64 protein-coding genes and 2 pseudogenes (1 of these 66 only partly in view) are annotated in these 56,988 nt (G+C 42.6%); 38 read left to right on the top strand and 28 right to left on the bottom strand.

Annotated features, from left to right (window positions below; all coding sequences use genetic code 11):
* Positions 1-95, top strand: partial view of a photosystem I reaction center subunit PsaK gene (psaK, locus tag APA_RS21675; RefSeq protein WP_201324308.1) — the final stretch only. The gene continues 178 nt to the left of window position 1, outside the view; 95 of the gene's 273 nt are visible here — the last part of the coding sequence; the start codon falls outside the window, past its left edge; its stop codon occupies positions 93-95.
* A gap of 121 nt (positions 96-216) precedes the next feature.
* Here the strand turns inward: psaK and APA_RS21670 are convergent, their stop codons facing one another.
* Complete coding sequence (locus APA_RS21670; protein ID WP_236579953.1) at positions 217-834, bottom strand: nitroreductase family protein; 618 nt, start codon at positions 832-834, stop codon at positions 217-219.
* Between the two features lie 166 nt (positions 835-1,000).
* Between APA_RS21670 and APA_RS21665 the strand changes: the two genes are divergently transcribed.
* The 5 genes from APA_RS21665 to APA_RS21645 all read left to right on the top strand — a co-directional run bounded on the left by APA_RS21665 (position 1,001) and on the right by APA_RS21645 (position 6,185).
* A complete protein-coding gene (locus tag APA_RS21665; RefSeq protein WP_201324307.1) occupies positions 1,001-1,363 on the top strand; it encodes a hypothetical protein in 363 nt (120 codons plus the stop codon).
* 201 nt (positions 1,364-1,564) lie between these two features.
* Complete coding sequence (locus APA_RS21660; RefSeq protein ID WP_201324306.1) at positions 1,565-2,881, top strand: amino acid ABC transporter substrate-binding protein; 1,317 nt, start codon at positions 1,565-1,567, stop codon at positions 2,879-2,881.
* Between the two features lie 17 nt (positions 2,882-2,898).
* On the top strand, positions 2,899-3,810 hold the full coding sequence (locus tag APA_RS21655; RefSeq protein WP_201324305.1) for a prohibitin family protein: 912 nt from the start codon (positions 2,899-2,901) through the stop codon (positions 3,808-3,810).
* A gap of 250 nt (positions 3,811-4,060) precedes the next feature.
* Complete coding sequence (plsX, locus tag APA_RS21650) at positions 4,061-5,107, top strand: phosphate acyltransferase PlsX (RefSeq protein WP_201324304.1); 1,047 nt, start codon at positions 4,061-4,063, stop codon at positions 5,105-5,107.
* Between the two features lie 94 nt (positions 5,108-5,201).
* Positions 5,202-6,185 carry a beta-ketoacyl-ACP synthase III gene (locus APA_RS21645; protein WP_201324303.1) on the top strand — a complete coding sequence of 328 codons (984 nt, stop codon included), beginning with the start codon at positions 5,202-5,204 and terminating at the stop codon, positions 6,183-6,185.
* 29 nt (positions 6,186-6,214) lie between these two features.
* Here APA_RS21645 and APA_RS21640 read toward each other — a convergent pair whose 3' ends face one another.
* The 3 genes from APA_RS21640 to APA_RS21630 form a co-directional block, all read right to left on the bottom strand.
* A complete protein-coding gene (locus APA_RS21640) occupies positions 6,215-7,228 on the bottom strand; it encodes a hypothetical protein (RefSeq protein WP_201324302.1) in 1,014 nt (337 codons plus the stop codon).
* A gap of 348 nt (positions 7,229-7,576) precedes the next feature.
* Positions 7,577-8,440 carry an alpha/beta fold hydrolase gene (locus APA_RS21635; RefSeq protein ID WP_201324301.1) on the bottom strand — a complete coding sequence of 288 codons (864 nt, stop codon included), beginning with the start codon at positions 8,438-8,440 and terminating at the stop codon, positions 7,577-7,579.
* A gap of 87 nt (positions 8,441-8,527) precedes the next feature.
* Entirely contained in the window at positions 8,528-9,265 is a 738-nt protein-coding gene (locus APA_RS21630) for a phosphoadenylyl-sulfate reductase (RefSeq protein WP_201324300.1), read from the bottom strand.
* A 180-nt stretch (positions 9,266-9,445) separates the two neighbouring features.
* On the opposite strand from APA_RS21630, the gene APA_RS21625 reads away from it, so the two are divergent.
* The 11 genes from APA_RS21625 to APA_RS21575 all read left to right on the top strand — a co-directional run bounded on the left by APA_RS21625 (position 9,446) and on the right by APA_RS21575 (position 15,001).
* Entirely contained in the window at positions 9,446-9,943 is a 498-nt protein-coding gene (locus tag APA_RS21625; RefSeq protein WP_201324299.1) for a hypothetical protein, read from the top strand.
* Between the two features lie 3 nt (positions 9,944-9,946).
* Positions 9,947-10,378 carry a DUF29 family protein gene (locus tag APA_RS21620; RefSeq protein WP_201324298.1) on the top strand — a complete coding sequence of 144 codons (432 nt, stop codon included), beginning with the start codon at positions 9,947-9,949 and terminating at the stop codon, positions 10,376-10,378.
* Positions 10,375-12,624: a tetratricopeptide repeat protein gene (locus APA_RS21615; protein WP_201324297.1), complete on the top strand. Its 2,250-nt coding sequence runs from the start codon at positions 10,375-10,377 to the stop codon at positions 12,622-12,624. Before APA_RS21620 ends, APA_RS21615 begins: the two co-directional genes overlap by 4 nt.
* Before the next feature lie 30 nt (positions 12,625-12,654).
* Positions 12,655-12,864, top strand: a complete 210-nt coding sequence (locus APA_RS21610) for a hypothetical protein (protein ID WP_201324296.1) — start codon at positions 12,655-12,657, stop codon at positions 12,862-12,864.
* Positions 12,861-13,115, top strand: coding sequence for a type II toxin-antitoxin system RelE/ParE family toxin (locus tag APA_RS21605; RefSeq protein ID WP_201324295.1), 255 nt, complete (start codon positions 12,861-12,863; stop codon positions 13,113-13,115). Before APA_RS21610 ends, APA_RS21605 begins: the two co-directional genes overlap by 4 nt.
* 99 nt (positions 13,116-13,214) lie before the next feature.
* A complete protein-coding gene (locus APA_RS21600) occupies positions 13,215-13,466 on the top strand; it encodes a type II toxin-antitoxin system Phd/YefM family antitoxin (protein WP_201324294.1) in 252 nt (83 codons plus the stop codon).
* A complete protein-coding gene (locus APA_RS21595; protein ID WP_201324293.1) occupies positions 13,463-13,720 on the top strand; it encodes a type II toxin-antitoxin system mRNA interferase toxin, RelE/StbE family in 258 nt (85 codons plus the stop codon). Before APA_RS21600 ends, APA_RS21595 begins: the two co-directional genes overlap by 4 nt.
* Before the next feature lie 77 nt (positions 13,721-13,797).
* Positions 13,798-14,019 (top strand): DUF4926 domain-containing protein, encoded by a 222-nt coding sequence (locus APA_RS21590; RefSeq protein ID WP_201324292.1) that lies wholly within the window; start codon positions 13,798-13,800, stop codon positions 14,017-14,019.
* A gap of 8 nt (positions 14,020-14,027) precedes the next feature.
* The gene (locus APA_RS21585; RefSeq protein WP_201324291.1) at positions 14,028-14,255 is read left to right on the top strand and encodes a hypothetical protein; all 228 of its coding nucleotides are present in this window, start codon (positions 14,028-14,030) and stop codon (positions 14,253-14,255) included.
* A gap of 43 nt (positions 14,256-14,298) precedes the next feature.
* Positions 14,299-14,559 carry a hypothetical protein gene (locus tag APA_RS21580; protein WP_201324290.1) on the top strand — a complete coding sequence of 87 codons (261 nt, stop codon included), beginning with the start codon at positions 14,299-14,301 and terminating at the stop codon, positions 14,557-14,559.
* Between the two features lies 1 nt (position 14,560).
* Positions 14,561-15,001 (top strand): HNH endonuclease, encoded by a 441-nt coding sequence (locus APA_RS21575; RefSeq protein WP_201324289.1) that lies wholly within the window; start codon positions 14,561-14,563, stop codon positions 14,999-15,001.
* A 96-nt stretch (positions 15,002-15,097) separates the two neighbouring features.
* Here the strand turns inward: APA_RS21575 and APA_RS21570 are convergent, their stop codons facing one another.
* Entirely contained in the window at positions 15,098-15,340 is a 243-nt protein-coding gene (locus APA_RS21570; RefSeq protein WP_201324288.1) for a type II toxin-antitoxin system ParD family antitoxin, read from the bottom strand.
* Between the two features lie 588 nt (positions 15,341-15,928).
* The gene (locus tag APA_RS21565) at positions 15,929-16,522 is read right to left on the bottom strand and encodes a sulfite oxidase-like oxidoreductase (RefSeq protein WP_201324287.1); all 594 of its coding nucleotides are present in this window, start codon (positions 16,520-16,522) and stop codon (positions 15,929-15,931) included.
* 374 nt (positions 16,523-16,896) lie between these two features.
* Between APA_RS21565 and APA_RS21560 the strand changes: the two genes are divergently transcribed.
* Together APA_RS21560 and APA_RS21555 are read left to right on the top strand one after the other, a co-directional pair.
* Positions 16,897-17,499, top strand: coding sequence for a DciA family protein (locus APA_RS21560; RefSeq protein ID WP_201324286.1), 603 nt, complete (start codon positions 16,897-16,899; stop codon positions 17,497-17,499).
* Positions 17,500-17,502: 3 nt separating this feature from the next.
* Entirely contained in the window at positions 17,503-18,741 is a 1,239-nt protein-coding gene (locus APA_RS21555) for an ATP-binding protein (protein WP_201324285.1), read from the top strand.
* A 51-nt stretch (positions 18,742-18,792) separates the two neighbouring features.
* Here the strand turns inward: APA_RS21555 and APA_RS21550 are convergent, their stop codons facing one another.
* Positions 18,793-19,794 carry a phosphoribulokinase gene (locus APA_RS21550; protein WP_201324284.1) on the bottom strand — a complete coding sequence of 334 codons (1,002 nt, stop codon included), beginning with the start codon at positions 19,792-19,794 and terminating at the stop codon, positions 18,793-18,795.
* Positions 19,795-20,109: 315 nt separating this feature from the next.
* Between APA_RS21550 and APA_RS21545 the strand changes: the two genes are divergently transcribed.
* Positions 20,110-21,438 carry a PQQ-binding-like beta-propeller repeat protein gene (locus APA_RS21545; protein ID WP_201324283.1) on the top strand — a complete coding sequence of 443 codons (1,329 nt, stop codon included), beginning with the start codon at positions 20,110-20,112 and terminating at the stop codon, positions 21,436-21,438.
* 32 nt (positions 21,439-21,470) lie between these two features.
* Here the strand turns inward: APA_RS21545 and APA_RS21540 are convergent, their stop codons facing one another.
* Positions 21,471-22,025, bottom strand: a complete 555-nt coding sequence (locus tag APA_RS21540; RefSeq protein WP_201324282.1) for a hypothetical protein — start codon at positions 22,023-22,025, stop codon at positions 21,471-21,473.
* 188 nt (positions 22,026-22,213) lie between these two features.
* Entirely contained in the window at positions 22,214-22,936 is a 723-nt protein-coding gene (locus APA_RS21535) for a creatininase family protein (protein WP_201324281.1), read from the bottom strand.
* A 356-nt stretch (positions 22,937-23,292) separates the two neighbouring features.
* On the opposite strand from APA_RS21535, the gene APA_RS21530 reads away from it, so the two are divergent.
* The 4 genes from APA_RS21530 to APA_RS21515 all read left to right on the top strand — a co-directional run bounded on the left by APA_RS21530 (position 23,293) and on the right by APA_RS21515 (position 27,654).
* Entirely contained in the window at positions 23,293-24,237 is a 945-nt protein-coding gene (locus tag APA_RS21530) for a fatty acid desaturase family protein (RefSeq protein WP_201324280.1), read from the top strand.
* Positions 24,234-25,238: an alpha/beta fold hydrolase gene (locus APA_RS21525; RefSeq protein WP_201324279.1), complete on the top strand. Its 1,005-nt coding sequence runs from the start codon at positions 24,234-24,236 to the stop codon at positions 25,236-25,238. Before APA_RS21530 ends, APA_RS21525 begins: the two co-directional genes overlap by 4 nt.
* Positions 25,239-25,380: 142 nt before the next feature.
* Positions 25,381-26,688, top strand: a complete 1,308-nt coding sequence (glnT, locus tag APA_RS21520) for a type III glutamate--ammonia ligase (protein WP_201324278.1) — start codon at positions 25,381-25,383, stop codon at positions 26,686-26,688.
* An 84-nt stretch (positions 26,689-26,772) separates the two neighbouring features.
* The gene (locus APA_RS21515; protein WP_201324277.1) at positions 26,773-27,654 is read left to right on the top strand and encodes a methylated-DNA--[protein]-cysteine S-methyltransferase; all 882 of its coding nucleotides are present in this window, start codon (positions 26,773-26,775) and stop codon (positions 27,652-27,654) included.
* Positions 27,655-27,690: 36 nt separating this feature from the next.
* Here the strand turns inward: APA_RS21515 and APA_RS21510 are convergent, their stop codons facing one another.
* Positions 27,691-28,185: a hypothetical protein gene (locus APA_RS21510; RefSeq protein WP_201324276.1), complete on the bottom strand. Its 495-nt coding sequence runs from the start codon at positions 28,183-28,185 to the stop codon at positions 27,691-27,693.
* 35 nt (positions 28,186-28,220) lie between these two features.
* Positions 28,221-30,158 (bottom strand): Mbeg1-like protein, encoded by a 1,938-nt coding sequence (locus tag APA_RS21505; RefSeq protein WP_201324275.1) that lies wholly within the window; start codon positions 30,156-30,158, stop codon positions 28,221-28,223.
* A 140-nt stretch (positions 30,159-30,298) separates the two neighbouring features.
* Here APA_RS21505 and APA_RS21500 point away from each other — a divergent pair.
* Positions 30,299-30,499, top strand: a pseudogene (locus tag APA_RS21500) (methylated-DNA--[protein]-cysteine S-methyltransferase); the annotation flags it as partial.
* A gap of 14 nt (positions 30,500-30,513) precedes the next feature.
* Here the strand turns inward: APA_RS21500 and APA_RS21495 are convergent.
* From APA_RS21495 to APA_RS25930, 3 genes and pseudogenes are all read right to left on the bottom strand, one after another.
* Entirely contained in the window at positions 30,514-31,134 is a 621-nt protein-coding gene (locus tag APA_RS21495; RefSeq protein ID WP_201324273.1) for a hypothetical protein, read from the bottom strand.
* Between the two features lie 2 nt (positions 31,135-31,136).
* Positions 31,137-31,775, bottom strand: coding sequence for an NADPH-dependent F420 reductase (locus APA_RS21490; RefSeq protein WP_201324272.1), 639 nt, complete (start codon positions 31,773-31,775; stop codon positions 31,137-31,139).
* Positions 31,772-31,879 (bottom strand): annotated as a pseudogene (locus APA_RS25930) (type 1 glutamine amidotransferase domain-containing protein); the annotation flags it as partial. The gene APA_RS21490 and the pseudogene APA_RS25930, both read right to left, overlap by 4 nt.
* 336 nt (positions 31,880-32,215) lie before the next feature.
* Between APA_RS25930 and APA_RS21485 the strand changes: the two are divergent.
* Entirely contained in the window at positions 32,216-33,562 is a 1,347-nt protein-coding gene (locus tag APA_RS21485; protein WP_201324271.1) for a nicotinate phosphoribosyltransferase, read from the top strand.
* Positions 33,563-33,569: 7 nt separating this feature from the next.
* Here APA_RS21485 and APA_RS21480 read toward each other — a convergent pair whose 3' ends face one another.
* Both APA_RS21480 and APA_RS21475 read right to left on the bottom strand, forming a co-directional pair.
* Positions 33,570-33,899 (bottom strand): type II toxin-antitoxin system PemK/MazF family toxin, encoded by a 330-nt coding sequence (locus APA_RS21480; RefSeq protein WP_201324270.1) that lies wholly within the window; start codon positions 33,897-33,899, stop codon positions 33,570-33,572.
* Entirely contained in the window at positions 33,887-34,147 is a 261-nt protein-coding gene (locus APA_RS21475; protein ID WP_201324269.1) for an AbrB/MazE/SpoVT family DNA-binding domain-containing protein, read from the bottom strand. Before APA_RS21475 ends, APA_RS21480 begins: the two co-directional genes overlap by 13 nt.
* 107 nt (positions 34,148-34,254) lie before the next feature.
* Here APA_RS21475 and APA_RS21470 point away from each other — a divergent pair, with 107 nt between their 5' ends.
* The 3 genes from APA_RS21470 (at position 34,255) to APA_RS21460 (ending at position 36,437) form a co-directional block, all read left to right on the top strand.
* Positions 34,255-34,842, top strand: a complete 588-nt coding sequence (locus APA_RS21470) for a nicotinate-nucleotide adenylyltransferase (RefSeq protein WP_201324268.1) — start codon at positions 34,255-34,257, stop codon at positions 34,840-34,842.
* The gene (locus tag APA_RS21465; RefSeq protein WP_103669363.1) at positions 34,818-35,549 is read left to right on the top strand and encodes an NUDIX domain-containing protein; all 732 of its coding nucleotides are present in this window, start codon (positions 34,818-34,820) and stop codon (positions 35,547-35,549) included. Before APA_RS21470 ends, APA_RS21465 begins: the two co-directional genes overlap by 25 nt.
* A 267-nt stretch (positions 35,550-35,816) precedes the next feature.
* On the top strand, positions 35,817-36,437 hold the full coding sequence (locus APA_RS21460; protein WP_201324267.1) for a hypothetical protein: 621 nt from the start codon (positions 35,817-35,819) through the stop codon (positions 36,435-36,437).
* 235 nt (positions 36,438-36,672) lie between these two features.
* On the opposite strand, the gene APA_RS21455 is transcribed toward APA_RS21460, so the two are convergent.
* From APA_RS21455 to APA_RS21445, 3 genes are read right to left on the bottom strand one after another with little or no spacing between them, the layout of a single operon-like run.
* Positions 36,673-37,185, bottom strand: coding sequence for an HNH endonuclease (locus tag APA_RS21455; protein ID WP_201324266.1), 513 nt, complete (start codon positions 37,183-37,185; stop codon positions 36,673-36,675).
* A complete protein-coding gene (locus tag APA_RS21450) occupies positions 37,182-37,529 on the bottom strand; it encodes a hypothetical protein (RefSeq protein WP_201324265.1) in 348 nt (115 codons plus the stop codon). The genes APA_RS21455 and APA_RS21450 overlap by 4 nt, the downstream gene beginning before the upstream one ends.
* Positions 37,530-37,554: 25 nt before the next feature.
* Entirely contained in the window at positions 37,555-37,698 is a 144-nt protein-coding gene (locus tag APA_RS21445) for a hypothetical protein (RefSeq protein ID WP_201324264.1), read from the bottom strand.
* A 207-nt stretch (positions 37,699-37,905) separates the two neighbouring features.
* On the opposite strand from APA_RS21445, the gene APA_RS21440 reads away from it, so the two are divergent.
* The 6 genes from APA_RS21440 to APA_RS21415 are packed head-to-tail and all read left to right on the top strand — an operon-like array spanning position 37,906 to position 42,279.
* On the top strand, positions 37,906-38,199 hold the full coding sequence (locus APA_RS21440) for a hypothetical protein (RefSeq protein ID WP_201324263.1): 294 nt from the start codon (positions 37,906-37,908) through the stop codon (positions 38,197-38,199).
* Positions 38,196-38,543: a helix-turn-helix domain-containing protein gene (locus tag APA_RS21435; protein ID WP_201324262.1), complete on the top strand. Its 348-nt coding sequence runs from the start codon at positions 38,196-38,198 to the stop codon at positions 38,541-38,543. The genes APA_RS21440 and APA_RS21435 overlap by 4 nt, the downstream gene beginning before the upstream one ends.
* The gene (locus tag APA_RS21430) at positions 38,543-39,457 is read left to right on the top strand and encodes an ImmA/IrrE family metallo-endopeptidase (protein WP_201324261.1); all 915 of its coding nucleotides are present in this window, start codon (positions 38,543-38,545) and stop codon (positions 39,455-39,457) included. The genes APA_RS21435 and APA_RS21430 overlap by 1 nt, the downstream gene beginning before the upstream one ends.
* A complete protein-coding gene (locus APA_RS21425; protein WP_201324260.1) occupies positions 39,450-40,223 on the top strand; it encodes a hypothetical protein in 774 nt (257 codons plus the stop codon). The genes APA_RS21430 and APA_RS21425 overlap by 8 nt, the downstream gene beginning before the upstream one ends.
* Positions 40,224-40,257: 34 nt before the next feature.
* A complete protein-coding gene (locus tag APA_RS21420) occupies positions 40,258-41,379 on the top strand; it encodes a nucleotide kinase domain-containing protein (protein ID WP_201324259.1) in 1,122 nt (373 codons plus the stop codon).
* 21 nt (positions 41,380-41,400) lie between these two features.
* Positions 41,401-42,279, top strand: a complete 879-nt coding sequence (locus APA_RS21415) for a nucleoside triphosphate pyrophosphohydrolase family protein (RefSeq protein WP_201324258.1) — start codon at positions 41,401-41,403, stop codon at positions 42,277-42,279.
* A 49-nt stretch (positions 42,280-42,328) separates the two neighbouring features.
* On the opposite strand, the gene acpS is transcribed toward APA_RS21415, so the two are convergent.
* The 3 genes from acpS to APA_RS25925 are packed head-to-tail and all read right to left on the bottom strand — an operon-like array spanning position 42,329 to position 43,417.
* A complete protein-coding gene (acpS, locus tag APA_RS21410; protein WP_201324257.1) occupies positions 42,329-42,709 on the bottom strand; it encodes a holo-ACP synthase in 381 nt (126 codons plus the stop codon).
* Positions 42,710-42,767: 58 nt separating this feature from the next.
* On the bottom strand, positions 42,768-43,244 hold the full coding sequence (locus APA_RS21405; protein WP_201324256.1) for a DUF1643 domain-containing protein: 477 nt from the start codon (positions 43,242-43,244) through the stop codon (positions 42,768-42,770).
* A complete protein-coding gene (locus APA_RS25925; protein WP_201324327.1) occupies positions 43,241-43,417 on the bottom strand; it encodes a DUF1643 domain-containing protein in 177 nt (58 codons plus the stop codon). Before APA_RS25925 ends, APA_RS21405 begins: the two co-directional genes overlap by 4 nt.
* A gap of 104 nt (positions 43,418-43,521) precedes the next feature.
* Between APA_RS25925 and APA_RS21395 the strand changes: the two genes are divergently transcribed.
* Complete coding sequence (locus tag APA_RS21395) at positions 43,522-43,749, top strand: hypothetical protein (protein ID WP_201324255.1); 228 nt, start codon at positions 43,522-43,524, stop codon at positions 43,747-43,749.
* Positions 43,733-44,125 (top strand): type II toxin-antitoxin system VapC family toxin, encoded by a 393-nt coding sequence (locus APA_RS21390; protein ID WP_201324254.1) that lies wholly within the window; start codon positions 43,733-43,735, stop codon positions 44,123-44,125. The genes APA_RS21395 and APA_RS21390 overlap by 17 nt, the downstream gene beginning before the upstream one ends.
* 7 nt (positions 44,126-44,132) lie before the next feature.
* On the opposite strand, the gene APA_RS25330 is transcribed toward APA_RS21390, so the two are convergent.
* On the bottom strand, positions 44,133-44,300 hold the full coding sequence (locus APA_RS25330) for a hypothetical protein (RefSeq protein WP_236579951.1): 168 nt from the start codon (positions 44,298-44,300) through the stop codon (positions 44,133-44,135).
* A 65-nt stretch (positions 44,301-44,365) separates the two neighbouring features.
* On the opposite strand from APA_RS25330, the gene APA_RS21385 reads away from it, so the two are divergent.
* Positions 44,366-46,588, top strand: coding sequence for a phosphoketolase (locus APA_RS21385; RefSeq protein ID WP_201324253.1), 2,223 nt, complete (start codon positions 44,366-44,368; stop codon positions 46,586-46,588).
* Between the two features lie 34 nt (positions 46,589-46,622).
* Here the strand turns inward: APA_RS21385 and APA_RS21380 are convergent, their stop codons facing one another.
* From APA_RS21380 to APA_RS21360, 5 genes are all read right to left on the bottom strand, one after another.
* Complete coding sequence (locus APA_RS21380) at positions 46,623-48,371, bottom strand: EAL domain-containing protein (protein WP_201324252.1); 1,749 nt, start codon at positions 48,369-48,371, stop codon at positions 46,623-46,625.
* Between the two features lie 72 nt (positions 48,372-48,443).
* Entirely contained in the window at positions 48,444-52,076 is a 3,633-nt protein-coding gene (locus tag APA_RS21375) for a CBS domain-containing protein (protein WP_201324251.1), read from the bottom strand.
* Between the two features lie 24 nt (positions 52,077-52,100).
* Positions 52,101-53,249 (bottom strand): response regulator, encoded by a 1,149-nt coding sequence (locus tag APA_RS21370; RefSeq protein ID WP_201324250.1) that lies wholly within the window; start codon positions 53,247-53,249, stop codon positions 52,101-52,103.
* Positions 53,246-55,600, bottom strand: coding sequence for a response regulator (locus APA_RS21365; RefSeq protein WP_201324249.1), 2,355 nt, complete (start codon positions 55,598-55,600; stop codon positions 53,246-53,248). Before APA_RS21365 ends, APA_RS21370 begins: the two co-directional genes overlap by 4 nt.
* Positions 55,601-55,611: 11 nt before the next feature.
* On the bottom strand, positions 55,612-56,988 hold a 1,377-nt coding region (locus tag APA_RS21360), incomplete at its 5' end, for an ATP-binding protein (protein WP_201324248.1).

Genomic DNA, 56,988 nt, shown 5'->3' with positions numbered 1-56,988 from the left:
GTTTTGGTTTGGCAGAATTGCTAGCTGTTACTAGCTTTGGGCATGTTCTTGGAGCAGGTTTGATTTTGGGCTTAGCTCAAGCGGGCTTAGTATAAAAAAATAGGTAGGATGCGAAGCATCCTATCTATTTTTTTATAGCTTTATGGCTATAGCCATAAAGCTATAAAACTTGAGCGCAAATCGTTGGAAGTTGGCTAAGCAAAACCGAATTCATTGCTATACAAACGGGGCAGAACTTCCCCATTCGCCTGTAAAAACAAAGCTGGATAAAGGAGCGCGAGCGCGAGGAGCAGTTTCTCGCTCTTGCAAATCTGTTGGTAAATTGCTAGTTTCACCCGCATAGCCGATCGCGATAGCAGCAACAGGTTTCGCCGTTTCAGGAATATTAAAAGTAGAGATCGCCTTAGCAGGATCGAATCCACCCATTTGGTGCACGACCAGATTTAAAGCTGTAGCCTGCAATACCAGGGTTGCTGCTGCTTGACCTGCATCATACTCGCCCCAAGCGTTAGGCTTGCCATTGTGCTTAAAGGTCTTTTGGGCAACAACTAAACCCAATACTGGAGCAACTTGCGCCCAGATAACATTGGCGGGGACTAAACAATCAAGTAGTTTCTGATAGTTCGCTGTGTCATCTTTGGTTGCCATAATAAATGCCCAAGGCTGATCATTAAAGCAAGAAGCAGACCATCGCGCTGCTTCAAATAACTGAGCAAGTTTCTCGGTTTCAATATGTTTGCTATCAAAGGCACGGGGACTCCATCTCTGAGCGATCAAAGGATGAATTTCATGATCGGTAATTGCAGGATTTTCCATATCAATACTTTGAGACAAATTTTTATATAGTGACAATTCACCATTATTTTAACCGCTCAAAAATTATTGTGATTAAAATACAAAAGATAACACTTTACTTTGCATTGATGGTGGTGTAGTTGCCAATAATCCTTCACTTTGCGCGATCGCAGAATGTCTCAATTTAAAAAAGAGTAGCAAACCTGTGAGTTTGGAGAATATCCTCGTCGTGTCCTTTGGTACTGGACAAATGGAAGATCGGATTACCGTCAATGACACAAAGACTTGGGGAATAATTGATTGGCTAAATATTAAGAAAGGAATTCCACTGTTAGAAGTATATGCAGATGGCTCCGCAGATTTAATTGATTACATTGCGACTCAATTGCTTAAGGACAAATATAACCGCTATCAGCTACTAGTTCCTAATTCCAAAGAAAAACCAATTTCGACTTTTCAAGCTGATCCTCAAAACCTAGCAAATCTTGTCGATGTAGCTAATGATTTTCTAGATCGCTCAGAAGGCGATCGCCAGCTTGAGGAACTTGCGGCTTACCTTTCGATTTAAATCAAGTCCAAAAAGATAAGAGGCGGAGATTTATTTTTTTTTGGTTAAGAAAGGTGGCGCTTCGCGCCGCTTATCCTTATAGATCCTTTCCTTTTTAGGACTAACTCTTTTTGGGTTTGATTTGTTCTAAATTTGATGGAATCGATGTAAGCTGCAAATAGTAGATCGTTCGCGCTAGAAATCAGTAATCCCATGAGCTTAATGCCTAAGCATGTACCTAACACTGCTGCACTCTTGAAACGTAAAGCCCAAAACACCTCTAAACTTACACCTCTGCGACAATGGTGCTTTTATGCGAGCCTAACGATCGCATTGCTATCAGGATGCCAAGAGCAGCCAAAACCAAGCCCTACTGCTACCCCAACCGCTACGGCGACCCCAACGGCGACGACAACCACTAAAGATAAAGCTCCAGCGGGAATTTTAGAACGGGTAAAAGCTCGCGGAAAGCTAATTTGTGGCGTGAATGGCAAGCTATCTGGATTTAGCTATGTTGATGACAAAGGCGTATGGAGTGGCTTAGATGTGGACTATTGCCGCGCGATCGCTGCTGCGGTCTTAGGAGATGCCAAGGCGGTTGAGTTTAAACCCCTGCTTGCCAAGGATCGCTTTACCTCCGTCCAAAGTGGTGATGTTGATGTCTTGATGCGAAACACGACTCGTACTTTAACCCGTGATGTCACCGATAATATTTCCTTTGCACCGACAACTTTTTTTGATGGACAAGGAGTAATGCTCAGGATTGGGGCAAAACCAACAAGTAGTTCCCCTAATCCCAGTTCCCCTAGTCCCAGTTCTACTAGCCCAAGTCCCACGGCTTCGCCATCAGCTTCTCCTAGCCCCACTAGCACCCCTGAGAGTCGCCCCGATAAAGACAGTAAATCAGACAAGCAAACACCAAAAAACAGTGAAGAATTCGCGATCGCCCTCAAGGAATTGGCGGACAAAAAAATCTGTGTAGAAACAGGAATCAACGCTACAAATCTGGAATCTACATTCAAGGAAGCAAATATTGCGATCGAGTCGATCATTCTGCCCGATCTTGATGGAGTCTTGAATGCTTATGCAAAAGGTGACTGTGATGCGATTTCTTCAGAAAAATCACAGCTTGCAGCATGGAGAAGCAAACTACCTCGTCCTGCCGATCACAAAATTCTCGATCTGAGTTTATCAAGGGAACCTCTTAGCCCTGTCATAATTGGTAATGACGATCGCTGGCGGGATGTTGTGACTTGGGTAATTTATGCCACTTTTTATGCCGAAGAATTGGGTATTAATATGGATAATTACACGGTTTTTAAAGACACGAAAAATCTTGAAGTTTCTAGATTTCTTGGTACATCGGATTCACTAGGCATTGAGCTTGGGCTTGCACCAGACTGGACAACCCAAATCCTCAAGCACGTAGGAAATTACAGCGATATCTACAATCGAAACCTTGCGCCCCTAGATATTCCACGCGGTTTAAATCGTACATGGAAACAAGGCGGGTTACTCTATTCGATGCCATTTAGATAAAAAACAGGTAGGCTCAAATGTCGTTTATTGTTTCTGCGATCGCCTCATTAATCTCGATAGTTGTATTTTTTAGTAGCAAAAGACTAGTTGACAATCGTATTGCTCAACTAGTAATCCAAGCGGTTTCGGGATTGATTGCTCTGTTGGCGACGATCAATGCCTTGAGCCGCTTAATCATCGTCATTCCTGCGGGAAATGTTGGGGTGGAAGACTTTCAGGGCAAGGTTAGCGATCGCAGCTTACCCGCAGGGATTCACGCGATTAATCCCTTTGCGGATGTGGTGCAGTTTTCAGTCCGATTGCGCGATCTCAAAGAAGAGATTGGAGCAACTTCAAAAGAAGGCTTGGCATTAGGAATTGATGTCAGCATTCAATATCGCATCGATCCTGCTAAGGCGGCGAGTATTTACCTGAATATTGGTTCTGAAGAAAAAGAAATTGTGGTTTCCAGATTTCGATCAATCTCACGCGAAATTATTTCTGGATATGCCGCAGAAGAGGTCTATGCTACTAAGCGCGAAGAAGTGAGTTTAAAACTTGCCGAAAAATTGCGATCGCAGCTTGCTCCCATTGGCTTTATCGTCGATGAAGCCCTGTTGCGAAACGTGAAAGTCCCTGAAACTTTGCAAGCTGCGATCCAGCAAAGGCTCAAGGCTGAACAAGAAAATCTCCAAATGAAATTTGTCTTAGAAAAAGAAAAGCAAGAAGCCGATCGCAAGCGAATTGAAGCAAAGGGAAGTGCGGACGCTCAAAAAATTCTCGCTGAGGGGCTTACACCTGCGGTGCTGCAATTACGTGCGATCGAGGCAACAGAAAAGTTGTCACTATCACCAAATTCTAAAATTGTAATTCTCGGTAGCGGACAAAGCACGCCATTGATTTTGCCACTCGATCGCGAAGCTAGCAAAGCCATTGTTCCAGCACCGTAATACCAAAGCACAAAGTGGCGTAGCCACTTTGTGCTTTTAAAACTCTTATGGGGTTTGCTTTTTAATTCACAGAAGTGTTGTCACACTTTTGTGAATTGGTATAAAACTAATGGATTCCTTAACAATCCTCAGTTTTATGGCTTTTTTGAGATTGCTGATGGTTGAGGTGACTTGAACTGTTAAAATTTTTGCAAGGTTAAATAAAATTCTTTACAGTTTTAGTCATAAAACTCAGACAGGATCGCAAATAGTGAGAATTGCAGTAGATGCGATGGGTGGAGATTTTGCCCCACGCGAGATAATCGAAGGAGCAATATTAGCTCAAACCCAATTGGGTGTAGATATAGCGTTAGTAGGTGATCGCGATATTCTCGCGAACTACTTCAAGCAACATAATTATCAAGAGAGCGATCGCCTTGAGATCGTGCCATCGGAGGGGATCATCGAAATGGATGATGAGCCTCTTGATGGGTTGCGTCGTAAACCTAATTCCTCGATCGCCGTGGCGATGAACTTAGTTAAGCGCAAACAAGCCGATGCCGTGATTTCGGCAGGGCATTCTGGGGCAGCAATGGCGGCGGCGCTACTGCGTTTAGGGCGATTACCAGGGGTAGATCGACCTGCGATCGGTGCATTGTTCCCCACGCAGGTTGCGCATAAGCCTGTACTTTTACTTGATGTCGGCGCAAATGTGGACTGTCGCCCCAAATTTTTAGAGCAGTTTGCCATCATGGGCTCGCTCTATAGTCAATATGCGATCGGCATTAAAGAGCCAAAAGTTGGCTTGCTGAATATTGGTGAAGAAGCTTGTAAAGGTAACGAACTAGCGATTCGCGTTCATCAAGCTTTACAAGATAATCCCCAAATTACTTTTGCAGGAAACGCCGAAGGACGTGACATTCTTAAGGGCCAGTTTGATGTGATCGTCTGTGATGGCTTTGCAGGCAATATTGTGCTCAAATTTGCTGAAGGGGTAGGTAATGCGGTCATGCAAATCCTCAAGGAAGAGTTACCTAAGGGTTGGCGGGGCAAACTTGGCGCATTAATCTTGAAACCAAATCTGAAAAAGGTGAAAGAGCGCATTGATGCTGATGAGTATGGTGGAGCTTTATTACTCGGTGTAGCTGGTATTTGTGTGATTAGTCACGGGAGCTCTAACGCTGTGAGTATTCGTAATGCCATCCGTGTTGCTAAGGATGCTGTCGATAATGGCGTGCTCGATCGTATTCGTGGTCAAATCAAGCCTAAGGTGCCTGTTCCTGCGATCGATGACACTCCCGATGATCCGCCAACATAGCTTCTTGTTGCGATTATCTTTTTGTGATTAGGTTTTAATTCAGCGCCAAGCGCTGTAACACTCTTTATCCAGCCATTCAGATCAAACATAGCCAATGACTAATACTGAATCTTCTCTCGTCGGAGTGCGTTTTATTGGTAGCGGTTCCGCCGTTCCCGATCGCGTACTTACTAATCACGATCTTGCGCAGATGGTAGACACCACTGACGAGTGGATCGCCTCGCGTACGGGCATCAGAGAGCGTCATATTGCCGATGGCGAGAATGATTCAGTCGCAAATTTGGCAGCGCAAGCAGGGCAAAAGGCGATCGCGGCGGCGGGCTTGTCACCCGAAGATATTGACCTGATTATTTTGTCCACCTCGACTAGCGATGATTTGTTTGGGACAGCAGGAAGAGTCCAAAAAATCTTAGGCGCAGAACGAGCCGTCGCTTTTGATATGGTTGCGGCCTGTTCAGGATTTGTGTTTGGTGTGGTTACTGCATCGCAATATATCCGCACAGGGGCTTACAAAAATATTTTACTTATCGGTGCTGATGTCCTCTCGCGTTGGGTTGATTGGCAAGATCGGCGCACTTGCATTTTGTTTGGGGATGGCGCTGGTGCTGTAGTGTTGCAAGCTAGCAACGCCAGTAAGCCCCAAGACAATCTCTTGGGCTTTGAGATGCGGAGTGACGGAAAAGGTAATGAGTTTCTCAACATCAATTATTCAGGACGTAGCACATTTGAGCCGATTAGTATGAATGGTCAAGAGGTCTATCGGTTTGCAGTGCGGCGTGTTCCTGAAGTTATCGAAAAATCTTTGCACTATGCTCATTTGGAAGTCCATGATCTTGATTGGCTAATTTTGCATCAAGCTAATCAACGCATTATCGATGCAGTCGTTAATCGTTTTGGTATCGATCCTGCTAAGGCAGTCAGCAATATGGGTAAATATGGCAATACCTCAGCCGCTTCAATCCCGATCGCTCTTGATGAGTGGGTACAAGCAGGCAAGATTCAACCCGATCATTTAATTGCGATCGCAGGTTTTGGCGCAGGTTTAAGCTGGGGTTCGGCAGTATTTCGTTGGGGTTGATCAAAAATATGTGCTTTGTTCACATTCTGTTAAACTCTGAGGCGATTTTTGGGAATCCATTTAGCTAATCCTGTCAAGCGATCTCGCCAAGTCACGCAGTCCCGAATATCTTCAGGCAAAATGCTTGCCATATATCGCAGCTCTTCATCAGAGAGCGGCGATCTGCCACAGAAAAAGGGGTGTCTGGGTTTGCGACTGCAATAACCAAAAAAGATTGCGGATCGATCAAATTTAGTGGGTGGCTTACCACGATGATAATATCGCGCTGTATCCACAAAAATTACTGTTCCTGCCTTGCCAGTATAGGTTTTATGCCAATTGCCCTGCATGTGTTCGGGTAACATCTCCTGAATTTCCTGATGAAAAGCAGTTTTGAAACGACGCACAGATTTAGCATTCAAGGTCTTGCATAGAAATTCATTAACGTCGGGATTAACACATTCAAAGGGACCACCATCTTCATTTACATCATTGATATAAACGCCAACTTTGATCATTTGCCAATCTTCTTTGTCCCGATGCCACTTCCTTGGACCAGTTTCTCTGCCATCTGGAAGGCTGTAGTAATAAGATAAGCCATCGTAAGCAACGGGTAGCTTGAGATAGTTCTCAATAATTCGTAGAAGCTTCGCATCTGCGCCCCACAGAAATAGTTCTGGATAACGCATTATCTGCTCAGAGTTGATATTCAGCGTATGTCTGCCCATATACAGAGGATTTTGGGCATCGCTTTTGAGTTCTTTGGAAATGGTTTCGGCTGCCAAAAAAAAACGATCGCTATCTGGAATTGCCAAATCTTCTAAAGATGAGATCGCAACTCCATATTTTTCTAGCTCTTGGACAATTTTTTGCTCGTCAGTGGTCGGGAAATTAAGTAATGGTTGATATTCGCGGATAAATCTTTGATAGCGCGGATATAGTACCTTTTGCTCAATCACATCAAGATTGCTAATAAATAGAGCTATATCTGATGGAGCGCTAACTGCTCTTTGCCATAGCTTCTCAATGGTTTGATATGCCTGAGATATAATTTTTTTATTCATCCGAATAAAACCTTAGAAATGATCATTTACAAGGACATGTCTCAGATCTTACGGAGGACTTACAAAATCACAAAAAGGTTCCTATCTTCTTATGATTATCATTGATAAAAAATCATAAAGGGTATTTGTTAAAATCTTTACTTACTTTATTTTATTTTTAGATTTCAGACTTATAGATATACCTCTATCTGACTTAGGATAGTCTAGTGGCAGCACTTTGCGCTCTCCCTAGCCTGTTGGGTGGAGATCCTCAAAATGGCGCTGCAATTTTGAACTTTTATATTAATTACTATGATATTCTGCTGAAAATTACTGGAAAGCAAAGTGGCTTAATCTACTTTGCATTTTTTAAGCTAGCCAAGTTAAAATTTCATGATTAACTCGTTCAGGGTTATCGTCGTGAGCGCAATGTCCCATTCCTTCCAAATACATTAATGTGGCATTGGGTGCATACTTCACTAATCGCTTACCTTCTGACGGAGGAATTAGGCGATCGCTACTTCCCCACAAAATCAATAAAGGAGCTTGTAATTGCTCAAGAGCTTGAGTCAAACTTGGTGAATAATTAGGTTGATTGATGCTGCGATTAAGCCTAAGAAAAGCTTCAGCAGCTTGGCGATCGCGTGCGGGTTCAGCAATGATTTCCACTAATTCATTGTCAACACGACGGCGATCGCCGTAGACAATTCCTTTGAGAACTAAGCGGATTGTGAAGGGTTGACGTATTAAATGGAATAGAGGTTTAACTAAAATTGCGGAGACGATCGCCTTGACGGTGCGCTCAATTGGTTGCAATGCTTTGGGAACCAAGTTGTTAAAAGCGTCGATATCAGGCAAGCTGATGACGACCACGCCTGAAGCAATTTCGGGATGATGGCTAGCCGCGATCGCAGCAACGAGAGCTCCAATTGAGTTACCAATAATCACCATTGGCACTTTAATAAACTTCTGCCAAAACTGAAAAACTTGCTCTACCCACAGATGGATCGAATAGCGAGTTGGTGGCTTTTCGGAATTCCCAAATCCTAATAAGTCGATCGCATAGACGGTGTGATTTTCTGCTAAAGCTGGAATATTGCCACGCCAATGATCGATCGCTGCGCCAAATCCATGAATTAACAGAATCGGTGGCTTAGTGGGATCGACATTCTGCGATCGTCGAAACCCATAACGCGATCGCCATCCTCGAAAGTACCAATCGCGATATTGCATTCTCTTAGTCCTGTTTTACGTTAAATATTCTTGCGCTATCTTCCAAAGCTTGAGGCGGCGCAAAGCGCCGCCTCAAGCTTTGTTTGTTTATGCGCCTTTAGCGCGAACTAATTTGCCGTCACTGGTGACATGCAATCCGCATTCTTGATTGCTCATCTCCCACCACCAACGACCAGCACGGAGATCTTCTCCTGCTTGGACGGCTCTGGTGCATGGCGCACAGCCAATACTAGGGAAATTCTGATCATGGAGCGCATTGTAGGGAACCTCATTGGCGTGAATGTATTCCCAAACTTGCTCATTTGACCAATCGATTAAAGGATTGATCTTGGCAATATTGCGATCGCCATCTAGTTCAACGGTTTCCATTGTGGAACGGTTAGCAGTCTGATCGCGGCGCAAACCTGTAATCCAAGCATCAAGCCCCTTAGTAGCTCGACCAAGTGGCTCGACCTTGCGAATGAAACAACATTGCTTGCGATTTTCGACGCTGTCATAGAAGAGATTAATGCCCTTGTCGCTAACCATTTGCTCCACTGCTTCCGCTTGTGGGAACATGATCCGCAATTGCAGTTGAGGATATTTTTGCTGTACTTTGGCGATTACTTCATAGGTTTCAGCATTCAATCGACCTGTGTCGAGGGTGAATACATTTGCGTTGGGTTTGATTTTGGCGATCATGTCGATCAAGGTGACATCTTCGGCTCCAAAACTGGAAGCTAGAGAGATCTTGTCATAGTTACCGAGCGCCCATTTGAGTACTTCTTGAGGGGTTTTGCCCTTGAGCTGTGCGGCGGCGCTGTCAATGTCTGTTTGTAAGGTCATTAGTTGCTTTAGTGAATGCGCTGACGTGAAAATATAATTTTATTATGCCCTGCACTCAGGTTCGTAGAAATATAGCGATATTACGGTTTTCTCTTCCCTGTAGGCTGCGATCGCAAAAGTCTCAGCATTAGCTAGAAGTCGATCTAAAATATAGGCTATTGGTAAATTAATGGTAAAAATGTGGAGCCAATCGCAGCAGTTGTAATTGGAATATTGACAATTATTAGTTCGGGTTCTTTGGCTAAAGTTGGTGAAAACATGACCGACGGGACGGGCAATCTCGCAAAATCGTTATGGGCGATGCTGAAGCGCAAGGCTCCTAATACGCAAACTGTGAAGTTATTGGAGTCGGGACAAGATATTGATTATCAGCAAGCGGTGATTGATTTAGAGCCGATCGCGAGTGATCCTGATGTGGTGAAGTTATTGGATGAGGTGCGATCGCTTTTGGCTAGCAATCAAGAACTGGCGGCAAAGGTTGAGGCGTTGTTGGTACAGGCTAGAATTGAGCCTAAAATCGTACAAGTGATGGCTAGTGATATCGAGGGCGTAAACCTTCGAGCAAAATCGATGAAGCAAACAGCGCCATCGGTTAGTGGCTCGGTCGAGCAGTCGATGCTAAAAAATGTCAAGGTAACTGGTGATATTGATTTGGGTGATTTAACTCAGGAGGCTTAGGCGATGGAAGAGTTGTTAGAACTAAAGGGATTTTTGCTCAGTGGCAATATCTCTGATGCTTTGCTGTTGGTGGAGGAGATGACGGAAATGAGCAAAGATGACAAATTAAATAAAATTTCCAGTTTTGCCAAGATTCTCCTGTTGCATTTAATCAAGCGCCAAGCGGAAGGACGCACAACCAGATCGTGGGATGCTTCTATTGAAAATGCTGTTTATGAAATCCAGAAAACAAATCGTCGTCGTAAAGCAGGAGGGAGCTATCTGACTAAGGAAGAATTACGAGAAGCAATCAGCGATGCTTATCGTGTGGCGATATCAGGTGCGGCGGCTGAGGCTTTTGGTGGTTGTTATACGGTCATACAATTAGCGGCTATGGTCGATCGCGAGACGATTATTAATCAAGCGATCGCTTTAATTTTGGGTGAGGCAACATGACGGCAGATCCGCAAAATCAACAGTCGGCGTTACAAGGTAATGATGTGGGGGGCAACCTCACAATTGGTAGCATCACGCAGACAATCAACTACAACCAAGTTATTCAGGAGGCAAAACGGACGGGAAGCCCGATCAATTTGCCGCAAACTAATGTGACTTTTTTTGCGGGACGGGATGAGGATCTGAAAAAAGTACATGAACTTTTGCAGCAAAATCAGAGGGTGGCGGTGTCTGCTTTTTTGAAAGGAATGGGCGGTGTTGGTAAATCGGAACTTGCCCTGCAATATGCGCTTCGACATCTGTTGTCAGACTATGGTGGTGGGATTTGTTGGTTACGGGGAAATGAGGGGACTTTGCCGACTCAGTTACAAGACTTTGTGCAGATGCAGCTTGGGGAAACGATGCCCGATGGGTTGGATAGTGGCGAGAGGTTGGTAGGGTATTGCTGGCGGCGGCTATCGGAACGGTTGGAGGGGAAGATGTTGGTGGTGTTGGATAATGTGAAAAGTTCTGACGATGTGAATCCATTTTTGCCGCCTCAGAATGGCAAGTTTCGAGTGTTGGTGACAACGCGGTTCGGGTTGGGGAATGCTATGCAGCAATATACGTTAGATGTGTTGGTGTTGGCGGCGGCGGTGGATTTGTTGAAGTCGTTTTTGCCTGAAACCGATCTGCGTCGGGGGAGTGATGCCGAAATTGAGAAGGTTTGTGAGTGGTTGGGGCGGTTACCTTTAGCGATCGAGTTGGTTGGGCGGTATTTGGCAAGGAAGCCCGATCTGTCGATTGCCAAGATGCAGGAACGTTTGGATGCGAAGAAGTTACAGCAGGAGGCTTTGACTGACACACAACGACGGGCTTTGGCAGAGATGACTGCAAAGCTAAATGTTATAGCGGCGTTCGATCTGAGTTGGCAAGATCTGTCTGAGGGGGCGCAAAGGCTGGCTTGTTTGCTGTCATTATTTGCGCTTGCGCCGATTCATTGGCAGTGGGTCATGGATGCGATGGGCGATGTGGATGAGGAGGATTTGGAGGCTTGTCGCGATGATGAGTTGCTAAATCTGCACTTGTTGGAACGATCGCAACATGGCTTGTATGAATTGCATCAACTTTTGCGGGAATATTTTCAGTTCCAATTGCAACAACGTCCCGAATGGCAAGTTCTACGGCAACAGGTGGCGGTATCGCTGCTCAATATTTCCAAAGGAATCGGACAAACAATCACTCTCGATCAAGTTAAGGAAGTTGCTTCCGCAATTCCCCATTTTGAATTGCTCGGACACGAAATGTTGGATGATATTCTCAATCCTGAAGAAGATGTAGTTTGGGCATTTTGTGGAATTGCTAGATTTTACGAAAGTCAAGGGCTATATGCTTCAGCCGTAATTCCATCTCAAAACTGCCTCAGGGAAACAGAATCTCGCTCAGGATTAGACCACCTTTCTGTCGCCACCAGTCTCAACAATCTCGCAGAACTTTACCGAGCGCAAGGGAAGTACAACGAAGCCGAACCTCTCTATCTGCGATCGCTATCGATTTTGGAACGTCAACTAGGAGCGGACTATCCCTCTGTCGCCACCAGTCTCAACAATCTCGCAGAACTTTACCGAGCGCAAGGGAAGTACAACGAAGCCGAACCTCTCTATCTGCGATCGCTCGACATCAGGGAACGCCAACTAGGAGCAGAACATCCCGATGTCGCCGCCAGTCTCAACAATCTTGCATTACTTTACGAATCGCAAGGCAAGTACAGCGAAGCCGAACCTCTCTATCTGCGATCGCTCTCGATCTGGGGACGCCAACTAGGAGCAGATCATCCCAATGTCGCCACCAGTCTCAACAATCTCGCATTAGTTTACGATTCGCAAGGGAAATACAGTGAAGCCGAACCTCTCTATCTGCGATCGCTCTCGATCTGGGAACGCCAACTAGGAGCAGACCATCCCCATGTCGCTCAAAGTCTCAACAATCTCGCAGGACTTTACCAAGCGCAAGAGAAGTACAGCGAAGCCGAACCTCTCTATGTGCGATCGCTCGAAATCAGTGAACGCCAACTAGGAGCAGACCATCCCTATGTTGCCTCCAATCTACTAAACTTAGCCGCCCTCTATCACAATACCCAACGTCATCCCCAAGCCCTGCAATCCATCCAACACGCCATCCAAATTTACGAACAAAAACTTGGCACTGAGCATCCCGACACTCAAAATGCGATCGGTTGGCTTCAGACAATCCGTGATGCCGTGTAAAATAAAAGGACAAACCGATCGCAAAAAACAATGACTATCAAAGAAAAGTTAATTCAAGAAGTCGAAAATGTTTCAGAATCCCTGTTAGCAGAAACCCTTGACTTTGTACTGTTTCTCAAATCTCGCTATGTAGAAGAAGAAACAACCTCAGAAGAAAAAGAAAACATTCTCTCTTCTCAAACAGCCTATCTTTCAGGTGATTACCTAACCCTCGACCAATATGAGGCGACTCAAGCATGAGTTATCGCATCGTCATCCCTAAACCAGCCCAAAAGCAACTAGATAACATCTCGAAAATTGAACGCGATCGCTTGATTATAACATTGCGCTCTCTAGCCAACGATCCGCGTCCGAACGGAGTTAAAAAGCTTAAAGGCTACGACAATACCTATCGTGTCAGAGTTGGCGACTATCGTATTATCTACGAAATTAAAGACAGAGAGCTAATAGTATTATTGCTAAGTGTCAGTCATCGTAAAGATGCCTACTAGAAATCAAGGAAAAAGGAAAAGGGTAAAAGGAAAAAATGTGGACTTTTTGAGTTTTGTTAGTTGATGTTATCTTAGGACATAGGATTAGGCTAAAAATATATGTATCAAGTCACACTAAATTACGCCAAAGCAAACCTTGATGAGCTATGCGATCGGGCAGGTCAAGAACCAGAAGGAGTTGCGATCGTTCGCGAAAATCGCAGTTATATTCTGATTACTCAAGAAGAATGGGAATCTCTAATAGAAACTGCGGAATTAATGCAATTACCAAACCTGCTCACCCAAGTTGCATCTGCTCGCCAAGAATATCAGGCAGGAGAAGCACTCTCTATGGAGCAAGTCTTTGGATGAAAATCTACAGAGTCCTCTTTTCTAAACAAGCACAAAAAGATATCAGCGAACTCACATCTAAACAAAAAGCGAAACTCCAAGAAATTTTGCTTAACATAATCGCCCCCAATCCTTACCTCGGAAAAGCGCTAAAAGGTGACCTGAACGGTTTGCGTTCCTATCGTCTTAACCTCAAAGATCGCATTGTTTATGAGATTTATGAAGAAGACCAATCAATATTGATCGTTAGAGCAAAAACTCACTATGGAGAATAAGAAAAGTAACGAAGGGCGACTGATATATACCTAACTTTACAGTTAGTCACCTGTTACATACCTTAAAGGATATTCTCATGAAATTACTAGATGTAGTCGCACTCTTAGAAGATGTCCCCATTTGCCATTTATATCGAGGACAAGTCGGCACAATTGTAGAAGTATACGAACCTCAAGTCTTTGAAGTCGAATTTAGCGACCTCAATGGCAGAGCCTATGCGATCGAAACCCTAACAGAAAAACAGTTAATGGTTTTATACCATCACCCTATCCAAGAAAGACAATTAGTTTCTGCGTAGATTTAGCTTTGTCAGTCTCAACAATGTCGCAGCACTTTACGAGTCGCAAGGGAAGTACAGCGAAGCCAAACCTCTCTATCTGCGATCATCCGCATACCCAAATAGTAATGTCTTCTCTAATGATGTTGCGATCGCAAATGTCTACAGGTATGAGTTCTGAAACATTACAACAAATGATTGCCAAAAATCCTGATGATATAATCAGATTGCTACAAGAAAGCAATCCCAACAACTAATAAAAAGAAAAAAGCACAAACGCTCACAATCAAAAAAATAGCTATGAACACAGCCACTAAAACCATCAAAATTTACGATGAAATTGTTGACTTCATTGCATCAGGCACAACGCCTCAAAGCGTAATCGACTTCCATCTTTCTGAAGCCGCACAAGAGCGACTAGAGGATTTAATATACAACGCTAAAAATAATGCGCTTACAAAAGAAGACAAGCGTGAACTAGACCATTTCCTGACAATAGAACATATATTGACCCTAGCCAAAGCTAAAGCCCATAGATACATCAACAATGAGGCTAAGTAAAATGCCTCGAACCTATATTAGCGTTCAGCTAAGGCAATTAGTCATCGAACGCGCTGACAGAATTTGTGAATACTGTTTGGTTTCAGCATCAGATAGATCCTCTGGTTGCCAAGTTGACCACATCATTAGTGTGAAACATGGCGGTGATTCGACAGCCGAAAATCTTTGCTATGCTTGTCTATTCTGTAACCTACAAAAAGGCACGGATCTAGGCTCGATTAATTGGCAAAACGGAGAACTTGTTAGATTCTTTAATCCTCGCAGAGATTTATGGAGAGAACATTTTCAACTAGATGGAGCGATAATTCGATCAACTACAGATATCGGCGAAGTCACAGCAAGAATTCTTGATTTTAATGATACAGATCGTATTTTAGAGCGACAAATACTCATCGAAAATAATAGATATCCATCAACAGCAGCCAAAAAGAAAATGGGCTAAAGTCTCAACAATTCTCCATAGCTAAAATATAATTTGCCTGTCGCCTAATATCTTGGGTTGCGCGATCGCGAACAATTATCTGAAAAGCCATACTTGCTATTGCTCAGTTCCAAGTACCGACAATCGGAGATCTTGCCAATAAGCTGAAGTTACTATTTCAGCTTCTGAGTTCACCCCTTCTTGTAACAAACTTACTAGTTTTGCCTGAGCATCCTTCCTCTGACGATCTTGAATCAGCAACGCCAGAAAATAATCCGCCACAGTGTTATAAGTTCCAGACTGAAGCTGCCCTTGAACATAGGACTCAAGTTCTTTTGGTATTGGGAAACTTACATTCATAAACCTACAAGATGAATAAAGTACTGGCAATAATTCTAGCATTGGGCAGCAACTAGGAGCAGAACATCCCGATGTTGCCAACAGCTTATTTCGCCAAAGCAACCATTGAAGAACTATGCGATCTCATTTTCAGCCATCAACAATCTTGGCGATTACTAACGTAAAAAAAGCACCCTATCTCAAAATGGAGATAAGATGTTGGGACATTTTACTGGAAAACTTTAGAAGCTATAGGCAGTATTCGCTAGGATTAAAACAGCGATCGCACTCACAAAAAACTTAAAGGAAAAAACTAGGAGATCAAAGATAGTCATAGTAAATAAGGGGGCTAGAGTGTAGAGAGAGCATTTGCCAAAACTAAAACAGCGATCGAACCAAAGTAGAACTTAAGAATAAATCTACCAAAATGAAATACTGACATTGCCTTGCTCCTCACTTCTTTGTAACCGTACTTAGTATCAGGTTTTCCTCCAAGATAAGACGTGATGTTAGCCTTTGAGTTTTCGTGATTGTTTGTATTGAAAAGTGCGATCGCGATCACTAGTCATAAAAAAGAGAGTTGCAGCGCAACTCTCTTTTTTTTATAAACTAAAGTGAACTATATCTTTCTTCAGCAAAAGGTTCGCCGCGATGGTGGTAGCCATTCCGCTCCCAGAAACCGAGTTGCATTTTATCGAGAAACTCAAGTCCATTCAGCCATTTAGCACTTTTCCAAGCATAAAGATGGGGAACCACTAGTCGCATGGGGCCACCATTATCAATCGGCAATGGATCATCAAAAAGGGTATGGGCAAAGAAATTTTCTTCCCTCACAAAATCTTCCATGGCAATATTTGTCGTATATCCACCATAGCAATGTTCCATTAAATGTACAGCTTGAGGATCGACTTCAATATATTTTAAGAAATCCGTAACTTTGACACCCTTCCATTTCACATCGAGCTTTGACCATGTCGTAACACAATGGAAGTCAATTGTAAATTCTGTTTGTGGCATTGACATGAAGTCATCCCATGAGAATGTTTTCTCTGTCGCTAATCCCCATACCCGAAATTGCCAATCTTGACGCTTGATTTGGGGAGTATCTCCATAGGTCATGATGGGGAAGCCATTGGTCAGCCTTTGTCCTTTAGGAATACGATCTTGATTTGGCGATCGGGATTGAAACAAACTTCCAAACATAGAAAATTCTCACTCAAAATCAACTGTAAATATTATCGCTGTTTTCAGGAAATAAGGTAGTTTCTCGTTTAAAATTTACCACACCCTAACCCTCCCCTTGCAAAGGGGAGGGAACAAGATTTCTAGTTTTCCCCTTTGCAAGAGGAAATTAAAGGGGATAAATCCGAAAACAAAAAAGCAAGTGAGGGCAATTCTTGCTGGTAATTCTAATTATAAAAATTGGTAACGAACCATAATACTTTTTTTAAAAGTGTTGCTTTGCGACACTTTTAAAAAAAGTATTGCTTCGATTTTACGGCGCAAAGCGCTGTAACTTAAATGGCGACAGCTATAAAAATGCTAATCTTAAATAAAGTTATGTTTGGTTTACGATAATGTCCTTGACAGGATTACCAAATATTTTGAACGGCATTCAGTCGCGTACAAGTTGGCAGCAACGCTGTCAATATTTACTGATTGTCGAAAAATGGGCTGAGATTGTCGGTGAGTCGGTGGCAAAACAAACTTGCCCAATTGGGGTGTATCAAAAAGCTCTACAGGTGGCTGTATCAAATTCAGTTTGGTCTCAGGCTTTGACCTTTGAGCGCGTCAGGATTTTGGCTAAGGTGAATGCGCTGTTTGGTGGTGCTGGGACTCTAGCGATCGCCGATATTCATTTCTCGACTGCAAAATGGGCTACCCAGCAACAAACCTTAAAAGAGCAAAAGGTTGTCGCGGAAGATCATCCTAGTTATTTGCCTCCTGCGATCGCTCATGAATTACCTAATCGTAAACTGAAGCCAAATCTTAAAATTAAATTAGAAACTCCTAAAGCCCCTGAAACGGCAAGTGACGCATTCCAACGTTGGCAAAATGTCATGAAGTTAAGAACCAATCAAATGCCCCAATGTCCTCGCTGCGATCGCCCTGCCCTCACTGGTGAAATATCCCGTTGGCAGATGTGCCGAGTTTGCGCGATCGAATATTTATTTAATTAAATCATGACAAATCTAGAATTCCTTCAGGCTTGTAACCCTAGCTTTTCTATCTGTTTACAAAAAGAAGAAAATTACTATATAGATTTGGCTGCGGCAAGGGGCGAAAATGTAGTGAAGAGAATGCGAAGAGCGATCGCTTTATCCCCTAACAAACCCACCTATCAATTACTCTCAGGACAGATCGGTAGTGGTAAATCAACGGAACTGCTTAGATTGAAGTTTGAGCTAGAGCAGCAAGGCTTTGCGGTAATTTATTGTGCAGTTGACCAGTATCTGCAAATCCATGATCTTGGCTTAGCAGAGCTTTGGCTAGTGATTCTGAAGCTGATTTTGCAACAACTAGAGAGCAAAGGAGATTCAATCTCCCTAACCTATTTGCCCAATGCGATCGCAGAAACTGAAAAATGGATGAGAATAATTCCATCTGTTAACACCTCAACCTCTGGACAACGCTTACAAAGAATTTTGCAAACCTTACAAGATAACGATCAAAATCGCCGACAGTTGCACCGACATCTGGAAACACGTCTTACCAACTTGCTAATTGTGGCGATCGAAGAAGTGACAGGAGTCGCAGTCGATCGCGTTAAGCAAACAGGAAAAAAAGGATTAGTAATCTTGGTGGACAATCTTGATCGACTATCCATTGAACAGTCTGATTTAATTTTTGGTAAAGGTGGTAAATATTTACGTCAATTTCAATGCCACACAATCTATACTTTGCCACTGAAGGCGAGCATTCATCTCAGTGAGCAATTTCAGCTAAAGGGCACTGTCTTAATCACATTGCCAAATTTGCAGCTATGCGATCGCAATGATGTTGTTAAGCCTGAAAGTTTAAATCTATTGCGTCAAGTTGTTTTAGCAAGGATGTTGCCCAATATTGCCCCTGAACTAAGGTTAGAGCAAGTTACCAATTGTTTTGATCGTCTAGAAACCCTTGATCGGCTATGTCTAGCTAGTCATGGTCATCTACCATATTTACTATCCCTGCTGCAAGGTTGTTTGCAATCGCAAGATCCGCCTATTTACCTTGATACGCTCAACCGAGTCTTGGAGAGCGATCGCGCTACTCGACTATCAACAATTAGCGATCGCGATCGGCAAGCTTTGCAGAAATCCCTGACTAGCGATTATGCACTCACACCTGAAGCACTCAATTTGTGCCGCCGCCTCTTACTTTTTGACCATCATGATGATCATGGCTACTGGTTTAGCAGTTCTTTCGTGACCAACAAATAAGAGGGGTAGCTTCGCTACCCCTCTTATTTGTTAATAAGCCGCGCTGTCAATTTAAGCTGTGACTAGTTGTTCAGCTTGTTGGGTGAGACGATCAAAAGTAGCGCGCATCTTCAGACCCACGATAATTTGTAACAAACCAGTACCGTTATTAGAACCTGGATAATCAGGATGTTTGCGTAATAGCTCAGTCAATTCACCGTAATACTTAGTGTCTATGCTGCTGAGATGACTTTCGATATAGACCATCTCGTCAAGGCGATCGAATTGTCCATCGATTTCCAAGACGCTTGCGGGTTGACCAAGCCAGCTATCTGGTCCCGAAAATAGTTTGATTCCTGGATAAGAGCAAGTCAGCTTCGTACCGCAGGGAATCCAAGAAATTGTTGAACCTTCGTCAAATAGATAAGCTGGCTCAATTCCCTCAACACCACTGCGTTGGACTAAGCGCACACGCAATACTTTCCGCTCAGTGTCATTAGCAATCAGATTCGTAGGTAAGATTTGGATGACGACATCAGCATGGGCTTTTTGAGGATCAATATATGCCTCAAAGTCTGGTCTACGTGATTCGATCGCTTGCATGACATCGGCAAGAGTGTGACCACGCTCAGCCATATCACGCTGAATCTTCCAAGCAATTTTGACTTCATCACTGAGATCGAGGTAAATACTGAAATCTAGCAGCCCACGCACGCGCTCGTCATAAATCGGATGCAAGCCTTCGATCACAATTACTTTATTCGGATGAACCAATTCGGGAGGATCGAGCAAGCCAGTCTCGTGGTTGTAGATCGGTTTCATGATCGATTTGCCTTCTTTGAGGGCTTTGACCTGCTCATACATCAAGTCAAAATTGTTAGCACGAGGATCAAGTGCAGTAATTCCCGTTGCCTTACGTTGTTTGCGATCTAGGCTGTGATAGTCATCCAGACAAATCACGGTCATAAATTCTTCGCCGAACAGATCATTTAATCTGCGTAAAAATGTGGATTTGCCACAGCCAGAGTCTCCTGCAACTCCGATCACCACAACGCGGTTGGGTTTACTGCTCATAATTCTGAACCGATCCTTATAAAAAATGTATTTATTATTACTTCTTTCCCAACCTCCAATCTACCAAAACAGTGATCTCCGTACAAGTTTAATTTTGATTTGATTTTAATAATTGCTATTGTTTATGAATTTAAAGCAAAAATAACAGGTAAATTACTATCCTTAGCTTCGTTAGGTTAGGAAGGCTTAATTATTTGTAGGATTAGCTAGTGCAACGTAACGAATCAATTAGGCAAAAATTATGGACTACTTTGCACTGAAGCATCCTAAATTTAATTCCAACAGCTTACTTAAAAAATATAGCGGATCGCCATTATGAATGTAATACCATCAGAATTTCAACTGAGATATTTTAAAAAATTCACCGATTTCTTTAAATATTTCCTAATTGCCTTGCTTCTGCTGACTAGTTTTCATTTTTTGGCATATGGTAATAATCCCGATGCGATCATTCAGCCTGAATGGACGGCTAATTTACAAGCGAGTACCCAACTGATTACGACTGGTGAGCAGTTATTTGTAATTGGGAATCAGAAGTATAGTTCCGAGCCAAAAGATTATTCGGCAACTTTATTTGCGATTAATACTGCGTCAGGAAAAGTGCAATGGCAGCAGCAATTACCATCTCATAATTTTGGTCGTCGCAAGTTAATTTTAGAGAATGGAACTATTTATGCCAGTCATGACGATGGCGTTATGGGATTTGATCCTGAAACTGGTTCTCCTAAAACATCTTTGAAGTATCCAGAAGATATGCTTAGGCTTGATCGCGATCGCCTAATGGGAATATCGCAAGATATTGTAGTATATGGAGATTCCATGGCAATTGATAAAAGTAGCTCTAATCGCACAGATTATCAAACAAAAATATTTGGCATCACTAAAGATAAAACTATCTGGTCATATCAACTTCCTAAAACTAATGGGTTGATTGGTATTCAGTCAATACAGCCGGTGGTACAGAATGGAATTCTCTTGTTACCTTCTAGTCACAACACAACCGTAGGTTGGATGGAACAATTTACAGTGATGGATGTTGCCTCAGGTAAAGTGCTTTGGACTTGGGAAGCACCGGGCGAACCAAATGGCTTATGGTCTGTCGATGTTTTCGGAGATACGATCTATACCTCAGTCTTCGGTAATAGCAAGATGCAAGCATCGGGGCGACTCCGTGCGATTGACCTCAAAACTGGCAAAGAAAAATGGTCGTATGTCATTACTGGAAAAGCTAAAGCTGTAAGCGATCGCGAAGTCTTTGTTTGGCAATCTGAAGGTAATGCTGGCAATAATTTTGTAGTGCTAGACAAGGAAACGGGCAGATTTTTACGCAAATTTAAACTTCCTCGTGTCTATTACGATGAACCTAAAAATTTAACTTGGTCAGATGGTCTGATTTACGTGCCTGATATGGAAATCAAAAATGTAACCTTTGGCTTTTATGGTTCTGCCGATAACAATAGCTGGGTAAGTGCATTTGACGATAAATCTGGCAAAATGGTATGGAGAACACCAACTTTACTCAATAGCCATATCTACCATGCACCTATCATTAGTAAAGTATCATCCCCAAAACGTTTGATTTTTGCTAGCAACTTCCTAAGAGATGATGGCAATAGCAAAGTACAAGCCTTTCCAATTCCCTAAAGTATAAGGAAGTGGCACAAAGTTCTGCTTTCTTATACTTTACTGCTGAGAATATCTCGTCTTAGAGCATTTTGAAAATTTTCTAAATGGGATTTATGTTGTGGGAGCCATGCATTGCCCGTCTCTGTGTTCATTGGTGGTAGGACATCATAAATTGGCTCCTGCAAAAAATAAGTTTCTTTCAATTGCATTAACCATGCGGCTTGACCTTTATCTTCTACCCTTGATTGGAGATCGATCAAGCTAGTAGGTGCAATATCGAGATGTTGATCTAGTTCAAAATCTACATCCAAATTTTGACGATCGCAGGGAAAAATAGAAGCGATCGTGGCTAGTCCTTGGAGCGCAAACGCAGGAAACGTGTCAGCATCAAAGCCAAACTCATCCATGAGTTGCCTACAGATATGGGCAGATTCGGGATTGTCGGGATAGCCAAGGGAATGGATCAACACTCTACTCCCGATAGAAGTCTTGATAAACTCAGGCGGATTGAAAACTACTAAGGTTGTGTAAATCCTCGCTAAGTAACAAACTGCTTCTTCGGGACATAGGGAAATCGCTACGGTAATCGCTGCTCGATCAAGCATGGGGGCAAAATGCAAGTACTTTTGATGTTTAAGTTGATCAGCATACAACGATTCTTGTGTTTGCGCTTTGCTGCAAATGACTTAATCTTGTTTATCGGATTTACCGCGCTTTGCGCTCAAACCCGAACCAATAAATACTTTGAAAGTGTTGCAAAGCAACACTTTCAAAGTATTTATTGGTGGTTCGTTTAAACTTCAGTAAGAAAATCGTTGTATTGGCTGACTAGTTCTTTGACGGAAAGTTCAAAAAGTTGTTGCCCATGTTCAATAGTTGCTAAAGCTGGATTTGAACCCATGCGTCCATCGGGATAACGTTTACGGAATTCTTCAGGGCTATAGATACGACTATCTTTATTGACGGATTCGCTAAGCGGGACATTTTTAATCGAGTCAGGATAGAGATACATCGTGACAGCAACTTCACTGGGCGTAGCGTGATAGCCTTCTTGATTGCCATAAAGCTCTCTGACAAGTTTATACATGTCATTGCTTGCCCACCAGTTACCTAGACGACAACGTACATCTGGTAGTTCGTTATAAATCTCCGTAAAGGCTGTTTTGAGAACGGCGATATTGCCGCCATGCCCATTGAGAAAAAAGAATCGTTTGAAGCCATGTTTGGCAAGCGATCGCACAACATCATGAATTACTAAGGTCAGTGTGGAAGGCTTGAGGCTAATCGTGCCAGCAAATCCTGTGTGATGCTCTGCCATGCCCAGAGTCAGTGTCGAAGTAACCAGAGCATCAGCTTTTTCCCCAACGGCGCGGGCGATCGCTTCGGCACAAATAAAATCTGTGCCGATTAATCCTGTGGGGCCATGCTGCTCAGTGGAGCCGATGGGAATAATTACAGCCTGCGATCGCTGCAAGTAGGCTTCAACTTCTTGCCATGTGGATAAATGTAGGAGCATAGAATTTATTTAGAAAACTGAGCAAGGCTTACTTTACGCTAACAGAGATTTCAGGCGATCGGGTTTGTATTAACTTTGACTTATTCGGAAACGCTTTGACAACATACTTATGAATAAGTAGCTATGCACAATTAAATATAAAACCCTAAAAACTGTACCGCTTGCGCAGCGGGCGGTACAGTTTTTAGCTCTGGGTTTTTAATTATGCCGAGGTAATTATATAGAGCCATCCTAAATCATTTATGGAATGCAAATCTTACCGAACAAGGGGCTTAAGCCCCTTGTCTTTCAACGAATCATTTAGGATTGCTATAGAACCAAGCGCCAAACTATGAGCAAATAGTGAGTTTTTAGTCATGTTTTCAAGCGATATTAAACCTTCGCAAATTCTTTCTCCTCAAGAATTAAGCGTTTTAAATGCCAAGTCAAATCTGAAAGGAACTTTGCAATTAGTAGGACATCTTGCGGTGATGGCAGTTAGTGGCTATCTCTGGGGTACAAATATGGGAAATCTAAGCGATCGCTGGTTTATGGCTCTACCTGCGTTAGTGCTTTACGGATTTAGTTTTGCGATTATGTTTGCGCCATTGCATGAGGCATCCCACCGCACTGTCTTTACGAATAACCGCGCTAATGATGCCCTATCTTGGTTTGCAGGACTTTTATCTTTTTATAACAGCACCTTCTATCGTCTCTATCACAAGTGGCATCATCGCTATACGCAGATTTCTGATAAAGATCCCGAATTAAGCGATCGCAAGCCGACAAATCTTAGTGAATATATAATCGAAATTAGCGGGATTACTTGGTGGATCGGCAAGTTTCGTAGACATTTTCTCACAGCGATTGGGAACTTAGAAAATTGTCCATTTATTCCTGAAAGTTCCCGTGCAGAAGTGATTCGTTCAAATCGTTTACAGCTATTGGTTTATGCGGTAGCGATCGCTATTTCTGTATATTTTCAACAACCTTGGTTTATTACCTATTGGATGTTACCCCTCGCAGTAGGCCAGCCATTTTTGCGATTTTTGCTACTAGCCGAGCATACCGATCGTCCCAATACCGACAATATGCTTGCCAATACCCGCACCACTCGCACCCTTGCGCCCTTGCGATTCTTGATTTGGAATATCTCTTACCATGCTGAGCATCATCTCTATGCTTCCATTCCCTTCCATCAATTAGGCGCAGCCCATGAGAAATTAGGTTCTCATTTTGAATGTGTTGAAAATGGCTATATCAAAGTCCATCGTCAAATCGTCGCTAATTTCGGCACAAAGACTGGGAACTCAGTAGCATGAATGTTTTTGCAATTGAGAACTTTCAGCTTCAGTGCGGTGCGATCTTGCCGCAAGCGCAATTGGTATATCAAACCTATGGCGAACTAAATCGCGATCGCTCGAATGTAATTCTCTATCCGACCTCCTACGGAGCGCAACATACTGATATCGATTGGTTAGTGAGTAATGATGGTATTCTCACCCCAACAAAATGGTTCATTATTATCATCAATATGTTTGGTAATGGACTATCGAGTTCGCCTAGTAATTGTGGAGATTGCGGATTAGCTGAGCAAGGTTTCTGGTTTACGCATCTAGATAATGTCACGGCTCAAGAGCAACTACTGGGCGAAGTCTTCGGGATTGAGCGCTTAGCCCTAGTTTACGGCTGGTCGATGGGCGCTCAGCAAGCCTATCATTGGGGTGCGTTATATAGCGATCGCGTCGAACGCATAGCAGCAATTTGCGGCACTGCGAAAACCACCGATCACAATCGCATTTTCTTAGAAAGTTTGCGATATTCACTCACTGGCGATCCGACTTGGAATGGAACTGGTTTTGATGGTATTCCCGATCGCGGTTTTCGTACCTTTGCTAGAATTTATGCCAGTTGGGCAGCTTCTCAAGCCTTTTATCGAGAGGGTTTGTATTATCAGTTTGGTTATGAATCTCTCGAAGATTATCTCTTGCGTGGTTGGGAAGCTGGCTATCGCAAGCGCGATCCGCGAAATTTGATTGCAATGATTGATACTTGGTTGCGTTGTGACTTGAGCGATAATCCAGTTTATAAAAGTGATTATGTTCTTTCTATGAAAACGATTCAGGCGAAAACCCTAGTGATGCCTAGTACTAGCGATTTGTATTTTACGCCCGAAGATTGCGATCGCGAGGCGGCGCTAATTCCCAATAGTTCATACCTTCCTATTCCATCCATCTGGGGACATCGCGCTGGCAATCCCTACCAAAATCCTGAAGATGCCGAATTTATCCGTCAAGCAGTTTGGGCATTGCTAAGCGGGTAAGCAGAAACAACTAAGCAACGCCAAGATCCCCGACTTTTTGTGTGACGAACAAAGATTATCTGTAACAGTAAAGAAAAAGTCGGAGATCTGAATCTCTATTACCAGATCTCAACAACTTAACTTCCATTAAAACCCAAGGATTATGACTAAGGCTCTATCTGAAATTGCCCAAGAAAAAGGGATTCGTTACTTTCTAATTTCCTTTACTGATTTATTTGGAGTGCAACGCGCTAAATTAGTGCCAACCGCAGCGATCGACTCGATGGAAGCCAATGGTGCAGGATTTGCAGGATTCGCCACATGGCTCGACATGACACCCGCCGATCCTGATATCTTCGCCATTCCCGATCGCAACAGTCTCTTCCCCTTACCTTGGCAACCCGAAATTGGCTGGATGCCCGCCGACCTCTACATGAATGGTGAGCCTGTCAAACAAGCCCCACGTTATGTTCTCAAGCAAGCCCTGAGCCAAGCTGAAGCCCTTGGCTATCGCGTCAAAACGGGTGTGGAATGCGAATATTTCCTACTCTCTGCTGATGGTACAGATATTTCCGATTTAAGCGATCGCGCTAGCAAGCCCTGCTACGATCAACAAGCCTTAATGCGCCGCTTCGATATCATTGCCGAAATCTGCGATGCCATGTTAGCGATGGGTTGGGAAGCCTATCAGAACGATCATGAAGATGCTAACGGTCAATTTGAGATGAACTGGACTTATGCCGAGGCGCTGGTCACAGCCGATCGCCATGCCTTTTTTAAATATATGGTCAAAGCGATCGCCGAAAAGCACGGCTTCCGCGCCACCTTCATGCCCAAGCCTTTTCCTCATTTGACAGGCAACGGCTGTCATACCCATCTCTCCGTTTGGGATTTGGATGGAAATAAGAATCTCTTTGATGACGTAAAAGGAGAACTCGGTCTATCGAGCCTAGCCTATCAATTTATCGGTGGCGTATTGCATTCTGCCGAATCGGTCTGCGCCTTCACCAATCCCACCGTCAATTCCTACAAGCGGATTAATGCCCCCGTTACCAACTCTGGGGCAACATGGTCGCCTAATACGATCAGCTACACAGGCAACAACCGCACCCACATGATTCGCATCCCTGAAGCAGGTCGCTTTGAGTTCCGCCTCGCCGATGGAGCCGCGAATCCCTATCTCCTCCCTGCTGCCCTCATCGCCAGTGGTCTCGATGGCATCAACCACCAACGCGAAGCAGGTCAGCGTTATGACAATAATTCCTACACCGATCCGCTTCCCTTTGGCACAGTGAAACAATTGCCAGCTAATCTTTTAGATGCCCTGCGATGTTTGCAAGCAAATACGATTTTGCCAGATGCTTTAGGACAAGAGTTTGTTCAATCCTATATCAAGTTAAAGCAACGCGAATGGAATGATTACAGTACGCGCATCAGTCCTTGGGAATTGGAACATACTTTAGATTGCTAACGATCGCAAGAAATGGGTGGCTTAAGGCTCGAATAATTGATACATTGATTGTAAATCCTTGTATTGCTTGGCATGAACTCCCCGATGGATAAATTTCTAGATGAGAATATGGGCGATCGCGCTACCTATGAACTGATGGCAAAAGCGATCGCCTTTATTCGTCAGAACCATCGACAACAGCCAGATCTCGCTGCGATCGCGCAACAGGTACATCTGAGCGAATATCACTTTCAGCGCTTATTTACCAAATGGGCAGGGATTAGCCCCAAGCGATTTTTGCAATATCTGACGGTGGAATATGCTAAGTCCAAAATTGCGGAAACAAAGAACTTACTGGAATTGACTGGAGATGTCGGTTTATCTAGTGCAGGACGATTGCATGACCTATTTGTGAACCTCGAAGCAATTTCACCGCAAGAGTTTAAGACTGGTGGTGCAGGTTTACAGATTTGCTATGGCATCCATGAAACCATGTTTGGTGAATGCCTGATTGCCACGACAGCGCGAGGTATTTGTAATTTGTACTTTCTAGATGGAATGGATAATCAAGCTGCTGCATTAATGCTGCGAGAGGAATGGGCAAAGGCGGAAATTATCTGCGATCGCGAAATTACGCAACCAATTTGCGATCGCCTATTTAGCCATCTTCCTAATCTGAATACTGCGAAGCAATCGCCCCTCACTCTCTACGTCAAAGGCACTAACTTTCAAATCCAAGTATGGCGGGCCCTGCTGCGAATACCCTTTGGCAGGATTACCACTTATCAGGGCTTAGGGCGATCGCTTGGTCGTCCCAATGCCGCGAGAGCGATCGGCAATGCTGTTGGTAGTAATCCCATTAGTTTCATCATTCCTTGTCATCGTGTCATTCGCGAATCCGGTGAGTTAGGCGGATACCGTTGGGGATTGGAGCGCAAGACCGCAATGCTAGGCTGGGAAGCTAGTCAGTTTGATTATGGTGATTGAGGAGACTTAGAGTAAGTAAGTATCTTGAGCTTAGATTTAATTTGGTGTCAATTTCAAAGATCTTAATGCTTCATTAAAGACAGGTAAATAGAAATCTTGATCTTCTGTCTTCATAACTGCAACTATTCCGCATACAGAAGTTGCCAATTGTATCGTTACTTGATATTGAGTTACTGGTATTTTAGTTTCTTCATCAATCATCTTAAAAATATCAATTCGAGCAGAATGCTGATCAATATTTTCTATTCGCTGCTCTAATATTTCTAGAGTTTGTGAATAACTGGATTGAGCCTGTTCCGCCAACAGAATTTCTGATAGCTCTTGATAATTATTCTGATGGTATTCAGCTTCAGGAATTTCAATAATTTTAACTGTTATGCAAGGTGAGTAAGGTGCACCAAGAGATTGATAATATATATCTGTAGCACAATTCGTATTCTCGTTACTTTCTTGATGCCATCCAATCGGCAAAGTAATTGAAACACCTGTTTTTTTGCCAGAAAATCGTAATTTGGATTTTGAATTGTTCATAATATTTATGGAGATAACTGCTTATTAAATTATCTTTACTTTCTCTTCCCCCTTTTCCACAAAGCTTTAGGTATTCCCGTAATCGCTCCACCAACACCTCCTAAAGCTCCGCCAGCTAAACCGCCAACACCAGCAGTCATACCACCTGCTAACGCGCCTAAACCACCACCGATCATTTTGCCAACGCCTTTAGTTTTATTCCAAACTCCTCCCTGTTTCCAATTTTTCATTCCTTCTGCCGCTAACCCAGACCCACCACTCATTAAGGCTCGACCCGCAGAGCTGCCCATCTTAGCGCCAGTAGACAAACCTTCCATCGCGCCTTTACCTGTCTCATGTGCACCTACTGCGATCGCCCCGCCTAATGCACCAGTCACACCGCCAGCTATTGCACCTACACCACCTGCAACAGCACCTACACCACCTGCAACTGTACCTACACCGCCCCCGATCATTTTCCCAATACCTTTAGTTCTATTCCAAGCGCCTCCCTGCCTCCAATTTCCAAGTCCTTCTTTTGCAAGTCCCATGCCTCCTTGAGCAACTTCCTTCCCTCCGAGTAGTAATGCTGCTCCTGGTGCAGCAAGTTCTCTACCACGTTCAAAAATAAATTGATTACCTGCAAAAGGATTATCATCATACTTTCCAACTTTTTGATTTTTGCCAATCTGACCATCATTCAATCCAACCTGATCGCGAGCTTCATCATTAATGCCAACTTGTTCTTGTTGTTCTTTGAATGCTTCATCTTGGAGCAAGAATTTAGTGTGATTATTGGGACCACCACTCTCTAAGTTATGTAGAAAGAATTCAGCATTTCCTTTCCCTGTATATAAACCCGATCCTCCAATATGTTTGCCACCTGCAAGATCAACGATGTCACCCGTGGCAAGATGATGAACAACTTCTGGTCTTTCATCTTCTTCCATATCATTAACATTGTTATTAAATTGTCTAACTTGTTCTTGACTAATACCAGGAGCTTGAAAGGTGATAACTTTACTGATATTACCCGTAAAAGCAGAAGCGGCATGTTGGGCTAATGCACCTCCTAAACTATGTCCAGTCACTACCACTTTCCCCCCAGCTTGACTAATTAATCCTTGAATTTGATCTTGTTTTAGTTTAAATGCTGTAAACCCAACTGCAACTGGATCGGCATCAGCCAGCGCATCACCAGTTTTATCAAAGTCAGTCCCTTTAAAAGCTAAAACAGGCTGTTTATCAGAACCCTGTTTGGGCATTACTAACCCACAAAATAAACCCGACCCTTGCACTGAACCAAGCCAATTCCTTTGATACCCTTGATTATCTAGCCATTGCCCCATGTCTTCTGGTATTCCATCTATACCTTTATAGGCTAGTTTATGAGCAATCAATTCATAAACAACATCTAAACTGTCAACTTTACTTGCAGCATCTCCATTTACTAAATCCCTCTGAATATGGGAAATATTCCTATACAGCTCATTCTGAATCGACGATCCTAAAGTTGGAGATTCATTACTTACCGTCTGTTCCTCTTCAACCTTGTCTTCTTCTACTTCCTCTTGACGTTGAATTGGTTGATTTTGCACTAGTTGATTAGTTGGCAGATTAATTTGCTGAACGACTTTAGCCGCATTATCATCCGCTTCTTTCTCATATTTGTCATTTGGATCTCCAATATTCAGCTTTGCCTGCATCTGCATCGATGCAAGTTCCTTCTTTGCTCTTATTTTCGCAAAGTGTTCGTATGTATGCCTCTGGACTACATCATTATTACTCTGCGATCGCGATATAATCGGCGAAGCATACAGTTTGCGCATTATGTCGTCTGACTGATGATACTGAGCGCCGCTCGATGCATTTTGATGTTTAACGGGTTTTGACTCTTCAGACTCAACGGGTGCAAATGGTCTAGTTTGCAGATTCATGGTCATGGGCTTAACTGAAGAAGAAGTTTGCGTAGGCTTTTCTTTTCTAATTCTCACGCCATATACCTCTCAAAATCTACTAATCTTTAAAGTTTTTGTAACAAAAATGCAGCAAAAAAACTAAACCTTGCGTTCTCGTAAGGATTTTTACTTTAGGAAACTATTATACTTGCAATCACAATTTTAGGAGAGAACCGATTACTACTTATCAAAGCTTAATGCGATCGCTTGGTCGTCCCAATGCTGCAAGGGCGATCGGTAATGCTGTTGGAAGTAATCCCATTAGTTTCATCATTCCCTGTCATCGTGTCATTCGAGAATCAGGTGAATTAGGCGGCTATCGCTGGGGATTGGAGCGCAAGACGGCAATATTGGGATGGGAGGCTAGCCAAATTTGAGAATTATGATGTTGTTATGTGCCATATTCCCAGCCAAGGACCCATTGATTCGTGATAGCTGCGTTGGCAATTACAGATAGTAACTTATGTGCATCTTCTTGCTCTGATTGTGAGTTTAAACCTGCAATTAACAATTGTCTCAAATCATCATTGGATTCGTTAACTAATTGCGTTTCTAATGGATTAAGCAATCCCGTATAAGCACAACTTCCATAGGCTGCTTCATTTAGCCACCAAGGAAGATGTTTGCGATGAATTACACTGGTATCAACGACTTTGTTAAATAATTGCCATGCAACTTGGATGCGATCGCTAATCTCCGCTAACTGTGGCGGATTAGCCGCAAGATCGGCAAAAAATGTATCTTTAGCCTGAATTTCATACTCAGACACCACACAATCTGCTTTACACATTTCCAGAATAATTCTGGAAGCAGATCTAGAGAGAATTACGCGATCGCCTTCAGTTTTCACACTATCTGGCTCTAGCTCTTCTATTCTATCGGCAACTTCACAATTAAGATTTATACCCCGCGCTAGCATCGTATTCCATTCAGAAATCAACAAATCTCGCGGCATATTGAGATATACATCTTCAAATTGTTCTTTTGCCAATGTGTAAAGGGTTGTACGCATGATTATCTCTGTAACATTGCCCAGACAAATCCTGAGCCTTTGCCCTGAACTCTCGCCATTTTAATCCATAGTAAAGTCATATGTTCCAAATGCAAGCTCATAGCCAAATTGCCTGTATCCACTGGTTCCCAACCTAATTCATTGCATAGTGAACTTACTTTGTCTTTAGCAACTTGGTCATTGCCAGCAATCAACATCGCAGGTTTGAGATCGCCATAACCAGCATAGGTACTATCTTCAAAGTTCTCAAAACCATAAATAGTAAAAGCTTTGACCACATGAGCATTAGGAATAAATTCCTGCACGGTTTCACTGCCAGAAATTTGACTTTGCAAACCATGCGACAAATTTGCGCCTACAGGATTAGTGCAGTCCACTAAAATTTTGCCGTCCAGTAACGCTTTCACAGGAGCAAGCGCAGTCTCGATCGCACCAAAAGGAGTCGCCAGAAAAACAACTTCCGCTTCTTGGACAGCTTCTATTGAGGACTTGACAATTAGTTCTGAATTGCGATTGGTGGCTTCTTGCACCGACTTAGATTGGGGATCGCGGGCGGCGATGAATACTTGATGTCCGAGTTTTTGGAGGCGATCGGCTAGAGGTGCGCCGACATTACCAGTACCAATGAATGCAATCTTCATAGGGTGATTCCTAATGCTTCTAACACTAATTTTGCAGTCTCTAGACCAGAGTTTTGCTGCTGACCTGTAATTAAATTACCATCACGGAGCGCATGGGATGAAAACGGCGCTTCAGTTCCGCAGCCCAAAATCCAATGGGGATTTCTAATTCATATGCTGGCATCAAAGCAACCTCAATCATACGCCCCACAACTGGTTACGCAATATTCTTTCTGCTACAGCAATTAATATTTAAAGTTGTATTTACTATAACTATTGCGAATTTCAAGCATATAGCTTTAATAGCTAATATCTTTTATCTACAGGAAATAGCCTTAGCCTATTGAAAATTCATGGCTTGGTTATAAACGCTTTAAATATTGCCAAATAAAAAATATGCTTGCAATTTTGGTGAAAAGCACTATAATAAAAAATATACCAGCCTCTACCCCACCAAAGTCATGAGCGCTATAACCGTTAATCCTGCCGTAAGCATGAAGTCCGATACGCTGAATATCGCCACCGATGAATATGGATTGCTCACCGACCTTTATCAACTGACGATGGGCGCTTGCTATGTCCGCGAAGGATGCGATCGCAAACGAGCCAGTTTTGAGCTATTTGTGCGCCGATTGCCTGATGGATTTGGCTATCTGATCGCGATGGGACTCACGCAAGCCGTAGAATATTTGCAAAATCTGCATTTCACCTCAGAGCAAATCGAAGCTCTACAAGCAACAGGTATCTTTGCCAACGCCGATCGCCGTTTTTGGGAATTGTTAAGAAATTTTCGCTTTGAAGGCGATCTCTGGGCAGTGCAAGAAGGAACAGCCATGTTCGCTAATGAGCCTTTTTTGAGGATCGAAGCACCACTCTGGCAAGCGCAATTAGTGGAAACCTATTTGCTAAATACAATTAACTATCAAACCCTGATAGCCACCAAAGCCGCAAGAATGCGTGATGCCGCAGGCGATCGCATTACCCTATTAGAATTTGGCACAAGACGAGCCTTCAGTCCTCAAGCTTCACTCTGGGCCGCGAGAGCAGCTCTCGCCGCAGGAATGAATGCTACGTCCAATGTATTAGCTGCGCTGAAGCTTGACAGAAAGCCAAGCGGTACGATGGCTCATGCTTTGGTGATGGCAATGAATGCAACCGAAGGAAGCGAAGCTCAAGCCTTTAGTGCTTTCCATCAAGTTTTCCCGAATAGTCCGCTATTAATCGATACCTTCGATACGATTGCTGCCGCCCGAAATCTGGCTGAAAAAGTCAAGTCTGGCGAAATGCAAGTGAAAGGAGTTCGCATTGATTCAGGCGATATTGCCGCAGTTTCTAAAGAAGTGCGATCGCTACTTCCAGATGCCGCTATATTCGCCAGTGGTGATATTGACGAAGCCGAGATTCTCCGTCTCAAAGCGTTAGGAGCACCCATCGATGGCTATGGCATTGGCACAAAATTGGTGACAGGTGCGCCCGTAAATGGAGTTTATAAGTTAGTCGAAATTGATAATATTCCTGTCTCCAAAAAATCAAGTGGCAAGCAATCGATCGCAGGTCGCAAACAAATCTGGCGCAGTTTCGAGAATGGTGTGATAACAAGCGATCGCCTGACTCATATTTCCGATATTCCTCAATCCAATGAGCAACCTTTACTAGAACTAATCATGCATGATGGAGAACTATTGAAATCATTGGATGATTTGGATGCGATCGCAAAACGCACTCGTAATTCTGTACAGTTTTTGCCTCAAGCAGTTCGTAATATTGCTGAACCAGAGACGATTGCTGTGTTAGTTGATATGGCATAGAGACGAATTACTCAGCAAACATCTCAGCTAAAATATTAAGAACTTCTCTTTGGTCATCTTGGCGAATTTGACCAATCTTTTTAACTAATCGAGATTTATCCACAGTACGAATTTGATCGAGAACTATTTGACCATCTTTATTCTGAAATTGGCAAATAACACGAGTGGGATATTCTCTTCCCTTGGTTGTCATCGGCGCAATAATTACTGTAGAAATATGGCGATTCATCTCGTCTGGTGAAACAATTACACAGGGTCTCGTCTTTTGGATTTCGCTACCAATTGTGGGATCGAGATTAACAAGAAAAACATCAAATCGCTTAGCTACCACTCCCATTCAGTCTGATCCCAATCCGTCGGATTAACTTCATCTAAAAGTACATCATCTTGTTGTGCTGCCATCGCTGCAAAAGCCTGTTCCCAACCAGTCCGCAATTGTAGTAGAGGTCGAATAGTTAGACGATTTCCCTCAATTCCTATCTCAACTTCTGTTTGAATGCCACTCTGTTCTAACAAGGTTTTGGGAATACGGATGCCCTGAGAGTTCCCAATTTTAATAATGCGAGTTCTAATAGCTGTACTCATATTTTTGATCGATATTAAACCAAAAGTAATTACATTATAATTACAATAACGTAAACCGTCAATCAAGCACAATAGTCGCCCATCTCTTAAAACTAAAGACTAAATCAATGAACATTGCTCTCTTTGGAACTAGCGCCGATCCGCCTAGTATTGGACATCAACAGATCTTGCAGTGGCTTGATAATCATTACGATCGCACAGTTGTTTGGGTGTCAGATAACCCATTCAAAACTCATCAAGCAAGCCTACGCGATCGCATCGCCATGATGGAGCTAACCATCGCCGCGATCCAACCACCAGCCCAAACGATTGGCTTGCATCCTGAAATCAGCAATCCACGCACGATTAACACTGTCGAGCAAGCCAAACAAATCTGGCAAGATACAAACTTCACCCTCGTTATCGGTGGTGACCTTGTGCCGCAGTTACCAACTTGGTATCGCGCTCAAGATCTACTCAATCAAGTAAATTTACTAGTTGTCCCTCGTCAAGGCGTGACCATTTTAGGAGACGATATCGATCGCCTTATAAATATGGGTACTGAAGTTGCGATCGCGCCTGACTCCACCTCGATACCCAACGTTTCTTCGTCAGACTATCGCAACAATGGCAACAGTTCAGTCATAATACCCACAGTCGCAGCATATATCCAACGAGAGTCGCTTTACGCATGGCAGACAAGTCCCGCACAATAGCCCCAAAACCCCTAGCAGACTTTAAGGTCGGTGTCGATAACGTGATTTTTTCCGTAGATACCGAGCAAAATCGTCTATTGGTACTACTTGTGATGCGCCAACATGAGCCATATCGCGATCGCTGGTGTTTGCCAGGAACTCTCGTGCGTCAAGGTGAATCCCTCGAAGAATCTGCCTATCGCATCCTCTCGGAAAAAATCCGCGCCAAAAATCTCTATCTCGAACAACTCTTCACCTTCGGCGATATCGGACGCGATCCTCGCGAGGCTCCCGACAGTTTTGCTGTGCGCTATCTATCTGTCAGTTATTTTGCTCTAGTTCCCTTCTCTCAAGCCGAACTCATCGCCGATGGAGTCAGCGGCATCGCATGGTATCCCGTTAAGCAAGTTCCACAACTCGCCTTCGATCACAATCGCATTCTCGAATATGGTCATCGCCGCCTCCGCAACAAACTCGAATATAGCCCAGTTGCCTTTGATGTTCTGCCAGAAGCTTTCACTCTCAGCGATCTCTATCAACTTTACACAACTGTTCTCGGTGAGAATTTCTCTGACTATTCCAATTTCCGTACTCGATTATTAAAGTTAGGCTTTTTAAGTGATACTGGTATCAAAACTTCACGGGGAGCAGGTCGTCCCGCGAGTCTCTACCGCTTCGATGCGGAAGCTTTCGCTCCATTTAAGAATAAACCGATGGTGTTTATTTAATGAACTAATGCCATGATAAACCCCAAAAGATAAGTTGCGGCGCGAAGCGCCGCAACTTATCTTTTGGGGTTTATTCTGTCCTAGCATCTCTTGTCTTGATATGTAGCAATGAAAGTTTTGCTTAGGACATAAAACCCAAATAAATGAAGGCGGTGCGAAGCGCCGCCTTCATTTATTTGGGTTTTGATTTGTGCTAGCTATCTCTTGCCCTGCTATACAATAAAGCTCTCGGAACTATATACTGCAAGGGTCGAACTTCAGCGCCCTATGAGACAGCAAAATAATTCTAGACAGAATACAAACTCTGCTAGGCAACTTAAGCAAACTAAAGTACCTACAGGGATTTCATTGCTCTATTACAGCCTTGCCCTTACTACTTTAAGCATAATTATGCTCATTATTACGCGCTTTGCTGGAAGCCTAGTGTTTCTTTTGGTAGGAGTGATTGGTACTGTAATTGCATTTTTGGTCGCACAGGTTATGGCTATTGTGGGCAAATTACTTTGCTTAACAGCACCAGAGAGAATGGAGGGAAAAGCAACTATTTATATATCTGTCATGTTTGATTTAATTTCAATAATTATTGCTTATTTCCAGCGCATCGGAGCATTTCCCCAAAATGGTGCAGGGCTACAAACGATTATTTCAGCGATCGCTTATGTCTCTTTTTTAATATTTCTTAAACAGGTTGCAGAATTCATCAATAATAATAACCTTGCAAAAGATGCAGAAGGGGTTTTGCTCATTGGCATAGGAATGATTGTAACGATGGGATTAACTACGATTTTCCCCTTCATAGCTTTATTGACTTTACTTCTTTTTCTGATATGGGTGATTCGCTATTACAAGCTATTAATGAACTTAAGCGAAGCGATGCAAAGCCTCTAGACTTCTCTTTTTAGCGATCGCTTGTCCCTATCTTGCGTGTTTAAGTCATTGGATTCTCAAATTAAATCAATCTATAAAAGCGTAGATTTTCATGGGAATGCTCTCCCCTACGACGATCGCAACTGATTTGACACTTACTCGCACGATCGCATTTAATGAGGTCAAGGATGTATCGCAACTGCTGTTAAAAAATTAGCGGCTTTGATGATGGAAATATTTTGGAAGGGATGCAAATCTAAAATTCATCCTTGAGGATTTCCTCTAAGATTTCGGGGGTAAGCCCTTTTTGTTGTGCTTCTAAACGAATTTCTTGAACTACTTTTGAAAATATAGGTGGATGTTCTCCTAATTTTATCCACATGGCTCTAACTCGAACTAGAGATGAGCGATTCATTTTGAGGGCGGTAATAGTAGCTCGACCGATCGCTGTTTTGCCTATAATTTCTGTTTTGGATTCATCCCAACTAAAGTGCTCTTGCCAAATTTGTTGTTGTGGATGAAATAACGGAACTAGATCGTTGTTGCTAGGATCGGGCGCAATTTGACGATTTCCTTTGTGGCGATTGCAGGAGGGGCAAGATAAAGCTAGGTTGGCAAATATAGTTTCACCTCCTGCCGAAATTGGTTGAATATGTTCAAACTCAAAGGTAACGGCTGTTAAAAATTCTGCTGTTTTGCAGTAGGCGCAGCATTCATAAAAATGCTCTCGAATTTGTTTTTGTAAATGGATAGCGATGTAGGCGCTCATGCAACTATCCTTTGCTCTGATCTTGTTTGTAAGAGCCTTAGAGTATATCTAGCGCGAGTTTTTAGGATAGTGAGGTGATCAACTTTTTCTAGAAGATCATCTAAATCATCAAGTTCACCTTCGGAGAGTGAATTTTCGGTGTTTCTATCGATTAATTGATCTAGGTGATTTTGATCGGTTATGGCTAATTTACAAGTAGCGAGGGCTTTTAGTTCTTCTGCGGTTAAGCCGATGAGATATTCAGGATCTAAAGCAGGGGTGAGCCGAGAATAGGTATCTAAATCTAATACAACGCCGATGCGATCGCCTTGTTCGTTAGTTATGTACTGTAATGTTTCAGGCATAATTTAGCTCCTGTGTTTTTTATGTCTATCTCTCATTCAATGGTGGCAGGCTATTCACAATTTTAACCGATTCGACACTTACTCGCACGATCGCACTTAATGAGGTCGAGGATGTAGCGCGATCGCCGATTGCTGTTCTAGTTTTGAAGCCATACGCCAGAAATTGCAATTAAAGCATCGCCACTTTTTCAATTGATTCTCTCTTCACTCCTGAGCAAACTTTAGATGAGGATTGTCTGCCTGAGGAGTAGTTATAGTAATTTACTCAGTAATTCTCACTCGAAGGGAATGTGATTAACGATATAAAAAACAACTTGACATATCCTTGACGCTTTGGTAAGATTTTCTTACATACCGTAAGATGTTAAAAAGCGCTATGAATGAACAAGATGTGCAAATGAACCTCATAAATGTTCTTCAAAGTATTCAGAGTGATAGTGGATATGACATAAGCCAAATTCAAGGTAATACATGTCCTCTAAATGATCTTGAGGGATTTGATAGTATGCTCTGGCCCGCCGCTATTAGTATGTTGTCATCTACGATTGGGGTCACTATCCCGAACTGTAGCAATATTTTTCTCTCAAAAGATGGCAAGCGTCCACTCACTATTAATGAATCAGCAGCTATGGTCTGTGAAATGATAAGTAGAGAGGAGAATCAATCATGACAGAAGCAATAGAGAAAAAAGCAATTATAGCTTCTCGCATTCGTGAAGCTCGTAAGATGGCTGGTCTCTCACAAACTCAAGTAGCAAAAATGGTAGGTGTTCATAGACCCTCTATTTCTGAAATAGAAGCTGGAAATAGAAATGTTTCTGCCGAAGAAATTGCCCAGTTTGCAGAAATCTTTGATGTTAGTTCTGTATGGCTAATTGGTGAAGGTGCATCCAAAGTTGACATGCACGACAACAAAATTCAACTTGCAGCCAGAGAACTACAAAAACTGAAACCTGAAGACCTTGACAGACTTCTAACAATTTTGGCTTCAATGAAAACAGGAGGAAGCAAATAGTGAATAGCACCATTACCCAACTTAATCGAAATAAGGGGACTCAAACTGTGACTAATCTGAAGCAAGTATTGGCTCAAAAGGCTATGCACAAATCAATTGAAATTCGGACTCAATTGGGATTTGCGCTTAATAGTCCAATTTGCATCTATGATTTATGCGACAAACTAAAAGTAAAGGTTAGATTTGTTGACATCAATATGGAAGGCATGTATATCAAAGGAGAGGAGCCAACAATTTTACTTTCTTCTTTGCGTCCTCTTTCTAGGAGAAATTTTACCTGCGCTCATGAACTTGGACATCACATTTTTGAACATGGGTCAACAATAGATGAACTCAAAGAATGCTTAAATGATATCAAAACTTTTAGTCCAGATGAATTTTTAGTTGATACCTTTTCGGGCTTCCTATTCATGCAACCTTTAGCGGTGCGAAAAGCATTTGTCTCAAGAGGGTGGAATTTCGCTTTAGCAACGCCTCGTCAATTTTTTACAATCGCTTGTAGTTTTGGAGTTGGTTATGAAACTTTAATCAAGCACATGACTTACACTCTAAAAATGATTAGTCATTCGCAAGCTAGTTTACTTCTCAAATCAAGCCCTAAAGCTATACGAAAAGACATCTTAGGGCATACCTCAACAGATCCTTTAATTATTGCTGATTTACAATGGTCTCTACCAATACTTGATGCGGAAGTAGGGAGTAATCTCTTACTACCAAATATGGCAGAATCAGTCAACGATACTATCACTATTCAAAAAGAGTTACCTTTAGGAAGACTCTTTCGGGCTAACCGTCCTGGTATTGTTCGTGTTTACTGCCCTGATAGTAATTGGGCGATATTTGTTCGGATATCTCGTTTTCAATTTACTGGATTGAGTCAATATCGCCACTTTGAGGATGCTGAAGATGAATAGCACTACACCACTCTTAATTGAAGACACGAATCTATCACATGCTTGGTCTCGTGCTTTCTTACATATCATTGATAATCCTGGCAAAGAGATTTCACCTCTAGTAATAACCTTAACAGGTTTTACGAATGGCATTCCAAAGGAAGATCAAGTAATTCGAGATGCACTTGACAATAGTCTTTTAGTAAACAATGAACAGAAAGTCCATACAGTTGCAAACACTATTTTCCCCTATTCCCTCTGGAAGCATTCTATAAATGACCGAAATAAATTATTTGAGATATATCTTAACGCTCTTCCTAGGTATAAAGCTCTAGCACGACATAAAAATCGACGTGGTATTTATTTTGAAAGACTTATAGCATTTGGTTCTGGCTCCAATAATGTTAATCAACTTGAATATATAATTTCTCATTACAAGCCAGGTATTAGAAAAAGTATGTTTCAAGCGTCAATTTTTGATCCTGCACTTGATCATATAAATGATAAGTATCTTCCTTTCCCTTGTCTTCAACATGTCAGCTTTGTTCCTCAAAACAATGAGAAAACTCTAACTCTTAACGCTTTCTATGCTACTCAAAAGATATTTGAGAAAGCCTATGGGAACTACTTAGGGCTTTGTCGATTGGGTGAGTTTATGGCTCACGAAATGGGATTGACATTTGAACGAATGAATTGCTTCATTGGTGTTGCCAAGATGGATACTATTACCAAATCACATTCTAGCCTTACTACACTCACTGACTTAGCTCGAAAGGCTTTGGACTAAACAACTTACGAAGAGACATCAATCGGAACATAAAATGAGAACTAAAAGTCAGAAAATCCATAATGACAACATTGAACAAAACGAGCAGTTAAATTTTTTGTTTGGCGATTATGGCGACGCAAAAAGCTCAGAGCTAGAGATTGTTTCGCATATTCTTCCAGCAAAGCCTACTGTTGTATTTAATACTTACTGGCGGTTTGCGGTAGAAAGGCAAAAAATATTTTTCAAGAAGCTAGAAAATGCATCAATGCCTTGGACAGATGATCCAATTCTTTCGACATACAAGTTCACTAATGCTTACCGTGCGTCAGATCGCGTAAGCCAATATTTAATAAGGAATATTATCTACCACAATGATCTTCCATCATCACCGAATGAAGTTTTTTTTAGAATTATGCTCTTTAAACTATTCAATAAGATCGAAACTTGGCAACTTCTAGAACATCATTTAGGTTCTATCATTTTTGCAGAATATTCCTTTGATCGCTATGACAAAGTTCTTACAAATGCTATACAGTCAGGTCAAACTATTTATTCTGCTGCATACATTATGCCATCAGGAAGTACAAGTTTCGGACATAAAGCTAAACATCGAAATCATCTTAAGTTAATCGAGATGATGATGTCCAATGATCTGCCCAAGAAGCTCTCGGATGCTAAAAATATGCACCAAGGATTCGATTTAATACGCGCATATCCGACTATAGGTGATTTCTTAGCGTACCAGTTCATTACTGATGTTAACTATAGTGAAATTACTAACTTTAGCGAAATGGAATTTGTTATTCCTGGACCTGGGGCGCTAGATGGCATTCGCAAATGTTTTACAGATCTGGGAGGACTGAATGAACCAGAAATTATAAAATTTATGGCAGATATTCAAGATTCTGAGTTTGCGAGGCTAGGACTTAACTTTCAGTCACTCTGGGGACGAAAGTTGCAATTGATTGATTGCCAAAATCTATTCTGTGAAGTTGACAAATACTCTCGAATGAAACATCCTGACATTTCTGGGATATCAGGTCGAACTCGTATAAAACAGAAATATTCAGGTAAAGGAACGCATGTGGATTATTGGTATCCTCCAAAGTGGGGAATTAACCAAGCTATCAACGAATACAGACTAACTAAGAGCGCATTTAATTCTAAGTTTTAATAGTACTTGATGGGGTGAATAATGGATTTTCAAGAATACCAAGAACAAGCTCTGAAGACGAATAGAATTCCTACTGACAAAGGAGTAGACATAATGGTTCCCCTGTTAGGTCTTGCAGGTGAATCTGGTGAGTTACTTAGTGAATACAAAAAGTATCTCCGAGATGGCGAATCCCACCAACTTTTTCCAAAACGTGTTGCTGAAGAGTTGGGTGATCTACTTTGGTATATTGCCAATTTATCTAGCAAGTTCAATCTTGACTTGTCTCAAATTGCTGAAGCTAATCTTCAGAAGTGTCGTGATCGTTGGGGAATAGTATCTTCAGAGCAAACACATGTGTATATATTTGACAGAGATTTTCCAGAAGAAGAGCGTTTACCACGTCAATTTGAGATTGAGATTACGGAAGTAAGCGAAGATAACTCAATAAAAATGAGAGCTTTTATCAATGGGAAACAAATCGGGAACGATCTTACAGACAACTCTTACTCATGTGATGGTTATCGCTTTCATGACATTTTTCATTTTGCATGTGCTGCTGTTTTGGGTTGGTCACCAGTTACTAGAAGCAATCTAAAATGCAAACGAAAAAGCAACTCTGATATTGACGAAGTTGAGGATGGTGGTCGCGCAATAGCTACTGAAGAGGGGATATCTACTCTTGTATTTACCTATGCCAAGAATCATCATTTTTTAGAAAAAATTTCAACCCTTGACGATCACATCCTAAAAACCATCAAAAGTCTAACAGACCATTTAGAGGTTTCTCAATGTTCACTTGCTGATTGGGAAAAAACTATTTTAAACTGTTATGAAGTATGGAGGAAAGTCGAAAAAAATCGAGGTGGAAAAGTTCTTGTTGACCTTGATGCACTTTCAATAACCTATCAAGATCAGTGATAGATTTATTCTCTTCTTTTAAGTAGTGATGCTTTGATTAGAGCATAATTTATCCTAAAGCAATAGCACTTGCGATCACAATTAAATCTGTATGACTTATACTCAATAACCACTTCAGAATCCCTAGTTCTGAAGCTATCTCTTGGCATTTACCATATAAAACTACTGTTGGCTGTCCTGTTGACAAGCGTTGAATTTCAATATCAGTTGGCGCAATTCCTTGACTCCATCCTGTCCCAAGAGCTTTAATTATCGCTTCTTTAGCAGCAAAGCGACCTGCCAAGAATCGAATGTAATTTACATTAGATTTAGCCGTAATAAGTTCTATCTCTGTAAAGCATCGTGTTTCATAGCTACTTCCTAATTTTTCTAGGAGGTTTTTAATACGCTCTATTTCAACAATATCAATACCATGACCGATAAAATTCATATGACTCTTGACTAGAAAGTTATTATTGAATGACACATTAAATTGATTGATTCACAAATTATTTATAGTCAATAGTTTTTGTACAACACTTAACATACAGAGGATGGCGTGGATGTCCTCCCTGTGTAATTCCTAGACAATGAGGTTGAATATCCTCTTTAGATAGCAACTCCAAAACAAGGCGATCTCGTTGCATTAACTTCCCGTTGTTTCCCCAAGCAACAACAACCATATCGGCTGACTTAATCGCCTTTTTTAAATAGCGATCATTTTGTAGTCCCACAGGATCACTTGCCTGTCTAAGTTCCGATGGTTTTGCTGATCGGTAAGCAAACAAGTTAACTACTGTCAGCGAACCAAAATTCCAATAATTTGCAAAATTGATACATCGGCGCAGCGTAGGGTCATCAATTTTCGCGTCTGCTTTACTCGGATTAAGCATAATAAAAACTAGTTTTGGCTTCTCTACATCCCAGTCTCTCCATAGGGAATAACGGTAGAGTCCCGATTTGTCTATGACCGCACCTTTTTTCATACTTGTCTAGCTGAGGGTTGCTGCTTAAGGTTAGACAGCAATTCTAAAACAAAGAGATCGCGTTGCATTAACTTTCCGTTGTTTCCCCAAGCCACAACAACCTGATCGGCTGACTTAATCGACTTTTTTAGATAGCGATCGCATTGTTGATGTGCTGATAGGCGATCGCTTATAGCTTACACCAATCCTGTTAATAAATTTTTGAGATAAGATAGATGGAACTAAGGTTAATCTAATATTAAACTGAAGTAAGTAATTCAGTTGAGGTTAAATCATTATGACTCTTAAAGAACTAATCTACGCCGAAATTAACAAAATCGAAGAAGACAACCTTGATGAGCTATACCAATTCGTCAAACAACTTGCGATCGCCAAATCCGCAGCTAAACCTAAAAAAGGCATCTTAAGCAAACTTAAACGAATCAAAATTCAAGCCCCAGTTGACTTTGCCGCTAACATTGACCAGTATATAAATGGAGAAAAGAACCTTGACAATATTCATTGATACTTCATTCATCATTGCCCTCATCAACGAACGCGATCAATATCACACACAAGCCCTAGATTTAAGCGATCGCTACATCGATCAAACCCTAGCCATCACCGATGCAGTACTTCTCGAAATCGCCAACTCCCTTGCCCGTAGATATAAAAATGAAGCAATAGAAGTAATTGAACAATTTCTCAGTTCAGAAGATGTTGAAGTTATCCGCCTCACACCTGAAATATTTGACCGAGCCTTTGAGCTATACAAAACCCGTCCAGACAAAGAATGGGGCTTAGTGGATTGCGTCTCATTTATAGTCATGCAAGATCGTCATATTCGAGAAGTTCTCACCTTCGATCAACATTTTGCACAAGCAGGATTCCAGATCCTTTAGAGCGATCTCATTGTAGATGTGATGATATGCGATCGCGCTGCATTAACTCCCTATTATTGCCCCAACTAACAACAACCATTTGATCCACGCCCGACAGTTTAACTCCAGTTAGCAAATCAAGACTTGATGTAACCCTAGACATACTAAAATGACTCTGGAGAAGAAATTTCAACATTTCTTAACCTCTATACATTTCATCATTAAATCTTTAGTCTAGACAAACCCAAGGTCAAAAAATCTATGGTCGCAACCCCTGAAACCACAAACGCAGCCACTCCCGCTTTCAAAGATGACTTTCGTGAAGGCATTCAGTACTTTGGCGAACCGTTGGAGGGGTTCGACGAGCTAGGACTTGTACCTGTACTCAGCCCAGAAAAATCTGGCGTTACCGATCCTAGCGATCGCGCCGCTGTATTTCAAACCTTACTCGCCGCCGATGCTTTACGCTATCTAACTCTACAAGTCACAGCTAGCAAAGCATCAGGACACCCAGGCGGATTTGCCAGTAGCGCTGAAGCCGTCGCAGCCTTTTATATGCTGGGGCACAAGAACATGCCCACAGAAGTTGGACACCACGCCCCTGGTTACTACAGCGCCATGTTTCTCGATCGCTCTCTCGAAGACATGGGCATCAGCACAGTAACGCAAATGCGCGATCGCTATCGTGAAAAACATGGCTTGCTCGGTCACTTATCAGGATTCATCCCAGGGATTCTCGCTCCTGCTGGCCCCCTTGGACAGGGACAACATTTTGCGATGGCAGCAGCCCTGCTGCATCGTGACAAGCTTTTCCCCGTCACGATGGGTGACGGAGGACTGGGTGAACCCTATCCAATTAGCTCGATCGCACATTTTCATACTGCCTATCCTGAAGTCACAAATTTTATTCCAATTCTGGTTTGGAATGGCTATAGCCAAGAACATCACAGCATGGTTTCGACAAAGACCAATGCGGAAATGATTGCTTTCTGGAAAGGGAACGGCTTTGATGAAGTAATTCTGATCGACGCAAAGGATTTTGATGATCAAAATCAACCAGAAGCCTATGTTGATAGCACCGCTTTCTCTTTCAAACAACGCTTAGCTTTTACAGAAGCAGTTCTTATCGGTGTGGACAAAGCCGCAAAACTAGCCTTTGGGGGCAAGCTGACCGTATTTATCATCAAACAACTTAAGGGCGCTGGAGTTCATGCACGCGGTGCAAAGTCCCATAACCTCTATGCTCATCACACCCTTGAGAATCCTGATGTGATCGCTGGCTTGAAATCCCGTGCACTCAATCCTGAAGCATGGCAAACCGTGCGCACTAATTTAGAATGGGCTGGCGGAGGTTCTTCTTCCAAAACTGCGGTTACGGAATCAGTACTAGCAATAACAGATTTGGGAACTTTGCCCTTAGAAGAATATGCTGCTGGGGAAGCCAAGATTTCCACAACAGCGATGGGGCGCTTAGTGGGCTATGTCGGGCAAACCGATAAGCGCTATATCGTCACTAATGCAGATGGAAATGAAGCTTCAGGAATTGCCAATATCAACCAAGCTCTGAAAATCAATCACCCCACTGAGGATGCACTTTATAATCAAGGGCCTGGTGGACAAGTTTACGAACCATTGAGCGAAGATGCTTGTGCAGGCTTAGCGGTTGGCTTGGCACTAATGGGTAGCCGTACCCTTTGGTGTTCCTATGAATCCTTTGCGATTAATGGACTTCCGATTTGGCAGACGGTTACGCAAGCAATGGCGGAGCTACGCCGACCAACACCTGCAACTGTATGCTTATTTACCGCAGGAGCTTTGGAGCAAGGTCGCAATGGCTGGACACACCAACGACCTGAAATCGAAGGCTACTTTGCCTCAATGATGCGTAATGGAAATATCTTCCCACTCTTCCCTCTTGATGCGAATAGCATTCAAGTTTGCTACGACTGGGCGTTGAAGGCAGTGAATAAGGGTGTTGTGATTACCGCCAGCAAATCACCTTTGCCAATCCGCACCACTTTTGAGCAGAACCGTAAGGCTCTCGAAGATGGCGCAATTACCTTGCAAGAAACCGCAGGCAATAAGAAGGTGGTCTTCGCTGTCATCGGTGACATGATGTTGAGCCCTGTGTATGAAGCAGCGCAAAAACTCGCAGAACAAGGAATTGGTTCCAAAATCGTCTCCATTGTCAGCCCTCGTCGCCTCTATCGTCCAACCGATGTGGCATGGGATACTTGCTCAGAGCCAGATGGGAAGTTCTTGAGTGATGCTGATTTTGAGGCTTTCTTTGGTGGTGATGCTCTGATTGGTGTCGTCGGTGGTGCTTCAGCGATGCTGGAACCTGTAATGCTCCGCAGCAATAGCAAGCGCGATGTCTTCTCATGGAAGCGTGGTGAAACGACTGCATCTGCTGGTCAGTTGTTTGATTTTAATGGCATGAATGCTGACGCGATCTCAAGTCGCGCCAAGCAGTTGATTAGCTAATCTAAAAAGAAGGCGTGCAAAGCACGCCTTCTTTTTAGATTTGCAGATAAATTCTTTCAACTTCTGATGCAGGTAGAGGCTTGTTAAATAAGTAGCCTTGTCCATATTTGCAACCAACTTTTTGCAGCCATTCAAGCTGTTCCTTTGTTTCAATCCCTTCCGCAATCACTGCTAGACCAAGTTGATCGCTAAGAGCGATGATGGTATCTACGACATGGTAGTTACGATTTTCGGTTTGAATTTGACTCACAAAAGAGCGATCAATTTTGAGGTTATCCACAGGAAAGCGATGGAGATAACCGAGAGAAGAATAACCTGTACCGAAATCATCAATGCTGATTTGAATATGGCGCGATCGCAATTCTTTGGTGAGAGCGATCGCAGTTTCAGCACTTTCCATAATCGCACTTTCGGTAATTTCTAACTTGATATTGGCAGGATTAGCTTTAGTTTCGGAAAGAATGCGATCGATATCAGCGAGTAGAGTCGCGCAAGAAAATTGACGCACCGAGAGATTGACACTCATAGTTAGCTCTGTCCAGCCTTGCTGTTGCCATGTATAAAGTTGCTGACAAGCTTGCTTAAATACCAGCATCCCCACAGGTACTATTAAGCCCGTTGTTTCCATAGAAGGAATAAACTCGGCGGGGGAAACCATACCTCGCTCCGCACTTCGCCAACGCACTAATGCTTCAAATCCTACTAGTTTTTGGTCTTGCAACTGAATGATTGGTTGATAAAAGAGAATGAACTCTTGCAGCTCTAGCGCGCGCTGAAGATCATTTTCGAGAATCAGGCGATTGAACATAGCGAGATGCATTTGGCGATCAAAGATTTGATGACTATCTTTACCGCGTAATTTAGCTTGATACATTGCTGTGTCTGCATCTTGCAAGAGTTCCTCAGCTTGGCGATCGCTATTTTTGCATAGGGCAATTCCCATGCAGACTGTGATAAAGATTTCACAATTTGCCACTACGAAGGGTTGCGTAAAACTTTGGAGAATCTTCAGAAGAAATGGCTCTATAGAGCTTTCTTCATCAATCTGATGTAGCAAGAAACAAAATTCATCTCCACCCATCCGCGCTAGTAAGTCATTGGGGCAGAGATGCTGCTGTAAACGTTGGGCGATCGCAATTAGTAATTGATTGCCAACGGCATGACCAAAGGAACCATTTACCAATTTGAATTGATCGCAGTCTATATAAACTAAAGCGAGGGATGCTTCTCCTGCTTGTAAGCTCGCTTTTAATTCTTGAACTAATAATGTTCGACTCGGTAACTTAGTGAGCGCATCTTCTAAAAGCATATTTTGCAATTGGGCAGTACGCTTTTGCACCATTTCTTCTAATTGGGTATTAAAGGTTGCTAATTGTTGATATTGCTGGTGAATACGGATCATTGAGCGCACTCTTGCAGTTAGCTCTAAACGATTGACAGGTTTACTAATAAAGTCGTCAGCGCCAGCAAATAAGCATTGGGCAAGATCCTTCTTAGTGGTTAATGCTGTAACCACAATAATTGGTACAGCACTCCATTTTGGCATCGCTTTAATCCGCCGACACACCTCAATGCCGTCCATATCTGGCATCATTACATCTAGCAAAATTAGATCGGGTTGAAAGGCTTCTAGATAGGCGATCGCATCTTTACCACTAGCTGCATAGTGCAAATGATAGTCTTGATTTTCCTGCTCAAAGTCATCACTGGTACTTAAAAGTGTGTCAATGACATCAAAATTATCAGGTTCATCGTCAACGACTAGGATAGAAGGTTTGTTCATGAGAATTAATTAAGGATTAATTGAGAATTGAGAATCCGTAGGGTGGGCATTGCCCACTTTACTGATTTTGGGCTAATTGAGAACTAAAAATTGTTGAATAAGTTTTGTTAATTCCCTCAGCTTAACAGGTTTACTTAAATATTCATTAGCTCCTGCGGCAAGACAACGCTCTACATCATTGTCCATGGCTAGTGCGGTGATGGCAATGATTGGTACATGCTCAAGACTAGGAATCTGGCGAAGCTGTTTTGTAGCTTCTAAACCATCCATCACGGGCATTTGAATATCCATCAAAATTAAATCAGGTTTTGATGACTGCGCCAAGGCGATCGCTTCTTGTCCATTTTTGGCTACCACCATGTTATAGCCTTTAGCAGTTAAGTAGCTAGAAATTGTCATGATGTTGGGTTCGTTGTCTTCTACTAGCAAAATTTGATAGGAACGGCTTTGTGTGTTCTGGTTGGATTCAGAAGTGGGTTCGGTCTGATTGATGACGGATGGTAATAACTCAGCAGATGCTGCATAGGGAAGCGCAATTGTAAAGCAGCTACCCACACCTATTTCACTAGTTAACATGACTGTGCCCCCATGCATTTCTACTATACGTTTTACTAAAGCTAACCCCAATCCAGTGCCCTGATATTGACGATTGAGAGCGCTATCGATTTGAATGAAAGGCTGAAATAGCTTGCTGATATTCTCTGGGGCAATGCCAATACCTGTATCGATCACCGAAAAGTAAAGATAGCTCGTCGCTACGGTCAATTCGGGTTTGGCGCTCATGCTAGCAGTCGGTTCATTAGCTACTTGATTTAAAGAGCGTGGCTGATGGATACTAACCTCTAGGGTGATGTGTCCACCCTCTGGAGTAAATTTAACGGCATTATTAAGCAAGTTGATCAAGACTTGGCGAATACGTCGTTCATCTGCATTTAATTCAGAGAGGTTGGGTAAAATTTTCGTTTCTAGCTGAATGCCTTTTCTGTGAGCTTCCTGCCTGATAAAAGTAAGGCAGGACTGGCAGAAAAATTCGATAGACACCTTTGAGTACTCTAGATCGATTTGTCCAGATTCTATTTTAGCGACATCAAGAATGTCATTAATGAGTTCCAATAGATGCGATCCACTACGTTCAATAGTTTGCAGAGCCTTGATTTGAGAACTAGTAACTTTACCAAAAACCTGTTCTTGCATTCCCTCAGTCATCCCTAGGATTGCATTAAGAGGGGTGCGGAGTTCGTGGCTCATATTAGCCAAAAACTCATCTTTTAGTCGGGTAGCACGCGCAAGTTCTTCATTTGACAATGCTAGCTTTTGGTTGATTTCGGTAAGGTGTTGCTGTGTTTTTTGCCGATCGCGAAGTTCTTGCTGCAACTTTTCAAATAAATCAGCCTGTTGAATGGCGATCGCTAACTGATTCGCAATTTGTTGGAGTAAATTCATTTCCCATACTTGCCAATGGCGCGGACGATCGCATTGATGCACGATCAGCAATCCCCAGAGGGTATCTTTTTGAATAATAGGAACAACGAGCTTGGCTCTGACCTGTATTTCGGCAAGAAACTCTGCCAGACAGGGTAACACCTCATTCGGTTTGGTTTCGCGATCGCTGAGGGCAAATATTCTTCCTTGGATATAGCGATCGTAATTAACTTGAGGGAAAATCTCTTCAGGAAAAGTAATATCTAAAATTGACGACCATTGCGACAATACAGATTCAGCAATGGCTGAACCTGTTCCGTCAGGAAAGACTTGATAGACTAGTACCCGATCTGATTTTAAAACTTGATGAACTTGTTGTACAGTGGCATTTAGGATCTCAGGTAGATTCAAGGTTGAGCGAATTCGTTGAGTAATTGCTGCCAATAATTTCTCCTGATCGACTTGTTGGCGAATCAATTCCTCAGCTTGCTTGCGATCGCTAATATCCACCACCACAAAGACACATTCGTCCTCGGAGAGCAGCGCCAGCCCAACGAGAACATGAATAGAATGCCCATCCTTGTGATAATAGACTTTTTCCCAAGGCGCAATCACGCGACTAAGCCCCAGATGCTGGATGGCATGGCGATCGATTGGCAGATATTCGGGAGGGGTAATTTTTTCACAGCTAATTTGCTTGGCGTTCAGCTCTTCTCTGGTATAGCCAAGCATTTCCAAGAAGTGATCGTTAGCATCACTAATCTGACCGTTCAAGTCCGTAAACATCATCCCCACGATGTTTGATTCAAATACGCGCCGAAACCGAGTTTCGCTTTTCTGTAGAGCTAATTCCGCCTGTTTACGTTTAGTTTGATCGCGCACAATGATCAGCGCCTCGTCATCACTAATCGGCACAATCCGTACTTCTTCAAAAACCACGCGATCGCCTCGATATAACTGGTGCTCATAAACCTGTAATTCTCCCGTAGTGATCGCTTGTGCGAGCATCTTTAGCTGCTGCTGTAATAGATCGGGTGGCAATACTTCAGAGAGATGTTGCTGAATTGGCAAGAATTTTTGTTCGTGTTCCTGAGAATTGATATATTCCAAGCACATACCATCTCGCGACACCCGCAGCAATAAATCAGGAATAGCCTCGATCATCGCACGAACACGGGCTTCACTGCTGTGAAGAGCTTTAGTTCGTTCTCCGACTTTGAGTTCTAAGGATTGATTGAGTTCGATGAGTTCTAATTCTACTTTTTTGCGCTCAAGTAATTCTTCTTGTAGCTGTTGATAGGTAATGACTTGTTGGTTTTCTAATAACTCATTGCGGCTTTCCAACAAAGATATTTTTTCGGCCTCTAGACGCATCACCTTTTGCTCTAGAACCTCTGCTAAATTGTAAAGCTCGATCGGATTAAGCGCTTGTAGTAAGCTGGTCTGGGTGATGATCCCCAAAATTTCTTCCTCTTTGCCGACTACAGCTATACGACTGATGAAGCGCTGCTCCATGATTTGATGTACCATCCACAGCGAATCCTCTGGCTTGACCGCAAAGAGCGGACTGCTCATCATTGCTTCCGCTGTCCAACTTTCTAGGTTTAAGCCCAAGGCTTGAAACTGAACAATATCGCGCTCTGTCAAAATCCCCACAGGTACTTGCAAACAACGATCCTGTTTTAACCTAGTTTCCACAATGATCACGGAGCTAATACTGTAATGAGCCATCAGTTTGGCGATTACCAACATAGAATCTTCGGGAGCCGCACAGATCACTTCACGAGTCATCACTTCATTTACGAGCCTTAGGCGCAGCAGATCGATCGGGCGAGAGGTTTGACGTAAACTTTCATAGGTCACAAGTCCCACTAGGCGATCGCTATCATCCACAATTGGCAAATGACGGATATGGTGCTGCTGAATGAGATTAATCGCAAAAAACAAATCAGTAAAAGCAGACTCTCGCAGAGTGATTACAGGACGAGCCATGACTTCTGTTACTGTAATGTCTAGGGGTAGTTGCGCGGCGCTTAGACGCACTACATCTCGCTCGGTGACGATGCCTACTAACTGCTCATTATCTACAACCAATACACAACTTGATCGCACTTCGATCTCCAATTGCGCCGATTGATTATCTAAGGTTTTAGCTGCATCACATTGCGATCGCACCCCACTCATTTGCGCGATCGCTTCCAACACCTTGGATTCAGGCGAAACAATAATAGGATTACGAATAATTGCTGTTGTTAGTTCTAATTGAGCAGGGGAATTAAACATAAATTTATAAGAATCTATTTTCAATCAAGTTCTAACTGCGGGTGGGATCGGTAAAGAAATATTTACTGTTGTTTGCTGTTGATAAATGCTGCTAATCGAAAAAATCCCTTCAGCTAATTCAACAATCTTTTTAACAATTCTTAATCCCAAGCCGACACCTTGCTGCTCATAGGTTTTACGCTCAAACTGTACAAAAGCGCCAATGCGATCGACTTGCTCTTCGGTCATACCTCGCCCTAGATCGTGCACTGACAAATTAAACATATTGCCCATCACTTGGCTATGAATTTTGACGATCGTCCCTGAAGTGGAGAATTTCACAGCATTATCAACTAATTCATGGAGAATCGTCAAAAGATCTCGCTCCGATAGTGCAATCTCTGATTCTTCAAGGTCAAAGATAAGACGATCATCACCACGTTTAAGCTGGCGAACAAAGGATTGCAACGTCGATTTAACTGCGGCACTTGAGAATTTTGTATGAGCTGTTTTGAAGGACTGTTGCCGAATTGGAGATGATTCTAACTCTAAGTAAAGTAGAAATTTTTTGGTTAAATTTTCTAAGCGCTGCGCTGATTCATCAACCCAACCTAGCATTTCTCGGATTTCGTCAATATCCATATTTTCGATATCTTCTTTCAGCAAAGAAATCGTGCCCATAATGCCATTTAGGGGCGTATTGAGTTCATGGGACATTTTTGAAGCCAAAGTACCACGTAATTCATTGAGAGTACTTTCGAGGATGTTAATCGTATTTGATTGGATATGGGAGAGAGTTTGAATACTGTCATACTGTTGCTTGATTCTCAGCATTGAATGCACCCGCGCTCGCATTTCAACACTATTAATCGGCTTACTAATAAAATCATCGGCTCCAGCATTTAGACAATTAGCTAGATCTAACTTAGAGCTTAAGGCCGTCACCATAATGATCGGCACAATTTGCCATTCAGGGTTAGCTTTAATTCGCTTACAAACCTCTATGCCATTCATCTCTGGCATCATCACATCGAGCAAAATCAGATCGGGTTGAAAGGTCTCAAGACTAGCGATCGCATTTTTGCCACTGGCTGCGTAATGCAATTGATAATTCTGTGCGCTCAAGAGCGTCTCAATCACATCAAAATTATCGGGTTCATCATCAACAACTAAAACAGAAAATGTATTTGTCATGAATTTTTATCCAGATAAGTCTCTAAATAAGCAACAACCAAAGGATAACTTCGATCCATCTCTATTACTAGGAGATCGCAACCATCTAATTGCTGACTACGTCCTGCAACTTCTAATTTAAAAAGAATCTCAGCAAATGATCTAGCCCCAATCATCTTACTACTGCCCTTTAAAGTGTGAGCAACATATTCTATTTGTGAAGCGTCTCGATCTAATACGGCTTGATGCAGCTTAGTTAGTAAGCTGGGACATTCTTCGTTTAAGAATAAATTAATCATTCGTTTAGGCAAATTCAGAGAAACCTTCTCAATCTCTCTGAGCGCATGACTATCAAAGTCTGCACTAACCTCATCTGTATGTGATTGTATTTCAATTTCTGGCGAACTATTACCCCAACGCTTAATAATCCTTTGTAAAGTATCAAAAGATACTGGCTTACTGATATAGTCATCCATCCCTGCATCTAAACACATTTCGCGATCGCCTTGCATGGCGCTAGCAGTCATAGCGATCAAGGTCGGGCGCGATGGACTGGTCGATATTTTTGACCAGTCCTGCACAATACAATTAGCAGCTTCTAGTCCATTTAGGCGTGGCATTTGGACATCTAAGAACACAATATCAAAAGCATTGTTTTTCAGAGCGTCAATGGCCTCTACTCCATCATTGACGATCGTCGGGGTATAGCCCATTTTACTGAGCATCGCCAAAACCATTTCTTGGTTGATCAAATTATCCTCAGCAACCAAAATATTTAGCGGTAATTGCGTGGCAAGCGCAATATTAGGAGGCTGAACCTGACGCAACATAGTTCTCCTTTCAAAAGGAATCATGATCTGAGGTCGTTCATTTGTAACCGAGACTGGCAAAGTGAAAGAAAAAGTAGAGCCCTTGCCCAGAGAGCTTTCTGCCCATATATGCCCTCCCATCATCTGCACTAGTTTTTGGCAAATCGCTAGCCCTAATCCTGTGCCGCCATACTGGCGAGCAGTAGCGATCGATGCTTGAGTAAAGGGTTGAAATAGCTTTTGGATCTGTTCAGGCGAAAGTCCAATTCCTGAATCTTGTACCTCAAAAAGTAGTGTTAGTTCCCCTTCCGATTGGACTTGTGGCGATATAAATGGCGATACAGACAGACGAACTGCTCCTGTATGAGTGAATTTGACAGCATTATTCGCTAGATTAAGCAAGATTTGACGTAGCCTGATCGGATCGCCCAGAATATATGTTGGTGCTTTTGGATCAATATGGTAATTTAACTCAATTCCTTTTGTCTCAGCTTGCTGGCTCAGGAGCGTACAGGTATCAGCAATCATTCCATGCAAATCAATCGGTAGATTCTCAAATAAAAGTTTTTGGGATTCAAGTTTGGAGAAATCGAGGATATCATTAATTACAGTTAAAAGTATTTCGCCGCTAGTTTGAATGGATTGGACAAACTTATTTTGTTCTTGATCTAGGGATGTAGTGGCTAACAGCTCGGTCATTCCTAGGACTCCATTGATGGGAGTACGGATTTCATGGCTCATCATTGCTAAAAAATCGGACTTAACTCGCAGGGCCGACTCGGCAACTTCTTTGGATTCTTGGAGATTGATTTCGTAATTTTTGCGATCGGTTATATCACGAAATCTCCAGACAAATCCCCAAAACCGACCATTAGGGGAAGTCACTGAACTACTAAAATATTCATAGGTAAGTTCATTGATCAACAACTCACCATGAGTAACTTGCTCTGGCTCGTCGTAGGTTTCTTCTAAGATTTGAGTAATTGCTGGAGGGAAACTTGCTGCTTGTAGTAACGGTAACTCCTGTGGCTTAGTAGTAGTCGCAATGGCTTTGATATCGCATATTTCACACATTTTTTGGTTGTATGCGACTAACCGCCCCTGCTCATCCACAGCAATAATGCCCTCTAGACTAGCTTCGAGCTGAGCATGAATCAGCGCATTAGCTCGTTCTAACCGATCGTGCTGCTCTTTAATGCGTAACATTGAGCTTACCCTTGCTCGAAACTCCAGAGAGTTTAAGGGTTTACTGATAAAGTCGTTAGCTCCTGCATTCAAGCATCTTGCTAAGTCTTCTTTAGTGTTAAGAGCCGTAACCATAATAATTGGTACGGCTTGCCACTTTGGTAAAGCTTTAATGCTTCTGCAAACCTCAATGCCGTCCATAACTGGCATCATGACATCTAGCAAAATTAGATCGGGCTGAAATGTGTCGAGATAGGCGATCGCATCTTTGCCGCTAGCAGCATAGTGCAACTGGTAATCTTGATCGCTCAAGATGGTTTCGATTACATCAAAATTATCAGCTTCGTCGTCAATGACTAAAACGGATGCTAGATTCATTGCCTATCTTCTTAAGTTGCTAAAAATTGATGGATAGTGTCTGCAAGTTGCTTTAGCTTAACAGGTTTTGCGATATATTCATTAGCTCCTGCGGCAAGACAAAGATCGTGATCGGATGCCATCGCTAGAGCCGTCAGCGCAATAATCGGAACATTGACTAGACTAGTAATCTGCCGAATGCGTCTAGTTGCTTCTAATCCATCCATTAATGGCATTTGCACATCCATCAAGATCAAATCAGGTTTGGCTGACAAGGCGATCGAGATCGCCTCTTCTCCATTTTTGGCTAACACAATGCGATAGCCTTTTGCTGATAGATAACTGGAAATCGTCATGATATTGGCTTCGTTATCTTCGGCGATCAAGATCAAGGGAACTTGTAATTTGCCTCTGGTTGGAGAGTCCAGTTGTGAGCTAGTGGTTGTCTGATCGCTGTCGCGCCTTTCAGGAGAGAACACAACATCGGTAGCATAGGGTAGCTCTATGGTGAAGCGACTACCAATACCAAGTTCGCTGGTTAACCCCACCTTGCCACCATGAAGTTCCACCATTTGCTTGACTAGAGCAAGCCCCAAGCCTGTACCTTCATATTGGCGATTCAACGCACTGTCGATTTGCACAAAAGGCTTAAATAATTTCTGGATGTTTTCTGCGGCGATGCCAATACCAGTATCAATTACCGTAATTTGTAAGTATTCTTTTGCTTCTTGATTAGCTTTCTCTTGGAAAGAAGTGATCAACTGGAGACGACTAACTTCTAAGGTGATGGTTCCTCCTGCTGGAGTGAATTTGACCGCATTGCTAAGGAGATTAATCAAGGCTTGACGGATGCGCCGTTCATCCACCAGCAGATCTGGCAAATTCATCTGAATTTTGGTGTGAATCTGGATACTTTTTTGCATCGCCTGTTGTCTAATAAACGTCAGGCTAGATTGACAGAGATGATTGATCGAAGTGATTGCACAGTCAAGTTCAATTTGTCCAGCGGCAATTTTGGAAAGATCGAGAATATCATTGATTAGTTCCAATAGGTGAGAGCCACTAGACTCAATAGCTTGTAAGGCTTTTAGTTGCCGATCGCTAATTTTACCGAATACTTGTTCTTGCAAGCCTTCAGTCATACCCAAAATTGCGTTGAGAGGGGTGCGAAGTTCGTGACTCATGTTCGCCAAAAATTCATCCTTAAGTCTTGTGGCACGGGCTAATTCTTGGTTTGTTAGTTGCAGTTTGGCTTCTGCTTGTTTGCGATCGCTAATATCTCGAATAAAAAAGACCACTTCATCATTTCCGCAGGGAGCAACCCGAATCTCCTCATAACGGCATTGATCGCCAACCTCAATCTGCTGTTCATAAATTTGGACAGTCTGCGTCATGAGTGCTTGCTGAAG

Origin of the sequence: Pseudanabaena sp. lw0831 (genome assembly GCF_016584665.1) — a bacterium.
Classification (GTDB): Bacteria; Cyanobacteriota; Cyanobacteriia; order Pseudanabaenales; family Pseudanabaenaceae; genus Pseudanabaena.
The sequence above is the reverse complement of the archived record's forward strand: the minus strand, read 5'-3'. Positions and strand labels throughout refer to the sequence as shown.

Coding starts and splice junctions, on each gene's coding strand:
- APA_RS21395 (WP_201324255.1), top strand. CDS start 43,522: ATGACTCTTAAAGAACTAATCTACGCCGAAATTAACAAAATCGAAGAA.
- APA_RS21660 (WP_201324306.1), top strand. CDS start 1,565: ATGCCTAAGCATGTACCTAACACTGCTGCACTCTTGAAACGTAAAGCC.
- APA_RS21645 (WP_201324303.1), top strand. CDS start 5,202: ATGACTAATACTGAATCTTCTCTCGTCGGAGTGCGTTTTATTGGTAGC.
- APA_RS21385 (WP_201324253.1), top strand. CDS start 44,366: ATGGTCGCAACCCCTGAAACCACAAACGCAGCCACTCCCGCTTTCAAA.
- APA_RS21570 (WP_201324288.1), bottom strand. CDS start 15,340: ATGAATGTAAGTTTCCCAATACCAAAAGAACTTGAGTCCTATGTTCAA.
- APA_RS21425 (WP_201324260.1), top strand. CDS start 39,450: ATGAATAGCACTACACCACTCTTAATTGAAGACACGAATCTATCACAT.
- APA_RS21550 (WP_201324284.1), bottom strand. CDS start 19,794: ATGAGCAGTAAACCCAACCGCGTTGTGGTGATCGGAGTTGCAGGAGAC.
- APA_RS21475 (WP_201324269.1), bottom strand. CDS start 34,147: ATGAGTACAGCTATTAGAACTCGCATTATTAAAATTGGGAACTCTCAG.
- APA_RS21380 (WP_201324252.1), bottom strand. CDS start 48,371: ATGAACAAACCTTCTATCCTAGTCGTTGACGATGAACCTGATAATTTT.
- APA_RS21485 (WP_201324271.1), top strand. CDS start 32,216: ATGAGCGCTATAACCGTTAATCCTGCCGTAAGCATGAAGTCCGATACG.
- APA_RS21420 (WP_201324259.1), top strand. CDS start 40,258: ATGAGAACTAAAAGTCAGAAAATCCATAATGACAACATTGAACAAAAC.
- APA_RS21605 (WP_201324295.1), top strand. CDS start 12,861: ATGAGTTATCGCATCGTCATCCCTAAACCAGCCCAAAAGCAACTAGAT.
- APA_RS21370 (WP_201324250.1), bottom strand. CDS start 53,249: ATGACAAATACATTTTCTGTTTTAGTTGTTGATGATGAACCCGATAAT.
- APA_RS21510 (WP_201324276.1), bottom strand. CDS start 28,185: ATGAACAATTCAAAATCCAAATTACGATTTTCTGGCAAAAAAACAGGT.
- APA_RS21555 (WP_201324285.1), top strand. CDS start 17,503: ATGACAAATCTAGAATTCCTTCAGGCTTGTAACCCTAGCTTTTCTATC.
- APA_RS21540 (WP_201324282.1), bottom strand. CDS start 22,025: ATGCTTGATCGAGCAGCGATTACCGTAGCGATTTCCCTATGTCCCGAA.
- APA_RS21635 (WP_201324301.1), bottom strand. CDS start 8,440: ATGCAATATCGCGATTGGTACTTTCGAGGATGGCGATCGCGTTATGGG.
- APA_RS21465 (WP_103669363.1), top strand. CDS start 34,818: ATGGCAGACAAGTCCCGCACAATAGCCCCAAAACCCCTAGCAGACTTT.
- APA_RS21545 (WP_201324283.1), top strand. CDS start 20,110: ATGAATGTAATACCATCAGAATTTCAACTGAGATATTTTAAAAAATTC.
- APA_RS21435 (WP_201324262.1), top strand. CDS start 38,196: ATGACAGAAGCAATAGAGAAAAAAGCAATTATAGCTTCTCGCATTCGT.
- APA_RS21375 (WP_201324251.1), bottom strand. CDS start 52,076: ATGTTTAATTCCCCTGCTCAATTAGAACTAACAACAGCAATTATTCGT.
- APA_RS21615 (WP_201324297.1), top strand. CDS start 10,375: ATGACGGCAGATCCGCAAAATCAACAGTCGGCGTTACAAGGTAATGAT.
- APA_RS21530 (WP_201324280.1), top strand. CDS start 23,293: ATGTTTTCAAGCGATATTAAACCTTCGCAAATTCTTTCTCCTCAAGAA.
- APA_RS21580 (WP_201324290.1), top strand. CDS start 14,299: ATGAACACAGCCACTAAAACCATCAAAATTTACGATGAAATTGTTGAC.
- APA_RS21460 (WP_201324267.1), top strand. CDS start 35,817: ATGAGACAGCAAAATAATTCTAGACAGAATACAAACTCTGCTAGGCAA.
- acpS (WP_201324257.1), bottom strand. CDS start 42,709: ATGAATTTTATCGGTCATGGTATTGATATTGTTGAAATAGAGCGTATT.
- glnT (WP_201324278.1), top strand. CDS start 25,381: ATGACTAAGGCTCTATCTGAAATTGCCCAAGAAAAAGGGATTCGTTAC.
- APA_RS21640 (WP_201324302.1), bottom strand. CDS start 7,228: ATGAATAAAAAAATTATATCTCAGGCATATCAAACCATTGAGAAGCTA.
- APA_RS21495 (WP_201324273.1), bottom strand. CDS start 31,134: ATGCGTACAACCCTTTACACATTGGCAAAAGAACAATTTGAAGATGTA.
- APA_RS21515 (WP_201324277.1), top strand. CDS start 26,773: ATGGATAAATTTCTAGATGAGAATATGGGCGATCGCGCTACCTATGAA.
- APA_RS25330 (WP_236579951.1), bottom strand. CDS start 44,300: ATGTTGAAATTTCTTCTCCAGAGTCATTTTAGTATGTCTAGGGTTACA.
- APA_RS21620 (WP_201324298.1), top strand. CDS start 9,947: ATGGAAGAGTTGTTAGAACTAAAGGGATTTTTGCTCAGTGGCAATATC.
- APA_RS21470 (WP_201324268.1), top strand. CDS start 34,255: ATGAACATTGCTCTCTTTGGAACTAGCGCCGATCCGCCTAGTATTGGA.
- APA_RS21415 (WP_201324258.1), top strand. CDS start 41,401: ATGGATTTTCAAGAATACCAAGAACAAGCTCTGAAGACGAATAGAATT.
- APA_RS21525 (WP_201324279.1), top strand. CDS start 24,234: ATGAATGTTTTTGCAATTGAGAACTTTCAGCTTCAGTGCGGTGCGATC.
- APA_RS21610 (WP_201324296.1), top strand. CDS start 12,655: ATGACTATCAAAGAAAAGTTAATTCAAGAAGTCGAAAATGTTTCAGAA.
- APA_RS21575 (WP_201324289.1), top strand. CDS start 14,561: ATGCCTCGAACCTATATTAGCGTTCAGCTAAGGCAATTAGTCATCGAA.
- APA_RS21490 (WP_201324272.1), bottom strand. CDS start 31,775: ATGAAGATTGCATTCATTGGTACTGGTAATGTCGGCGCACCTCTAGCC.
- APA_RS21630 (WP_201324300.1), bottom strand. CDS start 9,265: ATGACCTTACAAACAGACATTGACAGCGCCGCCGCACAGCTCAAGGGC.
- APA_RS21600 (WP_201324294.1), top strand. CDS start 13,215: ATGTATCAAGTCACACTAAATTACGCCAAAGCAAACCTTGATGAGCTA.
- APA_RS21480 (WP_201324270.1), bottom strand. CDS start 33,899: ATGGGAGTGGTAGCTAAGCGATTTGATGTTTTTCTTGTTAATCTCGAT.
- APA_RS21455 (WP_201324266.1), bottom strand. CDS start 37,185: ATGAGCGCCTACATCGCTATCCATTTACAAAAACAAATTCGAGAGCAT.
- APA_RS21440 (WP_201324263.1), top strand. CDS start 37,906: ATGAATGAACAAGATGTGCAAATGAACCTCATAAATGTTCTTCAAAGT.
- APA_RS21365 (WP_201324249.1), bottom strand. CDS start 55,600: ATGAATCTAGCATCCGTTTTAGTCATTGACGACGAAGCTGATAATTTT.
- APA_RS21595 (WP_201324293.1), top strand. CDS start 13,463: ATGAAAATCTACAGAGTCCTCTTTTCTAAACAAGCACAAAAAGATATC.
- APA_RS21450 (WP_201324265.1), bottom strand. CDS start 37,529: ATGCCTGAAACATTACAGTACATAACTAACGAACAAGGCGATCGCATC.
- APA_RS21535 (WP_201324281.1), bottom strand. CDS start 22,936: ATGCTCCTACATTTATCCACATGGCAAGAAGTTGAAGCCTACTTGCAG.
- APA_RS21560 (WP_201324286.1), top strand. CDS start 16,897: ATGTCCTTGACAGGATTACCAAATATTTTGAACGGCATTCAGTCGCGT.
- APA_RS21590 (WP_201324292.1), top strand. CDS start 13,798: ATGAAATTACTAGATGTAGTCGCACTCTTAGAAGATGTCCCCATTTGC.
- APA_RS21655 (WP_201324305.1), top strand. CDS start 2,899: ATGTCGTTTATTGTTTCTGCGATCGCCTCATTAATCTCGATAGTTGTA.
- APA_RS21405 (WP_201324256.1), bottom strand. CDS start 43,244: ATGAAAAAAGGTGCGGTCATAGACAAATCGGGACTCTACCGTTATTCC.
- APA_RS21565 (WP_201324287.1), bottom strand. CDS start 16,522: ATGTTTGGAAGTTTGTTTCAATCCCGATCGCCAAATCAAGATCGTATT.